Source organism: Streptomyces europaeiscabiei, assembly GCF_001550375.1.
In the GTDB taxonomy this organism is placed as follows: domain Bacteria; phylum Actinomycetota; class Actinomycetes; order Streptomycetales; family Streptomycetaceae; genus Streptomyces; species Streptomyces europaeiscabiei.
This window is the reverse complement of sequence record NZ_LRTR01000688.1, coordinates 57,672-113,058: the sequence shown is the minus strand read 5'-3', so window position 1 is coordinate 113,058 and position 55,387 is coordinate 57,672. Positions and strand designations below refer to the sequence as shown.

45 protein-coding genes and 4 pseudogenes are annotated in these 55,387 nt (G+C 70.2%); 27 read left to right on the top strand and 22 right to left on the bottom strand.

Features of this window, described 5'->3' with window-relative positions; genetic code table 11:
• The 3 genes from AWZ10_RS34620 to AWZ10_RS34610 form a co-directional block, all read right to left on the bottom strand.
• A partial coding sequence (locus AWZ10_RS34620; RefSeq protein ID WP_279616659.1) for an ABC transporter permease occupies positions 1–1,099 on the bottom strand: 1,099 nt, incomplete at its 3' end.
• A gap of 3 nt (positions 1,100–1,102) precedes the next feature.
• Positions 1,103–1,849: an ABC transporter ATP-binding protein gene (locus AWZ10_RS34615; protein WP_060892980.1), complete on the bottom strand. Its 747-nt coding sequence runs from the start codon at positions 1,847–1,849 to the stop codon at positions 1,103–1,105.
• Complete coding sequence (locus AWZ10_RS34610; RefSeq protein WP_046702626.1) at positions 1,846–2,364, bottom strand: PadR family transcriptional regulator; 519 nt, start codon at positions 2,362–2,364, stop codon at positions 1,846–1,848. The genes AWZ10_RS34615 and AWZ10_RS34610 overlap by 4 nt, the downstream gene beginning before the upstream one ends.
• Before the next feature lie 124 nt (positions 2,365–2,488).
• Here AWZ10_RS34610 and AWZ10_RS34605 point away from each other — a divergent pair, with 124 nt between their 5' ends.
• The 5 genes from AWZ10_RS34605 (at position 2,489) to AWZ10_RS34585 (ending at position 9,192) form a co-directional block, all read left to right on the top strand.
• Positions 2,489–3,754 (top strand): ABC transporter substrate-binding protein, encoded by a 1,266-nt coding sequence (locus tag AWZ10_RS34605; RefSeq protein WP_060892979.1) that lies wholly within the window; start codon positions 2,489–2,491, stop codon positions 3,752–3,754.
• A gap of 161 nt (positions 3,755–3,915) precedes the next feature.
• The gene (locus AWZ10_RS34600) at positions 3,916–5,598 is read left to right on the top strand and encodes a glycoside hydrolase family 13 protein (protein ID WP_240439344.1); all 1,683 of its coding nucleotides are present in this window, start codon (positions 3,916–3,918) and stop codon (positions 5,596–5,598) included.
• Positions 5,599–5,660: 62 nt separating this feature from the next.
• Complete coding sequence (locus tag AWZ10_RS34595; RefSeq protein ID WP_046708537.1) at positions 5,661–6,989, top strand: ABC transporter substrate-binding protein; 1,329 nt, start codon at positions 5,661–5,663, stop codon at positions 6,987–6,989.
• 5 nt (positions 6,990–6,994) lie between these two features.
• Complete coding sequence (locus AWZ10_RS34590; protein WP_046708536.1) at positions 6,995–8,350, top strand: ABC transporter permease; 1,356 nt, start codon at positions 6,995–6,997, stop codon at positions 8,348–8,350.
• Positions 8,347–9,192: a carbohydrate ABC transporter permease gene (locus AWZ10_RS34585; protein ID WP_046708535.1), complete on the top strand. Its 846-nt coding sequence runs from the start codon at positions 8,347–8,349 to the stop codon at positions 9,190–9,192. The genes AWZ10_RS34590 and AWZ10_RS34585 overlap by 4 nt, the downstream gene beginning before the upstream one ends.
• Positions 9,193–9,275: 83 nt before the next feature.
• On the opposite strand, the gene AWZ10_RS34580 is transcribed toward AWZ10_RS34585, so the two are convergent.
• The 5 genes from AWZ10_RS34580 to AWZ10_RS34560 form a co-directional block, all read right to left on the bottom strand.
• Positions 9,276–10,064 (bottom strand): SGNH/GDSL hydrolase family protein, encoded by a 789-nt coding sequence (locus AWZ10_RS34580; RefSeq protein WP_046708534.1) that lies wholly within the window; start codon positions 10,062–10,064, stop codon positions 9,276–9,278.
• A gap of 105 nt (positions 10,065–10,169) precedes the next feature.
• Positions 10,170–10,793, bottom strand: coding sequence for an Rv1733c family protein (locus AWZ10_RS34575; protein ID WP_046708533.1), 624 nt, complete (start codon positions 10,791–10,793; stop codon positions 10,170–10,172).
• A gap of 70 nt (positions 10,794–10,863) precedes the next feature.
• Positions 10,864–11,676: a rod shape-determining protein gene (locus tag AWZ10_RS34570; RefSeq protein WP_060892978.1), complete on the bottom strand. Its 813-nt coding sequence runs from the start codon at positions 11,674–11,676 to the stop codon at positions 10,864–10,866.
• A complete protein-coding gene (locus tag AWZ10_RS34565) occupies positions 11,673–12,047 on the bottom strand; it encodes a TraR/DksA family transcriptional regulator (RefSeq protein WP_060892977.1) in 375 nt (124 codons plus the stop codon). Before AWZ10_RS34565 ends, AWZ10_RS34570 begins: the two co-directional genes overlap by 4 nt.
• 50 nt (positions 12,048–12,097) lie before the next feature.
• A complete protein-coding gene (locus tag AWZ10_RS34560) occupies positions 12,098–12,424 on the bottom strand; it encodes a TraR/DksA family transcriptional regulator (RefSeq protein WP_046709761.1) in 327 nt (108 codons plus the stop codon).
• A gap of 388 nt (positions 12,425–12,812) precedes the next feature.
• Between AWZ10_RS34560 and AWZ10_RS34555 the strand changes: the two genes are divergently transcribed.
• The 4 genes from AWZ10_RS34555 (at position 12,813) to secD (ending at position 17,266) form a co-directional block, all read left to right on the top strand.
• Complete coding sequence (locus tag AWZ10_RS34555; protein ID WP_046705352.1) at positions 12,813–13,766, top strand: HAMP domain-containing sensor histidine kinase; 954 nt, start codon at positions 12,813–12,815, stop codon at positions 13,764–13,766.
• The gene (locus tag AWZ10_RS34550; RefSeq protein WP_046705351.1) at positions 13,763–14,428 is read left to right on the top strand and encodes a response regulator; all 666 of its coding nucleotides are present in this window, start codon (positions 13,763–13,765) and stop codon (positions 14,426–14,428) included. Before AWZ10_RS34555 ends, AWZ10_RS34550 begins: the two co-directional genes overlap by 4 nt.
• 131 nt (positions 14,429–14,559) lie before the next feature.
• Positions 14,560–14,964, top strand: coding sequence for a hypothetical protein (locus AWZ10_RS51805; RefSeq protein ID WP_159058447.1), 405 nt, complete (start codon positions 14,560–14,562; stop codon positions 14,962–14,964).
• Positions 14,965–15,028: 64 nt separating this feature from the next.
• A complete protein-coding gene (gene secD / locus AWZ10_RS34545; RefSeq protein WP_060892976.1) occupies positions 15,029–17,266 on the top strand; it encodes a protein translocase subunit SecD in 2,238 nt (745 codons plus the stop codon).
• 83 nt (positions 17,267–17,349) lie between these two features.
• Here the strand turns inward: secD and AWZ10_RS51800 are convergent, their stop codons facing one another.
• Both AWZ10_RS51800 and AWZ10_RS34540 read right to left on the bottom strand, forming a co-directional pair.
• Positions 17,350–17,487: a hypothetical protein gene (locus tag AWZ10_RS51800; protein ID WP_159015072.1), complete on the bottom strand. Its 138-nt coding sequence runs from the start codon at positions 17,485–17,487 to the stop codon at positions 17,350–17,352.
• An 88-nt stretch (positions 17,488–17,575) separates the two neighbouring features.
• Positions 17,576–18,721 carry an epoxide hydrolase family protein gene (locus tag AWZ10_RS34540; protein WP_060892975.1) on the bottom strand — a complete coding sequence of 382 codons (1,146 nt, stop codon included), beginning with the start codon at positions 18,719–18,721 and terminating at the stop codon, positions 17,576–17,578.
• 63 nt (positions 18,722–18,784) lie between these two features.
• Between AWZ10_RS34540 and AWZ10_RS34535 the strand changes: the two genes are divergently transcribed.
• Positions 18,785–19,831 carry a helix-turn-helix transcriptional regulator gene (locus AWZ10_RS34535; RefSeq protein WP_060892974.1) on the top strand — a complete coding sequence of 349 codons (1,047 nt, stop codon included), beginning with the start codon at positions 18,785–18,787 and terminating at the stop codon, positions 19,829–19,831.
• A gap of 152 nt (positions 19,832–19,983) precedes the next feature.
• Here AWZ10_RS34535 and AWZ10_RS34530 read toward each other — a convergent pair whose 3' ends face one another.
• Positions 19,984–22,041 carry a glycoside hydrolase gene (locus AWZ10_RS34530; RefSeq protein ID WP_046705347.1) on the bottom strand — a complete coding sequence of 686 codons (2,058 nt, stop codon included), beginning with the start codon at positions 22,039–22,041 and terminating at the stop codon, positions 19,984–19,986.
• A gap of 53 nt (positions 22,042–22,094) precedes the next feature.
• Positions 22,095–23,732 carry a glycoside hydrolase family 43 protein gene (locus AWZ10_RS34525; RefSeq protein ID WP_107084532.1) on the bottom strand — a complete coding sequence of 546 codons (1,638 nt, stop codon included), beginning with the start codon at positions 23,730–23,732 and terminating at the stop codon, positions 22,095–22,097.
• Positions 23,733–24,476: 744 nt separating this feature from the next.
• Between AWZ10_RS34525 and AWZ10_RS34520 the strand changes: the two genes are divergently transcribed.
• Positions 24,477–25,781 (top strand): CE1 family esterase, encoded by a 1,305-nt coding sequence (locus AWZ10_RS34520; RefSeq protein WP_244172639.1) that lies wholly within the window; start codon positions 24,477–24,479, stop codon positions 25,779–25,781.
• Between the two features lie 239 nt (positions 25,782–26,020).
• Here AWZ10_RS34520 and AWZ10_RS55940 read toward each other — a convergent pair whose 3' ends face one another.
• Positions 26,021–26,347: a cellulose binding domain-containing protein gene (locus AWZ10_RS55940; protein ID WP_060892973.1), complete on the bottom strand. Its 327-nt coding sequence runs from the start codon at positions 26,345–26,347 to the stop codon at positions 26,021–26,023.
• Positions 26,348–26,799: 452 nt separating this feature from the next.
• Here AWZ10_RS55940 and AWZ10_RS34510 point away from each other — a divergent pair, with 452 nt between their 5' ends.
• Positions 26,800–29,274 (top strand): SpoIIE family protein phosphatase, encoded by a 2,475-nt coding sequence (locus AWZ10_RS34510; protein WP_046705355.1) that lies wholly within the window; start codon positions 26,800–26,802, stop codon positions 29,272–29,274.
• Between the two features lie 164 nt (positions 29,275–29,438).
• Positions 29,439–30,053, top strand: a pseudogene (locus tag AWZ10_RS34505) (flavin-containing monooxygenase); the annotation flags it as partial.
• A 119-nt stretch (positions 30,054–30,172) separates the two neighbouring features.
• Here the strand turns inward: AWZ10_RS34505 and AWZ10_RS34500 are convergent.
• Positions 30,173–31,153: a threonine ammonia-lyase gene (locus tag AWZ10_RS34500; RefSeq protein WP_060892972.1), complete on the bottom strand. Its 981-nt coding sequence runs from the start codon at positions 31,151–31,153 to the stop codon at positions 30,173–30,175.
• Between the two features lie 806 nt (positions 31,154–31,959).
• On the opposite strand from AWZ10_RS34500, the gene AWZ10_RS34495 reads away from it, so the two are divergent.
• From AWZ10_RS34495 to AWZ10_RS34455, 9 genes and pseudogenes are all read left to right on the top strand, one after another.
• Entirely contained in the window at positions 31,960–32,526 is a 567-nt protein-coding gene (locus AWZ10_RS34495) for a hypothetical protein (RefSeq protein WP_046705343.1), read from the top strand.
• Between the two features lie 86 nt (positions 32,527–32,612).
• Positions 32,613–32,912: pseudogene (locus AWZ10_RS55935) on the top strand (transposase); the annotation flags it as partial.
• 649 nt (positions 32,913–33,561) lie between these two features.
• Positions 33,562–33,936 (top strand): roadblock/LC7 domain-containing protein, encoded by a 375-nt coding sequence (locus tag AWZ10_RS34485; protein ID WP_046705342.1) that lies wholly within the window; start codon positions 33,562–33,564, stop codon positions 33,934–33,936.
• Positions 33,937–34,130: 194 nt separating this feature from the next.
• Positions 34,131–34,502, top strand: coding sequence for an ArsR/SmtB family transcription factor (locus AWZ10_RS34480; protein ID WP_046705341.1), 372 nt, complete (start codon positions 34,131–34,133; stop codon positions 34,500–34,502).
• Positions 34,503–34,804: 302 nt separating this feature from the next.
• A complete protein-coding gene (locus AWZ10_RS34475; protein WP_060892971.1) occupies positions 34,805–37,639 on the top strand; it encodes an FAD-binding and (Fe-S)-binding domain-containing protein in 2,835 nt (944 codons plus the stop codon).
• Between the two features lie 479 nt (positions 37,640–38,118).
• The gene (locus AWZ10_RS34470) at positions 38,119–38,322 is read left to right on the top strand and encodes a cold-shock protein (RefSeq protein WP_030664939.1); all 204 of its coding nucleotides are present in this window, start codon (positions 38,119–38,121) and stop codon (positions 38,320–38,322) included.
• A 337-nt stretch (positions 38,323–38,659) separates the two neighbouring features.
• Positions 38,660–40,153 (top strand): DEAD/DEAH box helicase, encoded by a 1,494-nt coding sequence (locus tag AWZ10_RS34465; protein WP_060892970.1) that lies wholly within the window; start codon positions 38,660–38,662, stop codon positions 40,151–40,153.
• Between the two features lie 46 nt (positions 40,154–40,199).
• On the top strand, positions 40,200–40,604 hold the full coding sequence (locus AWZ10_RS34460; RefSeq protein ID WP_060892969.1) for a CBS domain-containing protein: 405 nt from the start codon (positions 40,200–40,202) through the stop codon (positions 40,602–40,604).
• Between the two features lie 50 nt (positions 40,605–40,654).
• Positions 40,655–40,963, top strand: a complete 309-nt coding sequence (locus AWZ10_RS34455; RefSeq protein ID WP_046705337.1) for an SCO5918 family protein — start codon at positions 40,655–40,657, stop codon at positions 40,961–40,963.
• Between the two features lie 107 nt (positions 40,964–41,070).
• On the opposite strand, the gene AWZ10_RS34450 is transcribed toward AWZ10_RS34455, so the two are convergent.
• Together AWZ10_RS34450 and AWZ10_RS34445 are read right to left on the bottom strand one after the other, a co-directional pair.
• Positions 41,071–41,427, bottom strand: a complete 357-nt coding sequence (locus AWZ10_RS34450) for a hypothetical protein (RefSeq protein ID WP_037697129.1) — start codon at positions 41,425–41,427, stop codon at positions 41,071–41,073.
• 403 nt (positions 41,428–41,830) lie between these two features.
• Complete coding sequence (locus tag AWZ10_RS34445; RefSeq protein WP_060892968.1) at positions 41,831–43,633, bottom strand: serine/threonine-protein kinase; 1,803 nt, start codon at positions 43,631–43,633, stop codon at positions 41,831–41,833.
• Between the two features lie 357 nt (positions 43,634–43,990).
• Between AWZ10_RS34445 and AWZ10_RS34440 the strand changes: the two genes are divergently transcribed.
• Entirely contained in the window at positions 43,991–47,200 is a 3,210-nt protein-coding gene (locus AWZ10_RS34440; protein WP_060892967.1) for a glycosyl hydrolase family 95 catalytic domain-containing protein, read from the top strand.
• 256 nt (positions 47,201–47,456) lie between these two features.
• Positions 47,457–47,651: pseudogene (locus tag AWZ10_RS55930) on the top strand (IS5/IS1182 family transposase); the annotation flags it as partial.
• A 71-nt stretch (positions 47,652–47,722) separates the two neighbouring features.
• On the opposite strand, the gene AWZ10_RS34435 reads toward AWZ10_RS55930, so the two are convergent.
• The 6 genes and pseudogenes from AWZ10_RS34435 to AWZ10_RS34410 all read right to left on the bottom strand — a co-directional run.
• A complete protein-coding gene (locus AWZ10_RS34435) occupies positions 47,723–48,481 on the bottom strand; it encodes a DUF5995 family protein (protein WP_046704019.1) in 759 nt (252 codons plus the stop codon).
• A gap of 477 nt (positions 48,482–48,958) precedes the next feature.
• Positions 48,959–49,741, bottom strand: a complete 783-nt coding sequence (locus tag AWZ10_RS34430) for a sulfite exporter TauE/SafE family protein (protein WP_046704055.1) — start codon at positions 49,739–49,741, stop codon at positions 48,959–48,961.
• Between the two features lie 667 nt (positions 49,742–50,408).
• Complete coding sequence (locus AWZ10_RS34425) at positions 50,409–50,870, bottom strand: MaoC/PaaZ C-terminal domain-containing protein (RefSeq protein ID WP_060892966.1); 462 nt, start codon at positions 50,868–50,870, stop codon at positions 50,409–50,411.
• A gap of 115 nt (positions 50,871–50,985) precedes the next feature.
• Positions 50,986–51,411: a MarR family winged helix-turn-helix transcriptional regulator gene (locus tag AWZ10_RS34420; RefSeq protein ID WP_046704021.1), complete on the bottom strand. Its 426-nt coding sequence runs from the start codon at positions 51,409–51,411 to the stop codon at positions 50,986–50,988.
• A 605-nt stretch (positions 51,412–52,016) separates the two neighbouring features.
• Entirely contained in the window at positions 52,017–52,658 is a 642-nt protein-coding gene (locus tag AWZ10_RS53105) for a DUF5994 family protein (RefSeq protein WP_052769553.1), read from the bottom strand.
• Between the two features lie 206 nt (positions 52,659–52,864).
• Positions 52,865–53,107 (bottom strand): annotated as a pseudogene (locus tag AWZ10_RS34410) (hypothetical protein); the annotation flags it as partial.
• Positions 53,108–53,328: 221 nt separating this feature from the next.
• On the opposite strand from AWZ10_RS34410, the gene AWZ10_RS34405 reads away from it, so the two are divergent.
• The 3 genes from AWZ10_RS34405 to AWZ10_RS34395 all read left to right on the top strand — a co-directional run bounded on the left by AWZ10_RS34405 (position 53,329) and on the right by AWZ10_RS34395 (position 54,939).
• Positions 53,329–53,817, top strand: a complete 489-nt coding sequence (locus AWZ10_RS34405) for a DUF5994 family protein (protein ID WP_046704022.1) — start codon at positions 53,329–53,331, stop codon at positions 53,815–53,817.
• 259 nt (positions 53,818–54,076) lie between these two features.
• On the top strand, positions 54,077–54,673 hold the full coding sequence (locus AWZ10_RS34400; RefSeq protein WP_046704023.1) for a DUF5994 family protein: 597 nt from the start codon (positions 54,077–54,079) through the stop codon (positions 54,671–54,673).
• Positions 54,674–54,678: 5 nt separating this feature from the next.
• Positions 54,679–54,939: a hypothetical protein gene (locus tag AWZ10_RS34395; protein WP_046704024.1), complete on the top strand. Its 261-nt coding sequence runs from the start codon at positions 54,679–54,681 to the stop codon at positions 54,937–54,939.
• Positions 54,940–55,387 lie beyond the last annotated feature (448 nt).

Below are 55,387 nucleotides of genomic sequence, written 5' to 3'. Positions count from 1 at the left end.
CCCGCCAGGCCGCGAGCCCGGTGGTCGCCCCGATGAACAGCGCCACCGCCACCGGCACCGCGACGAGAGCCACCGTCTGCCCCGGCAGCCCCTGCCACACACCGACCGCGTCGCCGAGGCGCCCCGGCGTCCGGGGGCCCAGTGCCTGCATGAGCGCCGCCGCTGCCCCGGCTCCCAGCAGGGCGTAGGCGAGGTGCTGGAGCAGGAAGACGCGCACCACCTGGCTCGGCGTGAAACCGATGGCCTTCAGGATCGAGATGTCCCGCAGATGTCCTCGGACACGGGTGTCGATCGCCCCGTGCACGGCGAGCCCGGCGGCGACCAGCGCGCCGAGCCCGAAGAGTCCCAGTACCTGGCCGAGCAGCCGGTCGTCGCCCTGCGCCTCGGCCCGCGCCTGCTGCCAGGAGGAGACCTCGCTGACGGCACCGGCACCGAGGAGGGTGACGGCACGCTGCACGGCGTAGTCGGTGTCGGCGGGGTCGGTCAGCCGCAGCCCGATCACCTGGCCGTCGCCGGACACGGAGTGCGGCAGGGCGGTCGGCGCAACCCAGACCAGCCCCGGCCGCTCGCCCTTGCGGTAGCCGGGCTCGGCGCTGTCGGCGACGCCCAGGACGGTCAGCGTCGCGGTGTCGCCGGTCAGGGTCAGCACGTCGCCGGGCCCGGCGAGCAGCGCGCGGGCGAGGCTGCTCTCCAGCACCACCCCGTCGGGCCTGCCGGGGTCCAGCCAGCGACCGGAGGTGAGCAGGGGGCGGCCGGTGGCGGGGCGTTCCTCCATGCCCCGCAGCTCGACCGAGGCACGGGTGCCGCGGGAGGCGACCGTGCCGACGGAGGTGGGGTACGGGCCGGCGACGGACTCGACGCCCTCCAGCCCGCCCAGCCCGGCGAGCTCGGATGCCTGGGCGGAGGGGGCGGTGTGGATCCACACGTGTGCGCCCCGGGACTGCGTGAAGACGCGCTGCCAGGGGTTGGTCGCGTAGCCGAAGAGCGCCGCCGCCAGCAGGAGGGAGGTGACGATGCCGGCGGTGGCGAGGACGAGGAACAGCGCCTCGCCCCGATGGGTCCGCAGGTCCGAGTGCGCCCAGCGCAAAGTGGCTCGCATCGGTCAGTCCTTCAGCTCCAGCACGGCGGGTACCCCCGCGCCGGCCGGTGTGCCGTCCAGCTCGACGTCGTCGGCCATGCGGCCGTCGAAGAAGCTGATGACCCGGTCGGCCGCACTCGCCAGTCGTGCGTCGTGCGTGACCAGGATGATCGTCTGACCACGCTGGTGGAAACGGGACAACACCCGCGTCACCTCGCGGGTGCCCTTGCTGTCCAGGCTGCCCGCGGGCTCGTCGGCCAGCAGCAGCGGTGGACGGTTGACCAGGGCCCTGGCGAGGGCGACCCGCTGCTGCTCGCCGCCGGAGAGTTCGCCCGGCATGCTCCGTTCCTTGCCCGTGAGTCCCAGCTCGGCCAGCAGCTCCTCACGTTCGGCGCGCGCCCGCTTGGCGGAGACTCCGGCGAGCAGCGCGGGCAGTTCCACGTTGTCGGCGACCGACAGGTTGGAGACCAGGTTGAAGAACTGGAAGACGATGCCGATACGGCGGCGACGCTCGACGGCCCATCGCGCCTCGCTGTAGGCGTCCGTGCGCTCGCCGTCCAGCCAGATGCTGCCGCTGTCCGGCCGCTGCAGTCCGCCGAGCAGATGCAGCAGCGTCGACTTGCCCGCGCCGGACGGACCGGTCACGGCCACGAACTCGCCGGGCCGCACGCACAGGTCCACTCCGCGTACGGCGTGGGCGGGCGCGCCCTGTCCGTGGTGGGTCTTGACGAGGTTCTCGGCCCGCAGCACAGGAATGGGGGCGTCGCTCACCGGGGCTCCTCCAGTTCCTCCTGGCAGCGCTCCAGCCAGTCGAGGTCGGCCTGGAGGTGCAGCATGGCACCCTCGATCAGCAGCCGGGAGATGCGGTTGTCCCGGTTGTTCTCGGCCGTGGAGAGCTTCGACAGGTTGCGCATGGTGTTCAGATAGTGGCGCCGTTGTTTGTTGATCAGGGCGATCTGGTCGGCCAGTCCGGTCTGCTGGGCGAGCGCGAGCTTCATGAAGAACTCGTCCCGGACCCGCGGCTCGTCCGCCGTCTCCTCGAACCAGGCGCGCAGCGCCTCCTGCCCGGCATCGGTGAGGTGGTAGATCTTCTTGTTGGGCCGGCTCGACTGCTCGACCTCCTCGCCCTCGATCAGTCCCGACTTCTCGAGGCGGCCGAGGGTCACATAGATCTGGCCGATGTTCGGCTGAGGGTACGCGGCGCCCAGGAGTTGCTCAAGGTCCCCTTTGAGCTCGTAGCCATGGGCCGGGCCGCGCGCCAGCAGGGCCAGGAGGGGCAGGCGCACTCGAGCTGTCCTCCTCGCAGCCTCGTATTGTGTTCCAGGCCCTAGTATCGCCCATACCTAACAGGTATACATGGCCTCTGACTCCGGGCGAAGGTGCCCGGTGCCGGTGTACAGGGAGGAACCTATGCGGTGGATGCGCGCCGCCGGTAGGGGCCTTCTCGTCCTCGCGGTCGTTCTGGCCGGTTACGGGGCGTACGGCGCTCAGGCCGACGGCGGACTGAAGGGCCGTGGACCGCTGACCCTCGCCACCGCGGGCGACCTCACCGGCTATCTCGGCCCGCTCCTCGCGGGCTGGAACCGCGCACACCCCGGGGAGAAGGTCACCCTCGTCGAGCTGCCGGACTCCGCCGACGAGACCCGCGCCCAGATGATCACCGATCTGCGCGGGGGTGAACGCGGCCGTTTCGACGTGCTCAACATCGACGTCACCTGGACCTCGGAGTTCGCCGCCGCCGGCTGGATCCGCCCGCTGCCGAGGAACCGCTTCCCGCTGAACAGCTTCCTCCCGCCGGTCGTGGACACGGCGACGTACGACGGACAGCTGTACGCGGTCCCGTACGTCACCAACGCCGGCCTGCTCCTCTACCGCAAGGACGTCCTCGCCGAGGAAGGCGTCCCGCCGCCCCGCACCTGGGCCGAACTGGAGCGTTACGCGAAGACCGTCGCGCCCAGGCACGGACTCGACGGCTACGCGGGCCAGTTCCTGCCCTACGAGGGCCTCACCGTCAACGCGGCCGAGGCCGTGTACTCGGCCGGCGGCACGATCCTCGGTGACGAGGGCGAACGCGTCACCGTCGGCTCGGCCGCCCGCGAGGGCATCGGGTTCCTCGCCCGCGGCGTACGTGAGGGCTGGATATCCAAGGAGGCGCTGGAGTACAAGGAGGAGGAGTCCAAGCAGGCCTTCCAGGACGGCAGGCTGCTCTTCCTGCGCAACTGGCCCTACGCGTACGTCAGTGCCTCCGCCGAGGGCTCCGTGGTCGCCGGGAAGATCGGCGCCGTACCGCTGCCGGGTCCGGACGGGCCCGGAACCAGTGTGCTGGGCGGCTCCAACCTGGCGGTCAACGCGCACGCCGAGCACCCCGACACCGCCGCGCGCCTGATCGCGTACCTCACCAGCGAGCCCGTCCAGCGGAAGGTCCTCACCCGGGGCGCGCTGCCTCCCGTACGCGCGGAGCTGTACGGGGACCCGGAACTGGTGCGGGAGTTCCCGTACCTGCCGACCCTGCGCGCGAGCGTCCTCGCAGCCGCACCGCGCCCCGAGAGCCCGCGCTACGACCAGGTCAGCATGGTCGTACAGGCGGTCGTCCACGATGCGATGACCGGGCGGCAGTCGCCCCGGTCGGCGGCGCGACGACTGGCCCGCGAGCTCGCGGCGATCTCCCGGGGCTAGTCCTTCTCCCTGTTCCTCTGGGCCCACCTACTTACATGTTAGGTAACGCGACCATCTCATGTCGCGTCGTGATGCCCCATTAAGTCTGTATTTGGCTGGCCAACTCCGCAGTAGCTTGCGTCTACTCGTTGACACCTCCGCGACATGTCTACCTAACATGCATGCATAACCGTCAGCTCGCACAGACAGGTCAACGGGTGAGCTCCCAGCACATCGACACGCACCACTGGTGGCGTGACGCAGTGATCTACCAGGTGTACGTCCGCAGCTTCCTGGACAGCACCGGTGACGGCGTCGGCGATCTCGCCGGGGTCCGGGCCGGACTGCCGTACCTCAGGAAGCTGGGCGTCGACGGGATCTGGCTCAGTCCCTTCTTCCCCTCGCCGCAGCACGACCACGGCTACGACGTCGCCGACTACTGCGACGTCGACCCGCTCTTCGGCGACCTCGCCGAGTTCGACCTGCTGGTGGCGGCCGCCCGGCGGCTGGGCGTCAAGGTGCTGCTCGACATCGTCCCCAACCACTGCTCCAGCGCGCACCCGTGGTTCCGCGAGGCGCTGGCCTCGGCGCCGGGCAGCGCGGCACGGTCCCGTTTCCACTTCGCCGACGGCCGGGGACCGGACGGGGCCGAGCCGCCCAACAACTGGCACGCCATGTTCGGTGGCCCGGCCTGGACCCGCGTCACAGAGGCCGACGGCCGTCCGGGCCAGTGGTACCTGCACATGTTCACGCCCGAGCAGCCCGACTGGAACTGGCGCGAACCCGAGGTCGGCGCGTACTTCGACCGGGTCCTGCGCTTCTGGCTCGACCGGGGCGTCGACGGCTTCCGCATCGACGTCGCCGCCGGCCTCTTCAAACACCCCGGCCTGCCCGACTCGCCCGACCCCGAGGCGGACGCCCGCACCCGCGACTCGGTCAACCCGCTCGCCTGGAACCAGCCCGAGGTGCACGAGGTGTGGCGGCACTGGCGGACGGTGTGCGAGGAGTACACGGCACACGACGGCCGCGAGCGGCTCCTGGTCGGCGAGGTCTCGGTCCCGACCGCACGCGAACACGCGAAGTACGTCCGCCCCGACGAACTGCACCAGGCCTTCTTCTTCGACCTGTTGAGCGCGTCCTGGGACGCCGACGCCTTCCGCAAGACCATCACCGAGGCCATGCAGGACATCGCCGGCACGGGCTCGACCGTCACCTGGGTCCTCAACAACCACGACCAGGTCCGCACGGTCACCCGCTACGGCGAGCCCGCCGTCGAGGGCAGCGGCCTCGGCGCCGCCCGCGCCCGCGCCGCAGCCCTGCTGATGCTGGCGCTGCCCGGAGCCGCGTACATCTACCAGGGCGAGGAGCTGGGCCTGCCCGAGGTCGTCGACCTGCCCGACGACGTGCTCACGGACCCGATCTTCCGCCGCACCGGCAGCCGCGCCCGCATCCGCGACGGCTGCCGGGTCCCGCTGCCGTGGTCCGGGCAGGCCTCGCCGTTCGGTTTCACCTCCGGCGTCGAGGGCGCCAAGCCCTGGCTGCCCCAGCCCGAGTACTTCGCCGAGTACGCCACCGACCGCGCCCTCGCCGACACCCGCTCCTTCTGGCACCTGTACCGCGACGGACTCCAGCTGAGGGCCGCGCTGCCGCAGCTCGGCGAGGGCTCGCTGCGCTGGCTGGACACCCGGCCCGGCGTCCTCGGCTTCGTCCGCGACGACGGCCTGGTCTGCGCCGTCAACTTCGGTACGGCACCCGCCCCGGCGCCCGCCCCCGGCACCCCCCTGCTGTCCAGCGGCCCCTGCCCGGCCGGGGTGCTCCCCGGCTCCACGGCCGCCTGGTGGACCGGCGACGACACCGGTTCCTGAAGCCCCACACCGCCCCACACCTCCCCACCCCGTCAATCACCCTCCCCGAAGGGACATCAACGATGATGCGACGACGTACCCCCCTGCTCACGGGCTGTACCGCCCTCGCCCTGACACTCGGCGCGACCGCCTGCGGAGGCGGCGACCCCGTCTCCGCGGGCGGCGGCGACAAGGCGCTCAGCGGTCAGACCGTCTCCGTGGCCGGTGTCTGGTCCGGCAGTGAGCAGAAGAACTTCCAGAAGGTGCTGGACGCCTTCACCGAGAAGACCGGCGCCAAGACCCAGTTCGTCTCCACCGGCGACAACGTCTCCACCGTCGTCGGCAGCAAGATCGAGGGCGGCAACGCCCCCGACGTGGTCATGGTCCCGCAGGTCGGCGTGCTCCAGCAGTTCGCCGGGAACGGGTGGCTCAAGCCTCTGTCCGCGACCACCGAGAAGTCCGTCGGCGCCAACTACGCGAGCGTGTGGAAGGACTACGGCAGCGTCGACGGCACCCTCTACGGCCTGTACTTCAAGGCCGCCCACAAGTCGACCGTCTGGTACAGCCCCGACGCCCTCGACCAGGCCGGCGTCCAGCCGCCGAAGACGTACGACGAGATGCTCAAGGCCGGACGGACCGTCTCCGACTCGGGCCTCGCCGCCTTCTCCGTCGCGGGCCAGGACGGCTGGACACTCACCGACTGGTTCGAGAACGTCTACCTCTCCCAGGCCGGCCCCGAGAAGTACGACGCCCTCGCCGCCCACAAGCTGAAGTGGACCGATCAGAGCGTCGTCGACGCGCTCACCACCCTCGGCGAGCTCTTCCAGGACAAGCAGCTTCTGGCGGGCGGGCAGAAGGGCGCCCTCAACACCGACTTCCCCGGCTCCGTCGAGAAGGTCTTCGGACCCGAGCCGGAGGCCGGCATGGTCTACGAGGGCGACTTCGTCGCCGGCGTCGCCAAGGACCAGTTCGGCCGGAAGATCGGCGAGGACGCGGACTTCTTCCCGTTCCCGCCGGTCGGCGGCGGCGAGGCGCCCGTGGTCAGCGGCGGTGACGCGGCCGTCGTCCTCAAGGACGGCAAGGACACCAAGGCGGGCATGGCCCTCCTGGAGTACCTGGCCACCCCCGAGGCCGCCGCCGTATGGGCCGGGACGGGGGGCTTCCTCTCCCCGAACAAGAAGCTCGACCTCACCTCCTACGGCGACGACGTCACCCGCACCACCGCCAAGTCCCTCATAGCCGCCGGGGACTCGGTCCGCTTCGACATGTCCGACCAGGCCCCGGCCTCGTTCGGCGGCACCAAGGGCGCGGGGGAGTGGAAGATCCTCCAGGACTTCCTGCGCGACCCGTCCGACCCGAAGGCGACCGCGGCGCAGCTGGAGACCGCCGCGGCCAAGGCCTACAAGGACTGACCGCGATGACCGCCACGCTCACGAACGTGGGCGGTCCGCCCGCCGCCAAAACCGCCGCCCCCCAGCGGCGCGCCCGGCGGCGGGGCAGGATCATCGCCCTCCTCTTCGTCTTCCCCGCGCTGCTCCTGCTCGGCGCCCTCGTCCTCTACCCGGTCCTGTTCTCGGTCGGCCGCAGCTTCTTCGACGCCTCCGGGACGCGGTTCGTGGGCGGCGCCAACTACACCGAGATGTTCCGCGACCCGGCCACCCTCAAAGCCGTCCGCAACACCACCGTCTGGGTCGTCGTGGCACCCGCCCTGCTCACGGGGCTGGGGCTGATCCTCGCCGTGCTCGTCGAGAAGATCCGCTGGGCCACCGCGTTCAAGCTGCTGCTCTTCATGCCCATGGCCGTCTCCTTCCTGGCCGCCGGCATCATCTTCCGGCTCGCCTACGACGAGGACCCCGACAAGGGCGTCCTGAACGCGGCGGTGGTCGGCATCCACGACGCCTTCCAGGGCAGCTCCTCCTACCCCACGGCCCGCGCCCGTGACGGCCAGGGCCTCACCGCCGGTGGCGACGGCTCGTACCGTACGACCACGAGCGTGTCACCCGGTGACACGCTCGCTCTCGGCCTGGTCGGCGTCGCGCCCAAGGACGTCCAGGGTGCGGAACCCGCCCACGCGGCCGCCGCACGCGAGGCGGGCCGCGACGAACTGCGCGGCGTCGTCTACCTGGACTTCACGCCCGGTGGGGGAGGGAAGCAGGGCGCGGTGGACCGCCGGGAGAGCGGACTGCCGGAGATGAAGGTCGAGGCGGTGCGCGACGGGAAGACGGTCGCGAGCACCACCACCGCGGCCGACGGCTCCTTCCGCTTCCAGAGCCTGAAGGCGGGCTCGTACACCGTCACGCTTCCCGGCTCGAACTTCGCCCCGCCCTACGAGGGCGTCTCCTGGCTCGGCCCGGCGCTCGTGACCCCGGCGATCATCGGGGCGTACCTGTGGATCTGGACCGGCTTCGCGATGGTGCTGATCGGCGCGGGCCTGTCGACGCTGCCGAGGGACACGCTGGAGGCGGCGCGCATGGACGGCGCCAACGAGTGGCAGGTGTTCCGCCGGATCACCGTGCCGCTGCTGGCACCCGTACTGACCGTGGTCTTCGTGACCCTCGTCATCAACGTGATGAAGGTCTTCGACCTTGTGTACGTCATCGCGCCCGGACCCGTGCAGGAGGACGCCACCGTGCTGGCCACCCAGATGTGGCTGGTGTCGTTCGGCGGCGGCAACGACCAGGGACTCGGCAGCGCGCTCGGCGTACTGCTCCTGCTGCTCGTCGTCCCCGCCATGGTCTTCAACGTCCGCCGTTTCCGAGGGAGTCAGCGATGAAGGTCAACGCGCTCAGGCGGGCGCTCGGCAGCGGCCTCGTCCAGGCCTTCCTCGTGCTCGTCGGGCTGATCTGGCTCACCCCGCTCGCCGGACTGCTCCTGTCGTCCCTGCGGTCAACCGAGGACACGGCCAGAGGCGGCTGGTGGACGGTGCTCACCAGTCCCGGCGGGTTGTCCTTCGACAACTACTCGGCGCTGCTGGGGAACGCCGGCATCACCCAGGCGTTCTGGAACACCGTGCTGATCTCGGTGCCCACGACCGTACTTGTCGTGGTGATCGCCGCGCTCGCCGGATACGCCTTCGCCTGGCTGGACTTCCCCGGCCGGGACGCGCTCTTCCTGCTGGTGGTCGCCCTGTTGGTGGTGCCGGTGCAGATCGGTCTGCTGCCGGTGGCCAAACTCTTCGGCCAGCTGGGGCTGTTCGGCACGATCCCGGGCGTCGTCCTCTTCCACGTCTCGTACGGACTGCCGTTCGCGATCTTCCTGCTGCGGAACTACTTCGCCGAGATACCGCGGGAGATGCTGGAGGCGGCCCGTATGGACGGGGGCGGCGAGTGGCGCATCTTCACACGGCTCGTCCTGCCGGTGGGGCGGCCCGCCCTCGCGAGCCTCGCCATCTTCCAGTTCCTGTGGGTGTGGAACGACATGCTGGTGGCGCTGCTGTTCGCGGACAGCTCGGCACAGCCCCTCACGGTGGAACTGCAGTCACAGATACGGCAGTTCGGCAGCAACATCGATGTGCTCGCGCCGGGTGCGTTCCTGTCCCTGATCGTGCCGGTGGCCGTGTTCTTCGCGTTCCAGCGGCACTTCGTGCAGGGGGTCATGGCGGGATCAGTGAAGTAGGGCAGGCGACATCCCGGACAGCTCAGGCGCCGGACAGCTCAGGCGCCGGACAGCTCTGGCGCCGGACGGGTGAAGCTCCGGACTCAGGCCGCGTCCTGGAGCTTCACCGGACCCGGCTGCGGCCTCTTCGCCGAGCAGCCGTCGCCCGACGACCGTCCGCGCAGTCGCCGCCACAGCCACGGCCCGAGAAAGTCCACGGCCCAGCGCACCTCGACGCCGACGGCCCGCAGGGCGGGGACGGGAGGCCGGGGCGGCAGTGACTCGGCCCAGTTGCCGTGGCCCGGCAGGCCGAGCGTGTGGGCCATGCCGGAAGCGATCCTCGCGTGGCCCAGCGGGCTCGCGTGCAGCCGGTCGTCGGCCCACAGCCGCGGATCGGTGGTGACCGGGTGCGCGAAGACGTCCAGGACGAGGACGCCGTGCCGCTCCGCGGTGGCGCGCAGGCGGGTGTTGAGGTCGAGGATGCGGGGGAGCACCCGGCGCGCGAGCGGTGAGACCTTGCCCAGGTCCGGGAAGGTCACGGTGGCGACCTGGGCGCCGGACTCGGTGAGACGGGCGAACATCTCCTCGATGTCGGCGACGACCGACGCGGCGTCGAAGCCGGACCGCACCAGGTCGTTCATACCGGCCATGACGGTCACCAGGTCCGGCTGCAACTCCAGTGCCGGGCCCAGCTGTTCGGCCCTGATCTGTGCGGCCGTCCTGCCGCGTACGGCGAGGTTGGCGTACGCGAGGCTCGGTTCCTGCCCCGCCAGGGCTTCGGCCAGCCGGTCGGCCCATCCCCGGTGTCCGCCCGCCGGGTCGGGGTCGCCGAGGCCTTCGGTCATGCTGTCGCCGATCGCCACGTAGCGCCGGTAGGGATGCGGAGCGGTCATGGCGAGAAGCCTACGCAATCGCCTCGACGGCAGGGCAGGCACGCCGAACACGACCTGTCGTGACCGCTGAGCGGCATGCGCCCGACGTGTCCGGTGGACGGCGTTTCATGTGGGTGAGGTCCACCGGGGGGCGGTCCGGGCCCAGGCCGTGTCCCATCGGGCGAGGTTGCGTCGTTCCAGGCGGCGGCCGGCGTAGCCGTACGCGGCGGCCGCGAGGAGGGGCACGGTGAGCGCGGCGAGGACGGCGTGGACCACGGTGCGGTTGCGGATCTGGTCCTGGGTCAGGGGCGGGTCGGTGATCTCTCCTTCGGCGGTGATCCATACGCGGATCGTGCTGCCCGCCGGCAGCGAGGCCTCGACCTCGGCCTCGTCGGTGCGGATCTCGCCCCGGGGGTCGGAGAAGCGGACGGTGACCGGGTACAGGGCCCTCTTCGCCTCCTCGGATCCCGGTTCCGGATGACGGGGGGCGTCGTGGACGAGGGCGGCGCTGGTGTGGTGCCGGTGGGCGGCCTGGTGCTGGGCGGCCTGCCTGTGGTGCCGGTGGGCGGCGTCGCCGGCCAGGAACAGGACGGCGGGGGCGGCGGTCAGGACGGCGAGGAAGAGGCCGAGGGCGATCCACGCCTGCGCAAGGTCGGTGCGGCGGCGCAGAGGGTTGCGCCGCCATCGCCACAGCAGGACGCGTGGAAGCCGTTCAGGGGGCGGCTGGTCCGAGCGTGTCGTGCGGGCCACGGTGTCTCCTTCCGCGTCGGAGGCGGCCCATGCCGCTGACCTGCCGGAACCGGTGGGGACGGGGGCGCGGTCAACGCGGTGGTACGGGGGGCGGGGTGGTGCAGGGGTGGTTGTGGACGGCTCGCAGGAGGGTGGCGGCGCCCCGGACGGCTGCCGTGTGCGGAGTGGGAACGGGCTTGACGGGGACGCGCAGCAGTTCGGCGAGACGGGGGGCGACGTGGGGGCGCAGCGCGCCGCCGCCGGCCAGCAGTACGCCCCGCCGCAGCGCGTCGTGTGTCCGGGACGTGTGGTCCTGTTCCCGCATGGCGGTCACCATGCCGACGATCGCGTCGGTGATCCGCGTGGCCGGGGCGAGGCGGTCCATGTCGCTGGTGCCCAGGGTGGTGCGGTGGGCGTCGGTCACGGCGCCGTCGTCGAGAAGGACGACGTCGGTGACGTGGGCGCCGATGTCGACCACGAGCAGGGGCCGGGCCAGGTCGGCGTCCGCGGCGACGGCCACGGCGCGTGCGGCGGGAACGGTGAGGACGGTGTGCGGCCGCAGAATCTCGGCCGCGGCGCGGGCTTCGGTGCGGAAGGCGACCGTCCCCAGGGCGGGTGTGGTCAGGATGAGCAGGGGGCGGGTCGAGCGGGGCAGCCGGTGGCCGAGCAGACGGTCGAGCATCCGGGCGACCGCGGCGGTGTCGACGATGGCGCCGCGCTGGACGGGATGGACGGTCCCGTTCCCGAAGGCCACCGTGGGTACGTCGAAGACCAGTCCGTTGCCGGAACTCCAGGCGCGGGTGCGGGCGCTGCCCAGGTCGAGGGCGATGCCCCGGCACTGCCGGCACCCGGGCCACGGCCGGTGCCGGGGCCCGGCGGAGCGAGGGCGGCGGGTCGTGGTCACCGGTCGGCCTCTCTGAGGTGCTGGCAGCGGGCGCAGTAGCGGGCCTGCGGCACGATCATCAGGCGCTCACGGTCGATGGGTCTGCGGCACAGATGGCAGGTGCCGTAGTGGCCCTGGTCCATGCGCTGGAGGGCTGCTTCGACGTCGGCGAGGACCATGCGGGCGGACGCGGCGAGTTTGACGCGGACCTCGGTCTGCGAGGAGGCCTGCCGGTCGAGCAGCGCCTCGGTACGGGGCACGGCCGTGGCCGTGAGCTGCTGGACCTGTTCCTGTCGGAACAGGCGCTGCTCGTGCAGGTTTTCGCGCAGCGCGGCGAGGTCCTCGCTCGACAGGGTCGTGCCGCGTGCGCCGATGATCTGCTGGTTCACCACTTCACCCCTTGGGCAGGCAGGGAGACTTGAGAGACTGGGCGGGCGGTTCGTCAGGCGGCGTCGCGCTGACAGGGGACGCAGAACCGCGTGTAGGGCAGGATTTCCAGGCGCTCGATCGGGATGGGCTTGGAGCAGCCCTGGCAGGTGCCGTAACTGCGGTCCTGGATTCGGGCGCAGGCGGCGTCGATCTCCTTGAGGACCCGCTCGATGGTGCCCCTCTGCGCCGACATCAGATGCTCCTCCGCGTCGTGCCCGGCCTCGGCGATGGCCTGCAGTTGCGTCAGGCGGGTGTTGCGTTCGTGTTCGAGGCGCTGCCGGGCCTCGTGGGCGGGCAGACGCCCGAGTCGGGGTTCGGTCCGGGGCATATCGAGCGACATGACGGGTCCTGTCTTGCAGAGGATGGGTGGCGGCGAGGGGGGAGTGTCGGGGAACGGGGTGGCTGGGGGTCATGGTGGGTGGGGCATGACCTCACCGTGGCCGATGCGCGGCGCGAAACCCATCGGGCGCAATACCCATTTGCGTTCGTTCGACGGCCTACCGTGGCGTGGGCAGGCGGGGCGGCGGAAATGGGCATTGGAGCCCATCGACGGAACCACCCGAGTGCGGGCAGGCTTGCAGGAGGCCGGTCCGAAGCGGTGGGGCGCGGCGCATGCTCGGGTCCACGCCGACCGCGGAAACGACCGCGGAAACGACCGCGGAAACGATCGCGGGTAAGACGAAAGCCGTGTAGCAAGGCCGTGTCACACGAAGGAAGGCGTCATCGCGGTGTCCCTGTTCTGGCGGATCTTCGCTCTCAACGCCGTGGTGCTGGGGACCGCGACCGCGTTGCTGCTGTGGGCTCCGGTGACCGTCTCCGTCCCCGTGGTGCTGACCGAGGCGATCATCCTCGTGGCCGGCCTGGTCGTCATGCTGATCGCCAACGCCGCCCTGCTGCGGATCGGGCTCGCCCCACTGGACCGGCTGACGAAGCTCATGACCACGGTTGATCTCCTGCGGCCCGGTCAGCGGCTGCCGGAGCGCGGCCGGGGTGAGACCGCCGAGCTGATCAGCACCTTCAACGCCATGCTGGAGAGACTCGAACACGAGCGGGCATCGAGCAGCGCCCGCGCGCTGCTCGCGCAGGAGGACGAGCGGCGCCGTATCGCCCAGGAACTGCACGACGAGGTGGGCCAGAGCATGACCGCTGTCCTGCTGGGGCTGAAGCGGGCGGCGGACGACGCCGAGGAACCCCTGCGCGGTGAGCTGCACCAGGCCCAGGAGATCACCCGGGAGAGCCTGGACGAGGTCCGCCGCCTGGTGCGTCGGCTGCGGCCCGGCGTCCTGGAGGATCTCGGGCTGGTCAGCGCCCTGACCTCGCTGACCACCGAGTTCGCCACGCACACCGGGCTGCGCGTCGTGCGCCGTTTTGACGGCGGCCTGCCCGAACTGGATCAGGAGACCGAACTGGTGCTGTACCGGGTCGCGCAGGAGGCCCTGACCAACGCCGCCCGCCACGCCGAGGCCGGCCGGGTGGAGGTGAGTCTGTCACCGGCCGATGGCACGGTGGTGCTGGCCGTCGCGGACGACGGCCGGGGGACCGGGGTGGCCCGGGAAGGCGCGGGGATTCGCGGGATGCGTGAGCGGGCCCTGCTCATCGGGGCCACGCTGGACGTCACCTCCCAGCCGCAGGCCGGTACACAGGTCCGGCTGACCGTACCCGTTCCCAGGAAGCAGCCATGACCACGACCGACCCGCCCCTGATCCGCATCCTCCTCGCCGACGACCATGCGCTGGTACGGCGCGGTGTGCGGCTCATCCTCGACGGGGAGCCGGACCTCCAGGTCGTCGCCGAGGCCGGAGACGGCGCTGAGGCCATCGCACTGGCCCGCACCCACGACGTCGATCTCGCCGTGCTGGACATCGCCATGCCCCGGATGACCGGCCTGCAGGCCGCCCGCGAACTGATCGCGCTGAAGCCTGACCTGCGGGTGCTGATGCTGACCATGCACGACAACGAGCAGTACTTCTTCCAGGCGCTGAAGGCGGGCGCCAGCGGCTACGTGCTGAAGTCGGTCGCCGACCGTGACCTGGTGGCCGCCTGCCGGGCCGCCATGCGCGACGAGCCCTTCCTCTACCCGGGCGCGGTCACCGCCCTCATCCGCAACTACCTCGACCGTGTCCGCCACGGCGATGAGCCACCCGACCAGATCCTCACCCCGCGGGAAGAGGAGGTGCTCAAGCTCGTCGCCGAGGGACACTCCTCCAAGGAGATCGCCGAGATGCTCTTCATCAGCATCAAGACCGTCCACCGGCACCGGGCGAACCTGCTGCACAAACTCGGCCTGCGGGACCGCCTGGAACTCACGCGCTACGCCATCCGCGCCGGCCTCATCGAACCCTGACGCCGCTCTCGGACCCTCGTGACCGCCTCGATGTCCCGGCCGCCCGCTCCACAGCCTCCACAGCCGGAACTCTGAGGCCAGGCACAGCCGTTCGTACTGATGGACCACCGACATAAAGAAGGGGACGGCGCATGGCACGCGGCTTGCTCACCGTCCCCCGCAGGGGTGACCTCGGTCCGGCAGCGCTGATCGCCGTCCTTCTCGCCGTCCTCACCGCGCTGTTCCTTCCGTCTTCGTACGGCAGCACCGCACCCCGCATGCCGGACCGCGTGGCGTCGGCCACCGAGGCCGTGCAGGCGGTCGGCGGAACCCGGGCGGACGACGGCCACTGCGCCGCCCTGCTCCGAAGCCCTCGCGATGTTCCCGGCGAGCGGCTCTCACCACCGAGCACGGCCACCGTCGCCTCATCCTGCAGGCCCGTCAGCCCGCCGTCGCCCGTCCACACCGCGTCGCCGGCCGCGGTGAGCCCACCGGCCACCCCTCACTCGACGGGCCGTCACCAGGGGCGGGCGCCCCCTCCACCATCAGGCACCTGAGCTTCCCTCTCTTTCCGTCGACCGCGGTCATGCCTGGCTGCGGTGTGCCTGCCGGAGGCCCCATTTGACCCGCGCCCTGCGCATCCGAGGGCTGCTCGCCCTCGCCGCTGTCGCCCTGTCGCTGTTCATCGCCCTCACCGTCCCCGTCCACCTCGGACTCGATCTGCGTGGCGGCACGCAGATCGTGCTGGAAACCCGCCCCACCGCCACCGCCACCGCTGACGCCGTCAGCGAAGCAACCGACCGCACCCTGGAGGTACTGCGCGGCCGCATCGACGCACTGGGCGTCGCCGAACCCACCCTCGCGCGCTCCGGCAGCAACCGGATCGTCGTCGAACTGCCCGGAGTGCAGGACCCGGCCGAGGCCGCCGATGTCCTCGGCCGCACCGCCCAACTCACCTTCCACCAGGTCCTCGGCACGACGACCAGTGCCGACAACCAGGACGAACCGCTGCCGAAACGGCCGCGCCCGCAGGTTCTGTCCGATGAGACCGGCCAGAACCTGCGCCTCGCGGCGGCCTCACTGACGGGTCAGAACGTCAAGGAAGCCGCCGCCCGGCTCGACCAGCAGGCCGGCGCCGGATGGCACGTGACCGTCGACTTCAAGGGAGCAGGGCGCGACGGCTGGGCCCGCCTGACCGGCCAGGCCGCCTGTGCCCCGGCGGGGGACCCGTCCCGACGGATCGCCATCGTCCTCGACGACAAGATCATCTCCTCGCCCCAGATCGATCCCTCGGTCGCCTGCGACTCGGGCATCAGCGGTGGCTCCACACAGATCACCGGATCCTTCGGCGCCGACGAAGCCAAGGAACTCGCCCTGCTCATCAACGGCGGCGCCCTGCCCGTCCCCGTGGAGAGCGTCGAGCAGCGCACCGTCGGCCCCACCCTCGGAGCCCAGGCCATCACCGCCAGCGCCTGGGCCGCCGCGGTGGGCACCGCGCTGACCGCGCTGTTCATCATCGCCGTCTACCGGATCATGGGCGTTCTGGCCACCGTGGCGCTGGCCTGCTACGGCCTGATCTCCTACGCCGCCCTGGCCGCCCTGGGCGCCACCCTCACCCTTCCCGGCCTCGCCGGGTTCGTCCTGGCGATCGGTATGGCGGTCGACGCCAACGTCCTGGTCTTCGAACGGGCCCGCGAGGAGTACGCCTCCCGCCACCGGCCCAGCCCGCGCTCGGCCCTGACCGCGGGATTCCGCGGCGCCTTCAGCGCGATCGCCGACTCCAACATCACTACCCTCATCGCCGCCGGCCTGCTGTTCTTCCTCGCCTCCGGACCCGTGCGCGGTTTCGGCGTCACACTGGGGATCGGCGTCCTCGCCTCCATGTTCAGCGCCCTGGTCGTCACCCGTGTCCTCGCCGACCATGCCGCCTCGCGGCGCCGGCTCCGCCGCCGCCCACGCCTGACGGGCATCGCTCACACCGGCACCGTCCGCGACCGCCTCACGCGCACTCAACCGCAGTTGCTGCGCCGGCCCCGGCGGTGGCTGGCCGCTTCAGCCGCGGCCCTGGCCCTGGCCGCGGCCGGGATCGCCGTGCGCGGTCTGGACTTCGGTGTCGAGTTCACCGGGGGCCGCCTCATCGAGTACACCACCGCCACCCCCGTCGACCCCGACCGGGCGCGCACCGCCCTCGCCGACGCCGGTTTCCCCCGAGCCGTCGTCCAGACCTCCGGCGACACCCGGCTCACCGTCCGCACCGACCAGCTCACCAACGCGCAAGCGGCCGCCGTCACCGACACCATCGGCACGCTGACCGACCACGCCGACAAGCTCCGCGACGAAGCCATCGGCCCCAGCCTCGGCAAGGAGTTGCGGCACGGCGCACTCATCGCCCTCGTCGTCGCCCTCGGCGCCCAGCTGCTCTACCTCGCGGCCCGCTTCCGCTGGCTGTTCGGCACCTCCGCCGTGGCCGCCCTCGCCCACGACGTGGTGATCCTGATCGGGGTCTTCGCCTGGCTGGGCAAGCCAGTGGACGGCGTATTTCTCGCCGCTCTCCTCACCGTCGTCGGCTACTCGGTCAACGACTCCGTCGTCGTCTTCGACCGCATCAGGGACCTGAGCCGCAGCGACCGCACGGCACCTTTCGCGGTCCTCGCCAACCGGGCTCTGCTGCAGACTCTGCCCCGCACCGTCAACACCGGCATGGGCGCCGCCTTCATCCTCACCGCCCTGGCCGTCCTCGGAGGCGACTCCCTCGCCGACTTCGCCCTCGCCCTGCTGATCGGCGTCGCCGTGGGCACCTATTCCTCCATGTTCACCGCCACCCCACTCGCCATCGAACTCCACAGACGCCGCCACTGAGGTTGTGCCGGTCCGGGGTGACGTGATGGGGGCGTCGGGCGGGTGTGCCGGACAGCGTGAGGCGGCCGGGCAGGCCGGTCACCTCACGCTCCGGAGGGTGCGGTGGGCCGTGCCGCGGTGAGGATCCCGGCGATCATGCGGACCACCTCGGGCGACCGGTCGACGAGGTGGAAGTGGCCGCCGGGGTACGCCTGCACGGTGACGGGCCCGTCACCGTGCACGGGGGCTCGACTGAGCGGTTGGGCCCGGGCAGTGCCCGCACGGCGCATCAGCGGCTGGGGGTGCCCGGGCCTCACCGTGGCAACCGTGTCAGGTGCCGAGTGTGCCGAAGAAGGCACGGACATCGGTGACGAAGGCCTCCGGTTGCTCCAGAGCGAGGAAGTTGCCCCCGCGCTCCAGCTCGCTCCAGTGAGTGATGTTGTGCTCGCGCTCGGCGAATCGACGGACGGCGATGTCGGTGCTCAGGGCGACGGCCACACCGGTCGGGACGGTACCGCGTGCCTTCGGAGCCCAGGCGGTCGCGTCGTGGGCCGTCTCGTAGTACAGGTTGGCCGACGAACCGGCCGTGCCGCTGAACCAGTAGACGCTGACGTTCGTCAGCAGGCGGTCACGGCCCACGGCGTCTTCGGGGAGTTCGGCGGCGGCGTCCGTCCACTCCTTGAACTTCTCCACGATCCAGGCGAGCTGGCCGACCGGTGAGTCGTGCAGACCGTAGGCGAGGGTCTGCGGGCGGGTGGACTGGATGGCGTTGAAGCCCATCATGTCCTGCTGGAAGTTCTCCAGCCGCGCCAGCCGCTCCTGCTCCGGTCCGCTCAGCCCCTCGAACTCGGCGGGGTCCCCGGAGGGAAAGGTGAGCAGACCGTTGACGTGGATGCCGGCGACCCGGTCGGGTGCCTGCCGCCCCATCTCGGCGGCCAGCCAGGCACCACCGCCCGTGCCCTGAACACCGTAGGTGCGGTAACCGAGCCGATCCATCAGCTCGACGAACGCGGCCGCGATGCGGCCCGTGTTCCAGCCGGTCTCGCCGAGCGGACCGGAGAAGCCGGTGCCGGGAGTGGAGGTCACGACGACGTGAAAGTCCTCCGCCAGCGGCCGGACGACCTCGACGAACTGCACGAACGAGCACGGCCAGTCATGCAGCAGAAGCAGCGGAACGGCCGCCGGGTTCTGCGAACGGACGTGCAGGAAGTGGATGTTCTGCCCATCGATCTCGGTGGTGAACTGGGGAAACTCATTGAGCTCCGCCTCCGCCTTGCGCCAGTCGAAACCATCGGCCCAGTACGCGGCCAGGGCCTTCAGGTAGTCGGTGGGCACACCCCGGCTCCAGCCGACGCCGGGGATCTCGCTGCCCCAGCGGGTACGGGCCAGCCGGTCGCGCAGGTCGTCGAGCTCGTCCTGCGGGACGTCGATGCGGTACGGGTGGATCCGGGCGTCGGTGCTGCTGCTGGTCTCCATGGGTGAAACAGTATTCTCGATATAGGCACGTTCCGTTCCTAATGACGCCACAGGCTGGACTCCATGCTGGACACCTCCGCGCGGTTGCTGCGCCTGCTCTCCCTGCTGCAGACCCCGCGAGCCTGGCCGGGGTCCGAACTCGCCGAGCGCCTGGAGGTGAGCGGCCGCACCGTACGCAACGACATCGACCGACTGCGTGAACTCGGCTATCCCGTCGACGCCACCCGTGGATCCGCCGGTGGCTATCGACTCGGCGCCGGAGCGGCGATGCCGCCGCTGCTCCTCGACGACGAGGAGGCCGTCGCGGCAACCATCGCGCTGCGCACCGCCGCGCAGGGCGCCGTTCCCGGCACCGAGGAGACCTCGTTGCGGGCGCTGGCCAAACTGGAGCAGGTACTGCCTTCGCGGCTGCGCCGACGGGTGCGGGCACTGCAGGCGTTCACCGTGGCCGTGCCGGCCGACCGGCCTGCCCCGACCGTCTCCGCGGACGTCCTCACCACCCTGGTGTCCGCCTGCCGTGACCGGGAACGACTGCGCTTCGACTACCTGGACCACGCAGGCACTCCCAGTCGGCGCATCGTGGAGCCGTACCGGGCGGTGAACTGGGGCCGGCGTTGGTACCTGGTGGCGTGGGACGTCGAACGTGAGGACTGGCGGACCTTCAGGATCGACCGGATCCAGCCGCGGACCCCGACCGGACCGCGCTTCACCCCGCGCGAAGCACCCGGCGGCGACATCACCGCGTACGTCTCCCTACGGGTGTCGAGCGCGGCATGGCGTCATCACGCGCGAGTGACCGTCCACGCGCCGGCGACGGCGGTGATCGAGCAGATCAACCCCGCCGTCGGCGCGGTCCAGGCCCTCGACGCCGACACCTGCGTCCTGACCACCGGCGCCGACACGGTACAGACACTCGCTGCCTACCTGGGCATGCTCGACTTCGACTTCGACGTCACCGAGCCCGCGGAACTCGTCGACCACATCCGCCGGCTCGCGGACCGCTACGCCCGCTCGACACCACCCGTCCACCGGGGCGAGGCCACCCTGCGGGCGCCCCGGGGACTGGCGTCAACCGGCTCGACCACTGGCGAACCGGACGATCTGGCATAGCGGGGCCGAGGCCACGGACAAGGTCTGCGACCTTCTCCGTACCCTCGGCCGCCCCCTCTGGTGATCGACGCAGGTCGCGGCTCGGCCCACCGACCGGATCATCCGAGGGGGACAACAGTCCCCCGGGGGTGAGCCGGGGGACTGCGTCGCATTCAGCAGGTCGGGTTGGTCTGCGTGAGGAGACCGAGCCGCCACGGGAGGGTGTTGTAGTCACCGCCCGCGTTGGGGTTCATGCCCTGGTAGAGGTACTGGAGTCGGCAGGCGGGGATGGTCATTGTCTGGTCGTAGCCGGCACGGATCATCTCGCCGTGACTGATGTCCCTGGTCCAGGACCCGGACGGGAAGGTGACGTTGTTCGACTTGGCGAAGGGGTTGCTCTCGGAGGCGGCCAGTTGTGTCCAGGAGCCCGCGAGGTTGCTCGTCGTCCAAGAACGGAAATAGCGTCGGCCGTCCGAACCTATGGCCTCGACGAGGAGCAGATACTGATTGGAGCCCTGCACCTTGTACACGTTGCTCGCCTCGAACATGGCGTATTTGGAGTCCTGAGCGGCGATGACGGTGTTGGTGAAGCCGTTGGGGAACTGGCCGACGGTGGTCTGGGACCGGTAGAGGTGTCCGTTGTCGTCGGAGGAGAACAGGTAGCAGTTGGCGCTGTCGCAGATCACCCACATGTCGACCCAGTGGCCGTTGCCGATGTTCTGCCTGATGATGTCGGGCATCGACGAGTAGAAGTTGCGCGGGGCGCTCCACCCGTTCGGGTTGCTGATGTCGGGGTTCGTGGAGTACGACGCGTTGCCGGTCTGGTACACGAGGTACCACAGGCGTTGGGGCGCGTTGTAGAAGACCTGGGGCGCGGCCCGGTACCCGCGTCCGATGGCACTGCGGTCCAGATAGTGGTGCGTGGCCGAGCCGGCCTGGGACCAGTCACTGAAGTTCAGGTACACCAGGTTGTAGCCGGAGGCGCTGGCGGTGCTGGCGAACACGTGGTACTTGCCGTTGTACTGGACGACCGTCGGATCCTTGATACCGGCGATGTTGTGGGTGGCGTCCGACTTCGGTGAGATCAGCGTTCCGCTGGAGCTCCAGGAGAAGCGGGAGGGCAGCGCGGCGGCGGACCCGGGCGAACGCGAGTCAGCCGGCCGGGTGTCGGCGGGCCGGGCGTCAGCCCGCTTCGTCGCGGCCGTACCGCCCATCGTGGTGAGCGTCGACTGGTAGGCCGCCTTCTTGTTGCCGTTGCGGTCGAACAGCAGGGGGTTCTCCCCCTGGCGCCAGGAGTCGCTGTCGCGGATGCCCCAGACGGTGATGCCGGTGCAGCGCGACACGTTCATACAGGCCCTGACCGTGTTCGCGTACGCGGACGTCGGTGCCTGTGCGATGTCCAGCTCGGTGATCTGTACGTCCACGCCGAGGGCGGCGAAGCTCGACAGCGTCGTCTGGAAGCTGGCGGGCGGACCGCCGGCGCCGAAGTGGGACTGGAGGCCGACGCAGTCGATGGGCACGCCGCGGGCCTTGAAGTCGCGCACCATGCGGTAGACGCCCTGGGTCTTGGCGGCGTTCCAGTCCTCGATGTTGTAGTCGTTGTAGCAGAGCTTGGCGGCCGGGTCGGCCGTCCGGGCCGTGCGGAACGCCGTCTCGAGGAAGCCGTTGCCCAGCACGTCCCGGAAGACCGAGCTGCGCAGCTGGCCGCTGCCGCCGTCGGCGAAGGCCTCGTTGACCACGTCCCAGGAGTGGATCCGGCCCTTGTAGCGGTTCATCACCGTGGTGATGTGGTTGTTCATCACGCCGCGCAGCGTGTTCGCGTCCCTGATCGAGCCGACCCAGCCGGGCAGTTGGGAGTGCCAGACCAGCGTGTGGCCCCGCATGCGCTGACCGCGGGCCGCCGCGCGGTTCATGATCTGGTCGGCGGCGCCGAAGGTGAACTGTCCGCGGGATCGCTCGGTCGCGTCCCACTTCATCTCGTTCTCGGCTGTCACCGAGTTGAACTCGCGGTCCAGGATGCCGGTGTACGTGCCGTCACCGAGCTTTCCCGCGGCCACCGCTGTCCCGAAGTAGCGTCCGGACTGGGCGGCTTGCGCGCCGAGTGTGGACGCCCGGACGGCGTCGGGCGCGTCGGGCGCGGCTGTCGCGGCCCCTGGCGTGATCAGGGCGGCCACGGCCAGCAGGGATAACACCGAGGCTCGGCGAAGGCCGAGCCGTTTCAGCGGGTTCATGGTTCTCCTCGTACGGTTGGCGGGGGGTTGGGTGGTGCGATCGGTGGGGTCGGTCAGGGCGTGGACAGCTCGAACCGCGGGAAGCGGACCGCGCCGCCGAGTGCCTGGGTGGCGTGGTTGAAGAGGGCGAATCGGTAGCCCATGAAGAACCGCCAGTCGTTGCCCATGGAGAAGGAGGGGCCGAGGCGGGTGAAGTTGATGCCGTCGACGCTGTAGGAGAAGGTTCCGGGGCGGGCCGCGCCGGGGCGGATGTCCGCGGTCGCGCGCAGCCGGACGCGGCTGCCGGTCACGTTCGCGCTCGCGACCTCGGTGCCGGTGCCGGTGGTGTTCCAGTTGCCGTCCATGGTCAGCCCGTTGACCATCACCACCCGCGTCACGCCACCGTCGCGTTTGACACCGATCCAGGCCGAGGAGTCACGCAGCAGCGCGAGTCCGGCCCGGTCGCCGTCCCGCATGGCCGAGAAGTCGAGCTCGACGGTGGCTGTGGAGGTCGGCCCCTGGATGCGGTGGGTGAGCGTGTTGCGGGCCCAGTACAGGTCGTTGGTGACGGTCGCGGTCCGCAGGGTCAGTCCGTTGCCGACCGACCACTTGGTGTTGTCCGGGTTGTGGTTCCACTCCCACTTCGGCTTGAGGGCGGTGCCGTCGAAGGTGTCGACACCGATCATGGGGGTGACCTGGCGGGGTGGAGTGGGCACGGTCGGGCTGGGATACGAGGTGCCCCAGGCGCCGTTCACGAGTTGCACGACGGGCCAGCCGTCCGCGGTCCAGGTGATCGGCGCCAGGGCGGGCACCCTGCCGCCGGGGTACGCGTCCACGAAGGCCAGGTAGTACCAGGCGCCGCTCTGCGTCTGCACCAGCCCTCCCTGGTGCGGGACTCCACCGCCGGGGATCGGGCCGCGCAGGTCGAGCAGGACCTGCCGCAGTGTGTACGGACCGAAGGGGCCGCTCGACGACTTCAGGATGTACTGGCCGTTGGCCGGACGGGTCAGGAAGATGTAGTACTGCCCGTTGATCTTGTAGAAGCGGGAGCCCTCCAGGGTGCCGACACTCGATGGAGTGTTGAACACCTGCTGCGTGCGGACCTGGGTGCGGCCGTCGCGCGAGAGCTGGGCCACGCTGATGGTGGTGTTTCCGTACGCCACGTACAGGGTGTCGTCGCTGTCGACGAGCAACCCGGCGTCGTAGTACGGCGTGCCGATCGTGGTGAGTCTGCTCCACGGTCCCTCGACCGCGGTGGCGGTGTGGATGTAGGTCCTGGCGAAGTCGATCTGGCCGAGCCAGTAGAACGTCCCGTTGCTCGGGCGGTAGGCCAGCGACGACGCCCAGATGCCCCGGACGTAGCCGCGGCCACCGTTGAGGTCGTACTTGGCGCCGAAGTCGAGGGTCGGTACCGAATGGCCGGCGATCTCCCAGTTCACCAGGTCGTACGAGCGCAGGACGGGGGCGCCGGGCGAGTAGTGCATCGTGGAGGCCGAGGCGTAATAGGTGCCGCCGACGCGGATCACGTCGATATCCGCGAAGTCCTGCCAGATGACCGGGTTGGTGTACTCCGCGAGGGCCGGGCCTCGGGCGAAACCGGAGGCCGCGGCGCTCCGGGACGCTCCCGCCAGGGGGAGGGATGCGCTCGTCACCAGACCGGTGGCTGCGGCCAGCACTCGACGGCGACCCGGGTGCTGATGAGGGCATGACATATTCATGTCGTTCTCCTTGAGCGTCCGGGCCGTTGTGGGTGGCGCGTGTAACCGGCTGTGAGTCTCACGGGTCTCACGGCCGAGGAATGGGTGCTGTGCCGACGTGCATCGCGCGGGGGACTGCTTCTGGCGGCGTGCAGTGGCCGGGCCTGTCCACCTTGGTCGGGGTTCCCGGACGCCTGTCGACACATCGAGCAATCTGGATGATAGAAGGCCGGTGAGCCCCGTCAATACCTCTCGCATGATTCGCTCTCCAAACCGAAATGTTTCGCCATTCGGGCGGGCTCCGAACGGTCGTGCACCGATGGAGTCTTGGGGGACCACAGGTGTGGCCCTGCCCTCCACGGTGAGGGACCGCTGCGGCCCGCTCCTCTGCGGACGTTCCGCGGAGGCAGGTCGATGCAGGTCATGCCGTGAATTCCCGGTCCGCGTCACCTTGTTCCCGCTCGAACCGTGACCGGCGCGTACGGATGGGCCGACCGGTCCGTGCGCCCTCTCGGGTGCGGTAGTTCCGCAGTCAACGAGTCGCAAGAGGTTGACATGTTGGGCTGTCCCTCTATGATCCGGGACTGTCCGAGGATCCCGAATGGCGTTTCGATGCCACGAACGCGCCCTGGCGGGGACCCGCATCTCCATCGCGACCGCAGCGCGATTGCCCGGTCCCGAAGCACGTCCTCATGAGCTTGCGCATCTCGCACGTGGACCTCTGTCCGCACATGGCAATGTGCCAAAAAGGGGAGTTGCATGATGACCAGGACAAGATCCCTCTTATGGCCCGCACTGGTCGCGGTGCTGCTCGTCCTGACCATGGGAGGCACGGCACTGGCCGGCGGCCACGCCGGAAGCGCCCCGCCCGCGGCCTCCGGCGCGGCTGCCGCGGCCTCCGGCACCGCTGCCGCGACCCCCGGCTGCGGCAAGGCACCCACCCTGACGAGCGGTACCCACACCATCCAGAGCGGCGGCAAGAACCGGAGCTTCATCCTGCGGATCCCGGACGGATACGACCGAAACCGCGCCTACCGGCTGGTCTTCGGGTTCCACTGGCTGGGCGGCACCTCCACCGACGTCGCCACGGGCCGCACCGTGGAAACGGGCACCTGGGCCTACTACGGGCTCCAGCGACTGGCGAACAACAGCGCCATCTTCGTCGCGCCCCAGGGCCTCAACAACGGCTGGGCCAACGCCGGCGGTGAGGACGTCACCCTCGTGGACGGCATTCTCAGGCGGATCGAGGACGACCTGTGCGTCGACACGACGCAGCGCTTCGCTCTGGGATTCAGCTACGGTGCCGCCATGTCGTACGCGCTCGCGTGTTCCCGGGCGACGGTCTTCCGCGCGGTGGCGGTGCAGAGCGGCGGGCAGCTCAGCGGATGCAGCGGCGGCACCCAGCCCATCGCCTACCTCGGGGTGCACGGCCTTCGGGACAGCGTCCTCGGCATCTCCGGCGGACGGACGATGCGGGACAGGTTCGTCAGGAACAACGGCTGTACCGCCCAGAACCCGCCCGAGCCGACGCAGGGCAGCCTGACGCACCGGGTCACCACCTACTCGGGGTGCTCGGCCGGGCATCCGGTCGCCTGGGCCGCGTTCGACGAGGGGCACATCGCCGCTCCGCAGGACGGGGCCGGCGGTGACAGCGGCTCCAGGACCTGGCTGCCGACAGAGGTGTGGAAGTTCTTCACGCAGTTCCAGAACTCCACTCCGTCACCGGGGACTTCGCTCTGCCGTGTCAGTCACACCGTCAGCGGTTGGAACACCGGGCTGACCTCGAACATCACCCTCACCAACACCGGTACCACTCCGATCGACGGCTGGTCCCTGGCCTTCACCCTGCCAGGCGGCCAGACCATCACCTCCGCCTGGAACGCCGACTACTCGCCCGCGTCCGGCCGGGTGACGGCCAGGAACGTCTCCCACAACGCCACCATCGCTCCGGGCGCGTCCGTCGACATCGGCTTCCAGGCCTCCCACACCGGCGATACCGCCTCGCCGACCTCGTACACACTCAACGGCACGGCCTGCGCCGTCGCGGGGAGTTCGGTGAAGTGATCAGGAGGCCCGGCCAAGCGCGGAAGCGAAGCCCGCGTACGTCGGGAGGATGAGACACGGACCCGGCTCGACGGCACGCCGCCCGGCCGGAGGCGTGGGAGCCGCCGACGCCTCCATCGGGCCGGTCGGCGCTGTGCCGGCGCTCCTGTCCGGTGTGCTTCCTGCCGTAACAGGCCCGGAAGCCGCATGTGCCGGGACGGCGCACACGGCCAGGAGCGCGGGGCACATTCGGGGCCGCCTCACGACACGGTACAGACGGTCCCGGTCAGGCCTGACCTGCCGGCCCGCCCGCCGGGCGCGGCGAAGACGCCGCTGCAGGAGCCCTGGAATCCGACGGTCTGGCTGTCTCCGGGGGAGATGCTCGCGTTGTACGTCAGGCCGCTCGCCGTGACTTGTCCCGAGGAGGGGAGAGGGATGCGTTCCAGTCCAATGTCCGGGGCGCATCGGCCATGCACGGTTGCCCGGGGGACCGTCAGGCGGCCCGGGTCCGCCTTGCGGATGGCCTGATCCGGCCCGTCGGCGGGGGCGGCCCGGCTGGTCGGCGCGGTGATTGTCTCGGCGGCCACCGGTGCCGTGGCCTTCGTCGAGCGCCTGCCCGACGGCCTGGAGGCGATGGTCGGACACCGAGGCTCCCCTAGCTCGTCGCCGCCGCCGCGGCGGCGGCCGTCCACTGGGCCGTATCCTCTCCGACTGCGGGGACGGAGACCGTGCGTGGCCGCCACAGTGCGTGAGGACATGCCCGGTAGGGAGCACTGGCAGATCATCGCCGTGTGACACTTCGGTGCTGCCGCGCCGGTCCACCGAGCACCGCCTGTCGGGCGGAGTCCCACGTCCTGATCACGGCCGGAGACATCCCCGGGTCACCCGGGCCCGGGGATGTCTCCGCGGCACACGCCCGTCCCCGCCTGTCGCGGCCGGTTGAGCGGGATGCGCAGCGGCGGGATGCTGGAGGCAGCGCCCGTGACGGGTGAGCAGCGCCGCGCTGAACCTGCGGCAGGAACGACGTCGGTACACGCCCATGGACAACGAGCCCGACCCGACCACACGAGCGGGGAGAAGAGCCGCACCCGACGACTTCGCGGTTGTCATCGACGCGCGCGGAGCCGTCATGGTGTGGAGCGCGGGCGCCGTCAGGCTGCTCGGCTACGGGCCCGAGGACGTGGTGGGCAGGCCGGCCTCCGGCCTGCTCGCCGCGAGGCTGCCCGTCGCGATGCGGCCGTATCTGGCCGCCGGGGAACCGTGGACGAGCGATGTGGTGCTGCGGAACCGGGATGGAGACCGTGTCACCGTGCGGCTCCGGGGCACACCACTGGCGGACGCGCGCGGCAGGACGCACTGGGTGGTCACCCCGGCGGCGGTGACGTACCCCTCCGGGCCGACCGATGCGAAGGCGGCTGAGCTGTGGGACCTCGCGCTCGCGCAGCTCCCGCTGCCCGTGGCCATCTACGACAGCGAGGCGCGGTTCGTCACCTGCAACCAGGTCATGACCCAGGCCATGGGGCTGAGACCGGACGAGATGCGAGGGCGGACGCTGTGGGAGATCTATCCCACCCCGCCCCTGGACGAGATCGACCGTCTTCAGCACCAGGTGGTGCGCACCGGCGAGATGATCTTCCGCGAGGAGCAGCCGTTTCGAGCCTCCGGCGAAGTCCGCGATCACGCGTGGTCGCTGTTCCTCTCCCCGCTGAAGAACCCGGCGGGCGGGGTGCTGGGGGTGTCGGCGTTGGTGATCGACATCACCGAGCAGTACTGGGCCCGGCGCCGTCTGGCAGTGCTGAACGACGCCGGCGCGCGCATCGGCAGCACGCTCGACGTGACCCGCACAGCCGAGGAGCTGGCCGAGGTCGCGGTGACGGGGTTCGCCGACTTCGCCACCGTCGACCTGCTGGAATCGGTCGTCCAGGGACACGAACCGCAACCGATCCCGCCCGCCACGCAGGTGGTCTGCCGCCGTGTCGCGCAACGCTCGGTGCTCCCTGGGTGCCCCGAATCCGTGGTCCCCGCGGGCGGCACCGACGTCTACCCTCCCGGCTCACCACCGGCCCAGGTCCTGATCACCGGCAGGGGAACCCACTACCGCGCGGGCGACCCGCTGCTGCGTGCGTGGTCGACGGCCTCCCCGCCCCGCGCCGAGAGCATACGGCGATTCAAGATCCATTCGGTGATGATGGTGCCACTGCTCGCACGGGGGGTCACGCTCGGCGTCCTACACCTCATGCGGCATCGGACCGCGGACGTCTTCGGCCCGGACGATCTGGTGCTCGCCGAGGAGATCGCCGCGAGGGCCGCGCTGAGCATCGACAACGCCCGCCGCTTCACCCGCGAACGCCGCACCGCGCTCACCCTCCAGCGCAGCCTGCTGCCCGAGCGGCTGCCAGAAGTGGCGGCCATGGACCTCGCCCACCGCTATCTCCCCGCGGGCCCGGGGGACGAGATCGGCGGGGACTGGTTCGACGTGATCTCGTTGTCCGGGGGACGGGTCGCGCTGGCCGTGGGTGACGTGGTGGGACACGGTGTGCACGCCTCGGCCACGATGGGCCGTCTGCGCTCCGCGGTACGGACCCTCGCCGACGCCGATTTCGCGCCCGACGAACTGCTCACCCGGCTGGACGACCTGGTCATCCGCCTCGACCGGGAGGAAGGCCCGGATGCGCGGCGGCAGGCGGAAGGGGCCTCGGGAGAGGTCGGGGCCACCTGCCTGTACGCCGTCTACGACCCCGTCGCCGGCCGGTGCGACCTGGCACGGGCCGGGCACCCGCCACCCGTCCTGGTGACCTCCGACGGCACGGTACAGGTCCTGGACCTGCCCGCCGGGCCACCGCTCGGCCTGGGCGGACTGCCCTTCGAGGCCGCCCGGATCGACATGGCCGAGGACAGTCTGCTCGCTCTCTACACCGACGGTCTGATCGAGGCCCCGGGCCGCGACATCGACGTCGGGCTGGAGCTGCTGTGTGAAGCACTGCACCGCCCCGCAGCCAACCTGGAGGAAGTCTGCGAGGAGGTGATGCGCAAGGTGCGGCCCGACCCCCCTGCCGACGACATCGTCCTGCTCCTGGCCCGCACCCGCAGGCTCGGCGCCGACCAGGTACGCACCTGGCAGCTCCCCGTCGATCCCGCGGCCGTCGCCGGCGCCCGCCGGATGGCGGGCGAACAGCTGGCCACCTGGGGGCTGGCCGAGCTGGGGTTCGCCACCGAGCTGATCGTCAGCGAGCTGGTCACCAACGCCGTCCGATACGGCGACGCCCCCATCCAGCTGCGGCTCATCCGCGCCGACTCGCTCATCTGCGAAGTCTCCGACGGCAGCGGCACCGCCCCGCACCTGCGGCGGGCCCGGGTCTTCGACGAGGGCGGCCGCGGACTGCTCCTCGTCGCCCAGGTCGCCGAGCGCTGGGGCAGCCGCCAGACCTCCGTCGGCAAGACGATCTGGGCGGAGCAGCCCCTGCCGGACGAGCGTCCGCGTGAGCGCGGCGGACAGGACGGGACGAGCGGCTGACGCACACCCGGCGACGCCCACCGCTCTCCTCGACCCGGGCTCTGACCGCCACGGTCGCGGCCGCTGAGGTCCGGTCCGTGGCCGCGCAGGTCAGTTCCCGCCGGACGGCGGGTGAATACGTTTCCTCCCACGCCCGTGGAACGGGATGAACGAGGAGGCGCCCTGTGAAGGAAAGCCAGTTCGATACGTGCGTGATCGGAGCGGGACCTGCCGGGCTGGCGGTCGCCAGGGCCCTGGCGGAGCGGAATCTGCCGTACACGCATCTTGAGCGGAACACCGGTCCCGGCGGTATCTGGGACATCGAGAATCCCGGTGGTCCGATGTACGAGTCGGCCCACTTCATTTCCAGCAGGACCCTGTCCGGCTTCGGCGGCTTCCCGATGCCCGACCACTTCGCGGACTACCCGCCCCACCGGCAGATCCTGTCGTACCTGCGGTCCTTCGCCGACGCCTACAAGCGGACGGACCGCATCGAGTTCGGCGTCGAGGTCGAGAACGTGGAGAAGAACACGGACGGCACCTGGACGGTCACCCGGGCCGACGGGCGGGAGAGCGTGCACGGGCAGGTCGTCGTCCGTACGGGCTCGCAGTGGCACCCCAACATCCCCGAACTGCCGGGGGAGTTCAGTGGGGATGTCCGGCACACCGTCGGCTATCGCAGCGCGGAGGAACTGCGCGGCAAGCGGGTCCTGGTCGTGGGCGCGGGCAACTCCGGCTGCGACATAGCCTGCGACGCCGCCCGGACCGCGGACCGGTCCGGACGCTGCCTTCAGCGAGGCGAATCCATGCCTGGATGAGCACTCCGAGAAGGTCGTCGTCACCCCCCGACTCCTTCGATGCGGCCCACGACGGTGCCCGGGGCGCAACTCACCTTTCACCTTTGACACGGGAGCAGTTGTCAAGGCCTGGGGATGGGAGCCGCGCCGACCCAGCGGTGGTAGGCGTCCACGTCCACGTTGCTGCCGCACACGATGGTGACGACATGTCGGCCGGCGAAGCGGTCACGGTCCTCGAGGATCGCCGCGATGCCGAGCGCGGCCGACGGTTCCACGACGAGGCCGGCATGGTCGAGGAGCATCCGCATACCGGCGATGATCGACGCCTCCTGGACCAGGACGGCGTCGTCAGCGACCAGGAGGAGGTCGTCCAGGACGGCCGGGATGGGACACCGGCCGGCGACGCCGTCAGCGATGGTGTCGGTCGAATCAGTGGTGACGACACGCCGCCTGCGCCACGAGTGTGTCATCGCCGGTGCACCCAGCGGCTGGACGCAGATCACCTCGACCTCGGGTGCCGATGCCTTCACCACATGACCCACGCCGGTGGCCAGCGCCCCGCCGCCGAGAGCAATCAGGACGGTGTCGAACGACGGCGCGCTGTCCACCAGTTCCAGGCCGATGGTCGCCGCGCCCTCGCAGGTCTCGATGTCCAGGCTGTCTTCGACCAGCCGGATGCCGTCGTACCGTGCGATGGCCGCCGCCCGCTCGCGAGCCATCTCGTGGTCGCCGTCCACCAGTTCCAGCCTGGCGTCCAAAGCGCGGATGCGATCGAGCTTGGCCCGAGTCGCAAAGCGGGATGCCACGACGGTGACGTCGAGCCCCCGGCCGCGACCGGACCAGGCGAGGGCCTGGCCGAGGTTGCCCGCGCTGGCGCACACCACGGCTCGCGGGGCATCGCCGGCGAGCAGGCTCGCGACGACCTCGGTGCCGCGGGCCTTGAAGCTGCGGACCGGGTTCGCCGTTTCGAGCTTGATGCTCACCGTGCACCCGAGGTCGGGCTCCAGCGCCTCGCAGCGATACAGCGGAGTGGCGAGGAAAACAGGGTCGATTACCCGGCGGGCCGCCCGGATCCGAGCTAGGTCGAGGCGCGTCTCGTGCACGACACACCAGCGTAGTGCCGCCGGCGTCGCTCCATCGAGCGCTTGTCAATTCCTGCTGTTCGGTCGAGGTTGATCAGGCTGCGTGGGACTCGGGTTGTTCGACCAGACCCTGCGGACGGTGACACCGAAGCCATGGCGATATGTATGAGGGCGCGAGTAAGTCGAGGAAATCCATGCGCTGAACTGCGGGCCTTTCCCAGTCGGCCAGTTCGCCGTGACGCCGGGCTATGGGGATGCCGGGCCAGGACAAGGCGGAGGAGCACGAGAACATTCGTCGAGTGGCCCTGCCATATGCGGAGGCGTGCGTGCGGGTCCCCGCTGAGCCGCCACGGTCGAACGGCTCACGAAGGCCGACCCGACCGTTTCGTGGATCACGGATGAGTCAGACTCGGAGCACTACGCCGTGCCTATGCAGGACCCGGGGGGCAACGAGTTCTGCGCCATCTGAACGCCGTGTCGACCGTGCCGGTCGCCGCCGCCGCTGACACGGTCGCTCTGTACGCGCGGTGCGGTGGAGTCGAATCGCCTGGTACATGTCCGGCGTGGTCGCCGGGGTGGCCGGCCCGCCGGGGGCCCGTAAGCGGGACATGGCCTGGGGGAAGACCGGGGCGTCGCCAGTCTCATCGGGAGTGATACGGATTCCCGCAACCTCCGGCGTGGATTCGCCTGCCGATTCCCACCCGAAATCCCCCGCGGAATCCCTGGTGAAGAGGCTCACCGTGCCTGCTAGTCTTCGGCGTCTTGTCGCACACTTGTGCGCACACATCACGCCACTCGTCGCATCAGTCCCGTGGGGGGATCCTGTCATGACCCAGTCAGCTCCGCCGCCGTCCGACGGCAACCCGTTCGCCCAGCAGCCCGCCGCCGGCAACCCTTACGCCCAGCAGCCCACTGACGGCAACCCCTACGCCCAGCAGCCCGGTGCCGCCCTGCCGCCCCCGGCCCCGTTCGCACCCGCGGCCGCGCCGGCCCGCAACAACCTCGCCCTGGGCCTGGTCGTCGCCGTCGTCGTGGCTCTGGTCACCGCTGGTGTCTACGGCGGGATCGTCGGCGCGACCGAGTACGAGATCGGCTACGCGGCCGTCGGCGTCGGCTTCCTCATCGGCTTCGCGGCGGGCAGGATCGGTGGCACCAACCCGGTCCTGCCCGTGGTCAGCGCCCTGCTGTCACTCGGCGCGGTCTACCTCGGCCAGCTCATCGGAATCGCGATGATGAGCGCCGACGAGGTCGGCGTCTCCGCGACCACGCTGTTCATCGAGGACTTCGATGCGCTGACCGAGTACTGGAGCGAGACGGCCGACGCCATGACCTTCCTGTTTCTCGCCATCGGTGCGTTCACCGCGTTCTCCGGTGCGAGAAAGGCCGCCCGGTAACAACGCGGGTGTCGCGTGAGTACGCAACCCGCGCTTGAGCATGCGCAGCGCGCGAAGGGGCCCGTCCACCTCATGGTGGACGGGCCCATCTGCTGCGGGTTTTCCTCCGCTGTGTCGTCCGTCAGGACGGGGACAAGATCGCGCGTGTCCACAAGCCCGTCTGCACCGCGACCGAGGAGGCCGCACTCGACCGGTTCGTCGAGTTCGCCGATGCCTGGGGCAGGAAGTACCCGGCGATCATGCGGCTCTGGGAGAACACGCGGGGTGAGTTCACGCCGTTTCTCCGTTTCGACACCGAGCTCCGCGGCATCGTCTTCACGACGAACGCGATCGAGTCCGTCAACGCCAGGATCCCGCGGGCAGCCAAGGCCCGCGGGCACTTCCCCTTCTCCGTCCTGGCCATGTGCCCGCCAAGTCCCTTCCCTCCTCGACGCGCTGAACGCCGCGTGAGGCGCGACCGACGACGCCCGGATCCGGGACATCACCCAAGCCCTGCCGCCGCGCTGGGCGGGCCGCCTCCTCAAGGCCCACGACGGTGCCTCGAACAAGGGGCTCGGCAGAGCCGGCGCCGTCGGCGGTGTCCGTCGGTAACACCCGGGACCAGCCGCTCTCCCGGCGAGTGGGTCGGCCGGCGGCCCGCGCCCGGCCGGTGACTTCACCGCCGCCCTCCACTGCGCGCTGTGGGACGCGGTCGCGGCCACCGGCTGAACCGGCGGACACCGTCCCGGCGGCGCACGTGACGTCGGCCTTCATGACCCGTTGTGGTCGTGAAGGCCGACGTCGTGTTCGGGGAGGGTGTCGGTGTCGTTGCGCGCCAGGGAGATCGACTCTGGTCTTGCCCTCTCGCGGACAGTGGCACCTATGGCTATTTGCTGCACATGAGCGGTCACAAGCAATGCATCGGAGCGCCATTTCGAGGCTCCCCCGTTCAGTACCGAAACAACAGGCGTTCCGGCCATGGGTACTTCGTAGGGTCCTCGCACCGGCGGCGAGGGCAGCGCCCGAGCCGCGCAGTGACCCGGAGGAGATGCTGTTATGGGCAATGTGGAGATTTCCCTGAAGGAGATCATGACGTCGGTCGAGGGCGCGCTAGGGGCTGCGCTGGTCGACTACACCAGCGGCATGGCGCTGGGCACGTTGGGGGGAGGCAAGGACCTCGACCTGACTGTCGCGGCGGCGGGCAACACGGACGTGATCCGTGCCAAGACCCGCACCATGGAACACCTCGGACTCAAGGGGGCGATCGAGGACGTGCTGATCACACTCGGCAGCCAGTACCACATCATCCAGCCGCTCAAGGGCCGTGGCGGCAATGGGCTGTTCCTCTACCTCGTGCTCGACCGGGCAAAATCGAACCTGGCGATGGCCCGTCACCAACTCAAGCGCATCGAGGGTGAACTCGAGGTATAGAAAGCGCTGCGGTTCACGGCTTCGCACGCCCATGAGTTGAAGATTTCTGCAACTGGACATATCCAGATCAGGTCAATCCCATGGGTGTGCGAGGCCGGATCCACGAGGATGAGTCCGCACCTACCGCCTGCGGTGGCACACAGGGCCGCCGTGCCCAGAAAGAGCCGTCACGCGCCAGGGAGTGAGCGATTCTCATGCAGGTCCCCCTCTACCAGGCCAAGGCCGAGTTCTTCCGCATGCTCGGGCACCCGGTACGGATCCGGGTCCTCGAACTGCTGCAGGGCGGCCCTCTCGCCGTACGCGACCTGCTCAGCGAGATCGAGATCGAACCGTCCAGCCTCTCCCAACAGTTGGGCGTGCTGCGCCGGTCGGGGATCGTGGTCTCCATCCGGGAGGGCTCCACCGTCAGCTACGCGCTCGCCGGTGGTGACGTGGCCGAACTGCTACGCGCCGCCCGCCGGATCCTGACCGAACTGCTCGCCGGCCAGAGCGAGCTGCTCGCCGAACTCCAGCAGGCGGAGATGCAGCCGGCGCTGACCCCCGGCGGAGCCGAACCACGCCCCTGACCCCCGGAGGGTTCTGTGGCCGACGTGGACCGGCCGGACACCTCGTGGGCGTCCGTACCGACGGTCAGCCGGCCGCCGATCGCCGTGTCGAGGGCGTCGCCGTCCACGCGCCGCAGTCCCGGTACACGGTCGCCTCACCGGGTTCCCTGCAGGGCCGGTCCGGATCGGGCAGCGGGTGCCCGCAGTGGACAACGAGGCCGGTGCCGGGAGTGCGGCTGCCGGGGCCGGCGCACCTTGGCCACTCCTCCTCGCCGACGTGAGTCGCGACGCCGCAGAACTGCCTTGCGTGGTTAGCCTTGACCATGCCCACTCAAGCGCAGTCCGGGACAGGAGAACCCACGAAAGACTCGTCGACGGCACCCAGTGAGGATCTCGCCGCCGCTCTTCGCGCGGTGGGCGTCGAGTTCGACGACTCGCCGCTGACACGGGCTCTGTACTCTTCCGACGCGAGCCTGTACCGCGTCGTCCCGTCCACCGTCGTGCGGGCACGGAACGCCGAGGACGTGATCGCGACCCACCAGGTGGCGAGTGAGCTGCGGGTTCCGGTCACGATGCGGGGCGCGGGCACCAGCATCGCCGGCAACGCGGTCGGCAGCGGCATCGTCGTCGACACCCGTCGGTTCGACCGGGTACTCGACATCGACCCGGTCGCACGTACGGCCCGCGTGGAACCGGGCGTGGTGCACGCGGACCTGCAGCGTGCGGCAGCGCCCCACGGGCTGCGCTTCGGACCGGACCCGTCCTCACACAGCCGCTGCACGATCGGCGGGATGATCGGGAACAACGCCTGCGGGTCGCGGGCCCTTGGCTACGGGCGGACGGTGGACAACGTCGAGTCGCTGCGCGTGCTGTACGGCAACGGCGAGCTGGCCGTTGAGCAAGGCGGTCGGCCCGGCGGTACCACCGCCAGGCGCCTGGCGGCCGTCGGGGACGCGAATCTGCTCCATCTGCGTACCGAGTTCGGCCGCTTCGGCCGCCAGGTCAGCGGATACGGCCTGGAACACCTGCTGCCCGAGCGGCGCCGCATCGAACGGTTCCTCGTCGGCAGCGAAGGGTCGCTGGCCACGGTCCTGGAGGCGACCGTCCGTCTGGTCGACGACCGGGTCGAGCGCAGGATGCTGGTGCTCGGATACCCGACGATGGCCGACGCGGCCGATGCGGTACCGGCGCTGCTTGCCGCCGTGCCGGGCCGGCTCATCGCGTGCGAGGGCATGGACGCACGCATCGTCGATCTGGTGCGCGAGAAGGGATCGCCTGTTCCCGACCTGCCGAGGGGAAGTGGCTGGCTGTTCGCGGAGGTGGCCGGCGAGGACGCGCCGGATTCGGTGCGGCGGCTCGTCGCCGCCGGCGCCGCCCTGGACAGCAGGCTGATCGACGACCCTCGCGAGGCGGCCGCGCTGTGGCGTATCCGTGAGGACGGCGCCGGGCTGGCGGGCAGGTCGCTGTCGACGCCGGCGTACGGCGGATGGGAGGACGCCGCCGTACCGCCGGATCACCTTGGTGCGTGGCTGCGTGACTTCGAGGCACTGTTGCGAGCGCACGGCCTTCAGGGCATTCCGTACGGGCACTTCGGCGACGGCTGTATCCACTGCCGCATCGACTTCCCCTTCCAGCCCGGCGACCCCGCTTCGGCCGGGGTGTTCCGCGAATTCATGACGGCCTGCGCGACACGGCTGCGCGACTACCGCGGCACGCTGTCCGGAGAGCACGGTGACGGCCGGGTCCGCGGCGAGCTGCTGCCACTGATGTACGACGAGGCTTCCCTCACCCTGTTCCAGCAGGTCAAGGCGGTCTGTGACCCCGACGGCATCCTGAACCCGGGCATCATCGCCGACCCGGTTCCGATCACCGACGACCTGCGCCCGGTGCGTCCTCAGGCGCCGGTGCGTTCCGGTCTGCGGCTGGTGCACGACGCCGGAGACCTCGGGGCCGCGGTGCATCGCTGCACCGGCGTGGGGACGTGCGTGGCGCCGAGGACCGCCGGGGTGATGTGCCCCTCCTATCTCGCCACGCGGAACGAGCGGGACTCGACCCGCGGCCGCGCCCGGGTGCTTCAGGAGGCGCTCGACGGTGGACTGCTGCTCGGTGGTCTCCGGGACCCTGCCGTCACGGAGGCACTCGACCTGTGCCTCGCGTGCAAAGGCTGTGCGAGCGACTGCCCCAGCGGTGTCGACATGGCCACGTACAAGTCCGAGGTGCTGCACCAGCGGCACGACGTCGCCGGGGTGAGGCGACCGCGGTCGCACCTGTTCCTCGGACAGCTCCCGAAGTGGGCCCGGCTCACCGCGCCCCTGGCGTCGGCGGCCAACCTGCTCCTGCGCGTCAAGCCGTTCGCCGGCCTGGCCAAGTGGGCCGCCGGTATCGACCACCGGCGGTCCGTGCCGAAGTTCGCCTCCCCCACCCTCAGGAAGGCGACGCACGCGTCCCGCACCGCGGACGCGTCGGCCGACGTGTGGATCTGGGCCGACTCCTTCACCGACCACTTCTTCCCGGAGTCGGGCCTGGCGGCGATCCGGTTCCTGGAGTCGCACGGCCTCGCGGTCCGCGTCATCCCGGAGGACGCCTGCTGCGGCCTCACCTGGATCACGACCGGTCGGCTCGACCACGCGCGGAGCATCGTGAGCCGGACGGTGCGGACGCTCGCGCCCTACATCCGCGGCGGGATCCCGGTGATGGCGCTGGAGCCGTCCTGCCTCGCGTCGCTGCGCAGCGACGCGCGAGAGCTGTGCGACGCCCAGGAGGTGGACGTGGTGGCCGCGGGGGTACTGAGCTTCGCGGAGCTGGTCGAGCGCCTCGACCTGCCTCTGCCGGACCTGACCGGTGTGGAGGTGGTCGCGCAGCCTCACTGCCATCAGAGCGCGGTCATCGGCTGGGACACCGACCGGCGTCTGCTGGAAAGGGCCGGCGCGACCGTCACCAAGGTGCAGGGATGCTGCGGCCTGGCCGGTAACTTCGGTGTGGAGAAGGGGCACTACGAGGTCAGCGTTGCGGTCGCCGAGACGCACCTTCTGCCGGCGGTGCGAGCGCACTCGGACGCGGTGTTCCTGGCGGACGGTATGTCCTGCCGCGTCCAGCTCGACGACCTGGCCGACGTGTCGGCCCAGCATCTGGCCGAACTGTTCGCCTCCCGCGTCTGAGGCCGGGCCCCGGCTGCCTGCGCCGACATGACGCGGCGGCCGTCCGATCCCGCCGAAACGACCGCCGGCGGTCGGGGGGAGCGGTCGTATCCGTGGGATCCGTCTCCCCAGGACGTCTCCAGGGCGTCCCCAGGAAGTCGGTACGTGCTGCGGGAAGTTCCCCGATCATCCTGACGACGTTGCACTCTGAGTGGATCAATATCTGTACTCGTGAGGTGAGAGTTTGGCGGACCCTGTAGTGAGAGTTTTTGCCGCGATGGGCAGAGTGGAATTATGTAACGTGCGCAGCCCCTTGCAGCGTGCTACTCTGATGTCAGTTGCAGTTGTGGTTCCCAAAACTTCAAGTGCCTCACACGGCTCCAGTCGGTGGGAGCGCTTTTGTATTTCCGGCCATTTCCGGACGGGGTAATCATCGCGGCGACACGGAATCTGCACAGTGCGGATTCCGATGTACTGCCCCCCCTCAAAGGAGATATGGCATGGCTGCTGGCACCGTGAAGTGGTTCAACGCGGAAAAGGGCTTCGGCTTCATCGAGCAGGACGGCGGCGGACCCGACGTGTTCGCCCACTACTCGAACATCGCCGCCCAGGGCTTCCGTGAGCTGCTCGAGGGCCAGAAGGTGAACTTCGACATCGCGCAGGGCCAGAAGGGCCCGACGGCCGAGAACATCGTTCCGGCCTGACGCGCACGTTTGTAGCTGGGGCCCGCATCCTAGGGGTGCGGGCCCCAGCTACAAGCATTTCCCGCAGTGGTGTGACCGGCGGGACGACGCGGAGGAATCCGCATTCTTACCACACGCGGCCCCTCCTTCGGGATGCATGCGCATCCTGAAGAACTAGGCCGCACCGGCGCCCGAGTCCTACGCCTCCAGCGCCTCACTCATTTCAGCACCTGCGCCCGCGCGGATTCTCGTCCGGCCAGCTGTGCTTTATTTCGCTATCGGTTCATACTTGTAATTCTCCATGCCGCTCATCGCTGCGGGAATTCCTTGATATGTGCCACATCGAGGAAGGTTCCGCATGAACCGCACACGTACGAACAACCGCTCCGCCCGCACCCGCAATGGCAGTGCCGACGCCGGCAGGGGCGGCAGCCGTTTCAGCTCGCAGGCGCCGCGCCGTTCCGGTGCGCCTGCCCGTTCCGGTGGTTACGGCCGCCGACCCGCCGCGGTGCAGGGTGAGTTCGCTCTCCCCGAGACGATCACCCCCCCGCTGCCGTCCGTCGAGGACTTCGCCGAGCTCGCCATGCCCGAGCAGCTTCTGGCCGAACTCGGTAAGCAGGGGGTGACCGCGCCGTTCCCGATCCAGGGCGCGACGCTGCCGAACTCTCTGGCGGGCCGTGACGTTCTGGGGCGCGGACGCACCGGTTCCGGCAAGACCCTCGCCTTCGGCCTCGCCCTGCTGGCCCGCACCGCTGGACAGCGGGCTGAGCCTCGCCAGCCGCTGGGGTTGATCCTCGTACCGACGCGGGAGCTGGCCCAGCAGGTGACCGACGCGCTCACTCCGTACGCCCGCTCCCTCAAGCTGCGGATGGCCACGGTGGTGGGCGGAATGTCGATCGGCAAGCAGGCCGGCGCGCTGCGAGGCGGGGCAGAGGTCGTCGTCGCAACCCCGGGCCGGCTGAAGGACCTCATCGATCGTGGCGACTGCCGATTGAACCGAGTCGGCATCACGGTGCTGGACGAGGCCGACCAGATGGCCGACATGGGGTTCATGCCGCAGGTCACCGCGCTGCTCGACCAGGTGCGTCCGGAGGGGCAGCGGATGCTGTTCTCCGCCACCCTGGACCGTAACGTCGACCTGCTGGTGCGCCGCTATCTGACCGACCCCGTCGTGCACTCGGTCGACCCGTCGGCCGGTGCGGTCACGACGATGGAACACCACGTCCTGCACGTCCATGGCGCCGACAAGCACGCCGCCACCGTGGAGATCGCCGCCCGCGACGGCCGCGTGATCATGTTCCTGGACACCAAGCACGCCGTCGACCGGCTGACCCAGGACCTGCTCAACAGCGGGGTACGGGCCGCCGCGCTGCACGGCGGCAAGTCGCAGCCGCAGCGCACCCGCACACTTGCGCAGTTCAAGACCGGGCACGTCAGCGTGCTCGTCGCGACCAACGTCGCGGCGCGCGGCATCCACGTCGACAACCTGGACCTCGTCGTCAACGTCGACCCGCCGACCGACCACAAGGACTACCTCCACCGCGGTGGCCGTACCGCCCGTGCCGGAGAGTCCGGCAGCGTGGTCACCCTCGTCACACCGAACCAGCGTCGCGGCATGGTCCGCCTCATGGCGGACGCCGGTATCCGGCCGCAGACCACCCAGGTCCGTTCGGGCGACGAGGCCCTGAGCCAGATCACCGGCGCCCAGGCCCCGTCCGGCATCCCGGTCGTCATCGCGGCACCGGTGGTCGAACGCCCCAAGCGCAGCACCTCCTCCCGCGGCCGCCGCCGCCCCGGTTCGACGACCCGGCGCGCGCCCGTACGCCAGTCCGGCTACGACGCGGCGGCCTAGAACCTTCGTGATCAGGAAGCTGACCCATCTCTGCAGGAGGCACCTTTTGACGTTGGTTCAGATGCAGCCCCGCCCGGCGGGCGCCAACCTCGTGCAAAGGACGGCGGTGGAGCTCGTCGACGCGGCCGGACCGCAGGTCTGTGACGACATGAGCGTCGAGGTGGCCCTGGCCGTCATGACCGCCGCACGCACGGGTCGACTGGTCGTCTGCGACCAGGACGACCAGTACACCGGCCTGGTCACCCGGAGCGAACTCACCGCCGTCCGCGACAGTTCCGCGTACACGGACCGCGTCCGCCTGCGCGACATCCTCGACGTCCACGGATCGTTCACCTCACCCGTGACCACGAGGGACGAAGGCGAGTACGCGAAGCGCTACCTCCGGCTCGGTGTCCTGCCGGTCGTCGACATGCAAGGCAGTGCCCTCGGCGTCGTCGGCCTCTCCCACTGAACCGCATCACCCCCTTGGTCGGACCCTCCACCTATCCTTTGTGAGGCCTCATGCGCTGCGTCATCGCCCGCTTTCCCTTCGAGCTCACCAAGAGCGGCGTGCTGGAATCGATGAAGGGCATCAAGCCCGAACCGGGCTCCGGCGAGACCGTGACCATCGGCCGCCGTCACTACCCCGTCAAGCAGGTCGGCCAGGTCATCACCCGTCAGGACCGTCGTGACTTCACGGCCGGCGAAGTTCTGCGGGCCATGGCTCAGCTCGGCTTCACCTGCCGCACCCTCCCCGAGGCCGCACCCGTGAGCCTCCTCAGCCCGCTCCAGCAGGCCTCCGCGATGCTCGGCACCTCTGTGTCCGTCTGATCGAGGAAACAGGCACGAACCGACCCCTCGGCAGCAGTGTGGGCCCGACCGGCGTTTCGCCGGTCGGGCCCACACTGCTTGCAGTGGATTCCCGCCGTTGTGGTTGCTCAGTGGTCGGAGTAGCTGAAGTCGCCCATGGTCCAGGCGCTGACGTCCTCGATCGCAACCCGGTACATCCCGCCCGTCTCGGGGATGCCCACCGTGCCTTGCAGGATCCGGGCGACATGGAAGTGCAGATGCGTAGGTGGCCCGTTCTTCGTGGGAGTGTCGAAGACGGCGGAGAACTCGCTCAAGCGGTCCGAATCCATGAGCACATCCGACACCCTCTGCCTCCACACTGCTTCAGGGGCCAGCCGACCGGTGATGACAGCACCACCGGTGACCACGGTCAGGGACATCTGATTGCTCTGCCCGGACTCCACCAGGGCGGCGACGTCAACGAGCAGCTCGTCAGGCTTCGACATGAGCCAGATTATATTCGCCAACCGCCTCGCTGCTTCAGCGGTCGCGCAATTGAGCAAGGCGGTCACTCACGGCCTTGCCGCCACAGGCCCGCGGACGACCGCGGTGGCGCGGCGAGGCGCTCGACCATGAGCCGGCCGACACGCCCGGCGCCGCCGTTCAGTTCAGGGGCGCGCGGTCGACTCCAGTGCGCAGCGGCCGCCGCCCTCGCCGCCGTCGTGTGGCGGTGGGGAGGGCGTACCGCGGCCACTGCCTCGGAATCCGAGCCGCGGCCGGACTCGGGGACCACGATCGACGATGTACGGCAGGAGCCGGAGAAGGTCCGGAACTACTGGACGCCCGAGCGGCCTGGGTGCCGGATACCTGAGCCCGGAGTCCCTTGGGATGTCACCGAGTCGTGAGGCGTCAGTCCTCCGCGGGCATCACGCGGGTCACCTTGCCGTCGGTGTCGGCCTCCAGGTATCCGGACCGGTTGTACTCGTCGCTCAGGTAGATCGCGATCCCGGCCGGGGTGCCGAAGATGTCGTTGGGCTGTCTCACCAGCAGGTATCGGTTCTCAGGATCGGCGACGTTGAGCTTCTTCGTCGCCTCCTTGAGGAGTGCGGGAACCTTGTCCCAGTCGAAGTCGTCGAGGCTGACGGGCTGTTCGCCGCCGGCGAGGGTGCCCTTGATGATGCCTTTCTCCACCCCCTGCCCCGGACGGTAGGTGTAGGTGTCGTACCTCGTGTCACTGCCCTCGACCATGAGCTGGGCCGACACGTAGTCCGGGTAGACCGAGAAGTCACCGAACATGTCTCGGTCCGTCTCCTTCTCGAACGCCTTGATCGCGGTGCGGATGCCGTCCGGAGTCAGCATGTCGCCGGTCTCCGCATCCTTCGGCTGCTGGGTCGCCGGGGCGGCGTCGGCCGGTGAGACGGTCGACTTCGGGGCCGAGGCGGTGGCCGAGGCGCCCGCGTCCGAGGCACCTGTGTCCGAGTCGCGGGTGTCGTCTCCCAAGGGCAGCAGCCACCACAGCAGGATCAGGGCACCGGCGAGCGAGGCTCCCGTCGCGCTCATCAGGACGCCGAGGCGCGGTGCGCGTCGGCGTACCGGCCCTACGGGGGCGGTCACCGGCTGATACGGAGCCCGCCCCGGCGGTGCCTGGAACGGCGGCGGGCCGAATCCGGCGGTGGTGGCACGCGCCGGGGCGGGAGCGCCTTTGCCGACCCCGAGGGAAGAGGGCGGCGAGGGGGTGACGCCGGACGGGGCGAACCCGGTCGGAGAGGTGAAGCCGCCCGAGTGTGGCGGGGTCGGGTGGGTGGAGGGTGACGGCGGATTCAGCGGATACGAGGTGGGCTCGTCCCACACCGCCGGAGCGGCCGGCCCCGACTCGATCTCGGCAAGCCGCAGGTCCAGTGCGGCTGCCGACGGCCGCGCTGCCGGGTCTCGCACGAGCACGCTCATCAGGACGTTGCCCAGGGCACCGGCGCGCACCGGCGGTTGGACGTCGTCGTTGAGGACCGCGGCGAGGGTGGCCAGGGTGGTGCCGCGGCGCAGCGGATGGTGGCCCTCCACGGCGGTGTACATCATCATCGCCAGCGACCACAGGTCGGAGGCGGATCCGCCCTCGTGCCCCGATATGCGCTCCGGGGCCATGAAGTCGGGCGTACCGATGACGGAGCCGGTGGCGGTGAGGCCGGTCGTCTCGCGGATCGCGGCGATACCGAAGTCGGTGAGGACGGGACGACCGTCGGGGCGCAGCAGCACGTTGGCAGGCTTGACGTCCCGGTGCTGGATACCGGCGTCGTGCGCGGCGGTCAGTGCGCCCAGCACCTGCCGACCGATCCGCGCCGCCTCGACCGGCGGCATGGGGCCCTGGGCCAGCCGGTCGGCCAGCGAGCCACCGCTGACCAGTTCCATCACGATCCACGGGTAGGTGCCGTCGCCGCCGTCGACTATGTGGTGGATGGTGACGACGTTCGGATGGTCGATGCGGGCCAGGGCCCTGGCCTCGCGCAGCACCCGCTCGCGCAGCGTCCGCGCGCCGTCGGGGTCGTACTCGGCGAGGTCCCGGTCGGGCGGGCGGACCTCCTTGACGGCCACGAGCCTGTGCAGTGCCAGGTCCCTGGCCCGCCAGACCGTCCCCATCCCGCCACCGCCGAGACGGCTCTCCAACTCGAAGCGCCCGTCGACGACTCGTCTTCCGGGTCCTCTGTCGTCCTCGTTCATGGGCGGGAGCATAGTTGGCGTCAGCGACAGCCTTCGCCGCCCCGTGGACCAGCCGGACCGGCGGCCCTGGCTTCGGGGCGAAGCGCAGGTCGGTTCAGCGCACAGGCCGCGAGGCGGCATGCCGTCGCCCCGGCCCCGGCGACTCGGTGCCGGCGGCCCAGCCCCTCAGGAGGGCCACCGACTTGACGCCGGGCCTGGCGGGCGCCCGCTCGGTGATCGGTGTCAGGGCACTCGGTGGTGCCTACCACTAGACATCCGATCTATCAACCGGCGACGATGATCGCGCCTGGAGCAGGTGTCGGGCGTAACTACCAGTTCTCCGTGAAAGAGCCGATGTATGAGTCAGGAAATCTTACTGTGATCAATGAATCCGAACCGCAGCGACGGAGCATGCTCAAGTTCGGCGGTGCCCTCGCCTTCGCACCTTTGATCACTCAGTTGACCGGAGGCACCCCCGTGGGGCAAGCCGTCGCCGCAGGGGCCGACGCGTCGGCCGCCCTCCAGTGGCCGACCCTTTCGCGCAAGACGCTGAAGTACCGCGTTCCCGCCGCGGACTGGCAGTCGCAGGCCCTGCCGATCGGCAACGGCCGACTCGGCGCCATGCTCTTCGCCGATCCCGACGAGGAGCGTATCCAGTTCAACGAACAGAGTCTGTGGGGAGGGAGCAACAACTACGACAACGCTCTCGCCGGCAAGCCGGACAGTGAGTTCGACACCGGCATGACCGGCTTCGGTTCGTACCGGAACTTCGGTGACGTCGTCGTCACCTTCGCTTCCCGTTCGACTCCGAAGGTCACGGCCCCGGGGGGACCGTACAGCAGCTCGTCGTCGGAGGGTGTCGACAAGACGTACGACGGTGCCTCGGCCACCAAGTGGTGCATCGAGGGGCCCGGTGCGAAGGTGCGGTGGCAGGTCGAGCTGCCCGATCCCGTGGTGGTCGCGTCGTACCGTCTGACGAGTGCCAACGACGTGCCGCAGCGCGACCCGCAGGAGTGGACCTTCTCGGGTTCCGCCGACGGCACCACCTGGACCACGCTGGACAGCCGCACTCTGGAGGCACCCTTCGAGAACCGCTTCCAGACGAGGGAGTACACCTGCGCCGACCGCGCCGCCCACCGCTTCTACCGGTTCGACTTCGTCCCCAAGGCAGGCGTCAGCCACTTCCAGGTGAGCGAGATAGGGCTGGCCGGCGTCGACCTCGGCGGGGCCGGTTCGATGTACCTGTCGTCGCCGAGCGGGCATTCCCAGGGATCCGGAGCCGCGAGCGGGTCCAAGGCCATGGGCATCTCCAACGCGGTGGACGGCGATCCGGCCACGGTCTGGCGGGTCGACTCCGCCGCACCGGCGGTCGTCTGGCAGGCCGACCTTCCTCGCGCGGTCGTCGTCACCTCGTACGCGCTGACCTCGGCCCCGGACCGTCCACGTGAGGACCCCCGAAGATGGCTCCTTGAGGCTTCGCAGGACGGGCGTACCTGGACGACCCTCGACACGCGAAACCGCCACGAGCCCTTCGCCGGCCGCAGCGAGAGACAGACCTTCCAGGTCACCAACAGCACGGCCTACCGCGTCTACCGACTCACCCTGATCCCGGACGCGTCCTCGACCGGCCTCCAGATCGCGGAGATCGCGCTGGCAGGCGAACGCTTCGACACGCGCACACAGCGGGCGATCGTCGACTATCAGCGCAGCCTCGACTTCGCGCAAGGTGTCCACGTCACCCGCTTCGGCGCGCCGGGACGCCGCGTCCTGCGCGAGGCCTTCGCCGGCCGGTCGGCGGACGTCATGGTCTTCCGGTACACCTCGGACAGTGCCCGGGGCCTCTCCGGAGCGATCTCGCTGACCTCCGGACAGGACCAGGCTCCGACGACCGTCGACGCCCGCGCCCGGCGGATCGCCTTCACCGGTGTCATGGGCAACGGCCTCAAGCACGCGTGCGCCGTCCAGGTCGTGCACACCGACGGCGACTTCAGCGCGGACGGATCGACGCTCCGGTTCAGCGACTGCACGACCCTGACGCTGCTCCTCGACGCCCGTACCGACTACAGGCTCGACGCCGCCGCCGGATGGCGCGGGGCCGATCCGGAGCCGATCGTCGCGAAGACGCTCGACAAGGCGGCCCGCCGGCCCTACGACAAGCTGCGCGCCCGGCACACCGCCGAGACGCGGGCTCTGATGAACCGTGTCTCGGTCGCCTGGGGCACCTCCGACCCGGACGTCGTCGCCATGCCGACCGATGTCCGGCTGGCGCGTTACGGGGCCGGTGGGGCCGACCCGACCCTCGAACAGTCGATGTTCGACTACGGCCGCTACCTGCTGATCAGTTCCTCCCGCCCCAACGGCCTGCCCGCCAACCTCCAGGGCCTGTGGAACGACAGCAACCAGCCTGCGTGGGCCTCCGACTACCACACCAACATCAACATCCAGATGAACTACTGGGGCGCCGAGACGACGAACCTGTCGGAGTGCCATGAGGCACTGGTCAGGTTCATCGAGCAGGTGGCGGTGCCCAGTCGCGTGGCCACCCGCAACGCCTTCGGCAAGGACACGCGAGGCTGGACCGCCCGCACCAGCCAGAGCGTCTTCGGCGGCAACGCCTGGGAGTGGAACACCGTCGCGAGCGCCTGGTACGCCCAACACCTCTATGAACACTGGGCGTTCACTCAGGACCTGGACTTCCTCCGTACCCTCGCCCATCCGATGATCAAGGAGATCTGCGAGTTCTGGGAGGACCATCTCAAGGAGCGCGAGGACGGACTTCTCGTCGCGCCGGACGGCTGGTCCCCCGAGCACGGGCCGCGCGAGGACGGCGTCATGTACGACCAGCAGATCATCTGGGACCTGTTCCAGAACTACCTCGACTGCGAAGCGGTACTCGAGGCGGACCCCGTCTACCGGGACAAGGTCGCGGACATGCAGGCACGCCTCGCACCGAACAAGATCGGCAAGTGGGGCCAACTGCAGGAGTGGCAGGAGGACATCGACAGCCCCACCGACATCCACCGCCACACCTCGCACCTCTTCGCGGTCTACCCGGGTCGCCAGATCACCCCGGAAACAAGTGACTTCGCGGCTGCCGCCCTCGTCTCGCTCAAGGCTCGGTGCGGCGAGAAGGAAGGCGTCCCGTTCACGGCCGCGACGGTGTCCGGCGACAGCCGCCGCTCCTGGACCTGGCCCTGGAGGGCAGCCCTCTTCGCCCGCCTCGGTGACGGGCAGCGCGCCCAGATCATGCTGCGCGGACTGCTGACCTACAACACGCTGCCCAACCTGTTCTGCGACCACCCGCCCTTCCAGATGGACGGCAACTTCGGCATCTCGGGCGCGGTGGCGGAGATGCTCCTGCAGAGCCACGAGGGAGTCATCCACCTCCTGCCCGCGCTCCCGGACGACTGGAAGGCCAAGGGCTCCTTCACCGGTCTCCGTGCCCGCGGCGGCTACGAGGTCAGCTGCGAGTGGCGGAACGGCAAGGTCACGTCGTACGACATCGTGGCCGACCGGACGCGGAACCAGAAGAAGGTCACCGTGCGAGTGAACGGCACCGACAGGAAGGTGAAGCCGACCAAGCCCTGACGGCGTCACCGCCGCGCCGCGCCGCGCCGCCGCCACCACCGCAGCAGTGGGGCGACAAGCGTCCACCGCCTGGTACGCGCGCCACGGGGCGTCGGCCGGGCTGGTTCCGGCATCCAGCCCGACCATAGGGGCAGGCAGGCAGGCAGGCAGGCAGGCAGGTACGGGGAGGGGAGAACCAGCCTGCGGGGTGTGGGGTGGGGTTCAGCGGGTTTTGTGGCAGGTCCTACGTGGTGCTGCTCAGCGACCCACTGCCGGGTTTCTGATCTGGTCGCGGGCCGGCGTCTGGGGCCGACTGTGGGACGCGGACCTGTATCAACTCGACGACGCAGGTCTCCATGACGTCCGCCCGTGTCATGCTCGACTTCGCCCAAATGCGCGCCGAAGTGGGGGCGGACACACAGGTCCGCGCCCCGTGACCGAGGCGAGCCCGGGTTTCGGGATGCACGTCCTGGTCCTTCGGGAGGTTCGGAACGGCGCAATGGCGATGCGTCGGGCCGCAGCCCGTTTTCTGCCGGTGGAGGGTCACTCGACGGCGTTGTCCAGATGACTGATGACGGCCGGCACGTCGTCACTCTCGGTGCTCCGGATCAGCTGCAGGGCCGGTCGGACGACGCCGGCCGGTCGCGCTATCAACCGTGCGAGCACGGCGGCCCGGATGTCGAGCCGCTCGATGGTGGCCTCACGCTCCTCTTCGTTCTGGCCGGCGAGCAGGACGGCGTTGTGCCACGCCTCCTTGCGGGACTGACGGACACTGAAGTCGAGGATCTGCTCGTCGGTGCGGGCTCCGACCCGATCCAGCAGGGACATGAGCGGCGACAGGGCGCCGACCGAGTCCTGCACCGTCAGGGCCACCCGCGCAAGGATGTCGTTGATCAGCAGGAAGTCGCGCTGCAGCGCGTGGATGGCCTCGCCTGGGCTGGTCCGCGCGGCGGCGATGGCCAGGTCGAGATTGATGTGCGCGTTCACGCCGAGCAGCAGGTGCTGGACGATGACGGTGTCGGCGTCGTCGAGCAGCCCGAATGCCTCGCGCCAACAACGCGGCCCGCTCCGGTCCTGACGCCAGGCGTCGTACGCGTCGAAGTAGCGGTTGCCGAAGAAGGTGTCGAAACGGTCCATTCGGGCGCCGTCGTCGAACAGCCCACCGTGAATGGCCGCGCGGACCTCAACGGTCACCTGTCGGTACAGTGCCGCGAAAAACCCCACTCGGTCACCGGTGCGGCCGGCCTCCCGCACGACCCCGGCAAGCCCGTCCACGACATCGTCGATGTTCTCTGCCCTCATGCCCAACTCCCCATCTGTGCGCGTTCGTTCGGCCCACGCTCTGCTGCTTCCCGCAGTGCCGATCACGGCCCCGTTCTACCACCGCACCCCGGGGAGGGGCCCCGCCCTGCACGCGGAGAACGGGACTGCGTGGCGGGCTCGGCGGCGGTCAGACCGAGGGTGCGGTGGTGGGCCCCGTCGATGGAAGAGGCGAAGGAGAGTCGACAGAAGAGGCGAAGGAGAGGCCCGGCAAGGCGCGGCGGGTCGCCGTACCTCGGCGCCTGCCCGGTAGACGGCGACGACCGCGGCCTCGGCTGCCGGGTTCGAACTGTCGTGCGATGGCCTGTCTTCAGAGATCATCGGCGGGTGGGCCATGGTCGCGTGAGAGTCTGCCCTGAACTTCCACACCAGTTGGGGAGGCGTCAGATCATCGGCGTAGGGGCGGCAGTTCACGAGTCACGACAGCGTGCTCGACACCCAGGGACGGGCCATGCGCGGTCAGCGCAAGACCTGGACCGCGTACAGCGCGCCGACGCCCGAGGCGAGGGTGCCGAGCAGGAGCCGAAGCCAGGTCTCGGGCAGCAGCGGCTGGAGACGGGCGCCGACGTAGCCGCCGACCAGGCCCCCGGCCCCGCAGGACAGGCCCAGCATCCAGTCGGGACCGATGTCACCTGTGGTGGCCAGGGAGAGTAGCGCGTAAGTGAGCGCGCCGACGACGGACGTCACGAACGTGGAGGCCAGAGCGGCGGGTGCGACGGTGGCCACCGGTGCTCCGCGGCCGACGAGGACCGGGCCGAGCAAGGAGCCGCCCCCGATCCCGTAGATGCCCCCGGCTACGCCGACGGCCAGGGCCAGCGATATCGTCGCGCGGGGCGACGGCCGGCGGATGGCGCGGGCCGGTGCCGGGCGCAAGGTCCGCAGCCACAGCCACAGGCCGAGCGGCAGCAGCAGCGCGGCGATGAGCAGCCGGAAGACCCGCGGGCCCGGCACGGCGAAGACACGGATCACTGCTCCGACGACGACGCCGGGCACCGTACCCGCGATGAGCAGGCGGGTCAGCGGGCCACCCAGGCGCCCTGCCCGCCAGTAACGCAGGAGTGCGCCGGGGCCGGCCACGACGTTGTACAGGAGATTCGTCGGGGTCACCGCCGGGCTCGGCACGCCCAGGACGCTGACCTGCACAGGCAGCAGGAAGACCGCTCCGGAGACGCCCACGGGCGAAGTGGCCACCGATATCAGGAGCCCCGCAACGAACCCGAGCAACCCTGTCGACCACGCCACCACAGCCCCCTTGACAGATCACCACCCCGATAAACGCCCCGGAGCCGGGTTCCGAATCGGGTGCATCCTGTTCGGGTGCATCCTTTTCGGGTGAACCTCGCCCCCGGCCCGATCCAACCGCCTCCCCAGACAATGGACAACCGCCGTCCAGCGTGCGGAAAGGGAGGGGCATCGGGGTGATGACGGTGAAGTGGATGTCGGCCGGTCAGTGGCCACCGGCATGGTCGGGGTGGGCGCCGCTCGCGGCGTTCGCAGTGCCGGTTCCGGGTGTCGGGTCCGGGTTCGGCAATATGTCGGTGCGGACGGGTCGGGCTGCGGCCTCCGGGCAGTGATGGCCGTGGTCATCGGTGGTGTTCTGTCCGGCGCCATCATCCGCATCATCCGCACCGCCGGGCGCCGGACGGGTTCTGCACAGCCGTTCTGCGGCACGTCAGCCGCCGGTGACTGTGGCGTGGGGATCCGTCGACGTGGAGGGCGAAGATGGTGGGGCGGGCGTAGCGGCCTGTGGTGTCGAGGTCGAATCGGGCGCGAGCGAGGGCCCCGCCCTGGTGGCGAGCGTGTGGCCGGATCGTCGACTTCGCTGAGGGGCGGCCGGGCCGACGCTGACGCGGGCGGGGCATGGGGAGATCGGGGAAGCCCCTCCGGTTCACCGTGACGCTCCGGTCCGTCAGGCCGCGCCGCCTCCACTCCCGCCCGTCGGCCGGTGTTCCCAGAGTGTCTCCCCCTGGACCTCCATGACGACGGTGCCGGCGCCGTTGGTGAGGGTGCCACGGCTGCGGACCACCGCGGTGCCGTCGTCGCGGGGACGGATCTTCAGGATCTCCATCGTGCCGTGCAGCGCGTCTCCGGGCCGGACCGGAGCCCGCATGCGCAGGGAGCTGATCTCCCGGCCCGCGATGACGGCGGCACGGGAGAAGACCGAGTCCACCACGAGACGTTGCAGGATCGCCGCGGTGTGGAAACCGCTGGCGATGAGGCCCCCGAAGCGGCTTCCCGCTGCCGCGTCCTCGTCGGTATGCAGGGGAAGCGGGTCGAAGCGGCGGCCGAAATCGAGGATCTCCTCTTTGGAGACCTTGGCGCTGCCGAGGTCGAACACGGCCCCGGGCCGAAGGTTCTCGGCGTACAGCACGGTCCTCACCGTCGGCCCGTCGTCGGGACAAGCCCTGCCGGGCGCTGATGGGGTGTGTACCGGTGGAAGTGCGTGCCGAGGTGCATAAGGGTCTCCGTTCGTCCTGTCGTGGCGGTCAGTCGAGTTCCGTGACGAACCGCCGGAGGAGGCGGCTGAACGTCTCGACGTCTTCGTCCGGCCATCGGCCGAGTCGTTCCTGCAGCGCCTTGCGCTGGTGCTGCCTGACGCGGGCCAGGCGGTCGCGACCGGTGTCGGTGAGTTCGAGCAACTTGGTCCTGGGTCGCGACGGATGCGACACCCTGCGCAGCAAGCCGTCCTCTTCCAGTTGGGACAGCTGGCGGCTGACGGTGGACTTCTCCAGGCCGTACCGCTCCGCCAGATCGGAGGCGGTCGGCTGGGGGGCGGTGCGTACGTACGACAGCATCGTGTACGCGACGAAGGAGAGGTCGTCGTACATGTTGTTCGCCCGTGTCCTGGAATTGCGGGAGAACAGGATGATCGACTCATGGATCGCATCGAGGGGTTCGTCCCGGGCTGCCATGACGCCATCCTGGAGTTGTGCGATACAACTGTCAAGGTTGTATCGCACAACTCTGGTCTCTTCGCTCTCCTCCGAGGACTGGCATCCCGAGCCTGCCGTGCCCTCGACCTCGCCCCGAAACGGTCCAACGCCGCCGGCCGAGGCCGGTGGTGCGGTGCGCCGGGCACGACGGCCGTGAGGTGCGGCGCCTCAACACCATGGACGCCTCCGGCGGGATCCGCCGGTCCTCAGCCCGGCCTGTTCAGGCAGGGGCAGGTGGCCGAGCAGGAACCGGCGAGCCCGTCTCAGGTCAGCTGACGACCCCCTTCTGTCGGCGTCGCGGCACTTGTTGCCGTAGACCACGAACTCACCGCGCGAGGTCTGGGTGAAGGTCCGGGTGCGTCCGCCGGAGCCCCGGCGAAACCGACGGTGTTCGCGCCCTTGGTCAGGTGCACGGGTAGCGCGGGTAGGGAGAGGGCGCGGTAGGTGGTGGCCGAGTCGGTCGGCGGGAAGTTGAACAGCATCGCCGCGCGCGTGGCGGCCGCGGCAGCTCATGGCTACCACCGTGGGCGATTCGGCCGTGACCGGGCCCGCCAGCCACGGCCCGGCTGCGGTCCGGCGATGTGTCACGCGTGGGGTGCGTCGAACCGGTGGACCTGGCGCACGGCCGCGACGGACGGAACCAGCCCGCTGATGGCCAGGGTGGTCACCGTGGGAGGCCACATGCCCACGGCGCGCTGCTGATCGTGACTGTGCGACGAAAGAGCACTGCCGCTCCCGTCCTTCCCGGCCTCCGGACCTCCGGTGCGGACCTGTTCCGCCGTCATGAGCGCGGTCGCGGTGGTCGGCGGGCCGATGTCCGCACTCGCGGCGGCCATCAGCCGGGCGGCCGAGGGTGCGTCGGTCTCCGGGGGGATCACAAGAAGGTTCCAGGGTCCCGCGGTGTAGGACAACAGCAGGATCGCGTGCGGGTCCAGCTCCGAGGTGAACCAACCGACCTTCACCACATGGCCGTTGACGAAGATTTTCGGCGGGAGGATCGGCCAGTGGCGGGGGTTGACCGCGATCCGGGTGATCCGTCCCCACAGCGGATCCAGCACGTCCGCCAGGGCGGTGAGCTCACTCGGCAGGTCACGTGAACGGGGCCACCAGGCGCCGTCCACGTCGGCGGGCCCTGCGAAGGGGCCCTCGGCCTTGAGCGCGAGGCGCGCGGACGGGGCCCTGAAGGGAACGGGCCGTAGAGGGAGATTCGGGGTGCTCGCGGACATCGCGCGAACCTGTCTCCGGACCTCTGCGCAAGGGCAGCCGTCCGGGGTCGTCGCTCACCGGGAACGACGTCGGCATCGAAGCCGGTGTGCGAAGTGCCCCCGGTGAACTCACGCTACTCCCCGAAGGGGCCGGGCGTACCGTTCGTGGACGCCGTTTCACTTTCGGCGGCGGCCGTCACCTCTGCGGGCCCGGCCGTCGCCTCTGCGGACCGGCCGTTCTCCGCGGACCGGCTGGCCTCCAGCCACGACCGGGCGGGTTCCGCGGGGCGGGTGGTGTCCACGGTGAGGTCGAGCCGGGTCCCGCCGTCGGGGCCCGCGGGGTAGCTGCGCTGTTCGGTGGCGTCGAAGCACCGTCGGAGAACCTCCGCGACCCGACGGGCCACCTCGGGCGAGGCGGCGACGACGCGGACCTCGGCGTGACCGTCCGAGGGAGTTTCCATGGACCGCATGGCGACCTCGGAGTTCGATGTGCCCGTCTGAGGCAAGCTGGATCTCTCACACCCTGGATCTCTCACACTACTGCGTCGGCCTGCTGTGTCGGCCTGCTGCGTCGGGCACCGCAGAGCCCGGGGGCGACCTGGCGGGCTCCCCGGCCGCTGTCGGCGAGGGAGTACCGTGAGAACGAGGAATCCCCTCGGACCCCTTCGTTCCCCGTAGGCAGGCGAGTGCGATGGTCGAATCCGACTCCCCGCGGGTGACCAGGCTGTTGCCGGACGCCGTCCACCAGGGCGTGCGGCCCGGTACGGCGGTCGTACGACTGGAGACGAAGCACGACCGCCGCGGCGTGCTCGACGGGGTGTGGTGGCCTCGGTCCCGCGACATCGCCGCCGAGCTCCCCAGCCTGATCACTGCGCTGACCGGATACCTAGGGCCCATCACGCGAGTCGGCCTGGACACCGGTGCCTGGGAAGCGCTGCCGACGCGGATGACCATCGACGAGCGCGTCGTCCACATCGACTCCTTCCCGGCCGGCGACGACACCGTCCTCATCACCCGGGGCGAGCAGGATCTCTTCTCCCTCCTCGTGGTTCCGCCCCACGCGACGCCCGACGCCGCGCGCGCCGCCATGGCTGACGTCCGCGCCGGTAGTGGGAGGTGTGCCGAACAGATCCTCATCGACACCGGCACCGAGCGAGCGGGCCCGAGCCGACGGACATGAGCGAGCGTCGCCAGGGAACGAGCGGGCGTGCGCAGTTCGGGCTCATGTGCCTGGTTCGAGCCTGATCGGTCCCCGGGGCGGCGATTCCAGGGAGGGGCGCAGAGGACCGTCTGTGCGTTGCCCGTGCCGTTCGTTGGACCAGTCCGAGGAGTAGGCTCAAGGTACCGAGGATATTTCGCGCACCGGCTTCCAAGCTCGTGTCGTTTTCGGCGATCGAATATTCCGGGCCGGTAGACCGGCCCGGGGCAGGGTTCGCGCCATGACCGCGACCATTTCCTTCCCGCCGGCAGCCAGAGCCGATGACCTGCTCTCCTCGCCCTCCCTCCGCCTGAAGCTGGCTGGCGTCCGTCCGGCACCGGCCCTGCTGGACGGCGCCTGGTGGCCCCGCTCCCGGGATCTGGCGGCGGAACTCCCCTCCCTGACCGCCGTACTGGACCCTCTGTGGGGGCGGATCACCCGGATCACGGTCAACCCCATCCACTGGCCGGTCGTTCCACGCCATGTGCCCGTCGCCGGGCACGTGGTGAAGGTGGGCTGGTTCCTGCCCGAGCAGGACCCGCACGAACTGTTGCTGCTGTCGTACCGCACGGGCCGCTGGAACCTCCTGGTGATCCCGCCCCGGACGCCCGCCCTCTCGGCAGCCTGGCTGATGGCCGCCGCGAGCGACCCACTGGGCACATCGACCGCGAGCCGGTTGATGGAGGAGGCGGAACGCCGACGGACGGTGTACGAGGCCGACCGGGCGCTGGAAGCGGTCTGGGACTACGAAGGGGGACATGAGCCCCGGGCTTCGGTCGTACGTTCGCGGCTTCCGGCCGCGGCAGCCGCGAGGCCGCATCAACCGATGGGAAGGTGAGAACCGTGGAGACATTCGTGACCATGATCGTGATCAGCGCGATGATCATCCTCGGGGCGTTCCTCATCCACCGGCTCAACTCCCAGCACAGCGACCGCATCGCCGCCTTCCACTACGGTCACTCCGGGACGCATGTCGCGGGACCGGCTCCCTTGGGTTCACGTAAGGCCCGTGGCTGGGCGGCGACGACCGGCACCGACAGTCACCGCTACCGCCGCGACGGCGGACGCGGGCAGTTCCACCCCCGGCGCCGCCGCACCCAATAGGGCAGGGTGTGTGTCCCGTCGTTCCGCCAGGCTCGCCCGGTCCGTCACCGAACGGGCCGGGCGGGCCTGCCGGGCCAGGGTCGACGGAGCCTGCCAGGGCCAGGGTCGACAGAATCCGCAGAACGGCACGCAAGCATGAGTCCCCGGCCGCGTAGCAGCGCACATGACGGGCCGGGGCCCTTCCGTGGCTTCCTGCGGTTCCCGTCGATGGCCGGGTACGGCTGACGCCTTCTACCAGGCCATGCGCACTGCCATGGCCCGGCGGCCGAGTACGGCGGACCAGGCGCAGGGGCCTGGCCGCGACGCGCTTCGCGAGTTCCGTCACCTCGGGCTGCGGCAGGACCGGACGGGGGCTGCGGCCTCGGAATCGGCGCCCGCTGCCCCAGCGCGGCACGGATTGTATCCGTTATGGAGGTGGGGAGCCGCGCCCAAGGGCTGCCGCACGCCT

What these genes read in the sequence shown, in the direction of transcription:
- AWZ10_RS34605 (WP_060892979.1), top strand. Translation starts at nt 2,489, where the DNA reads ATGCGGTGGATGCGCGCCGCCGGTAGGGGCCTTCTCGTCCTCGCGGTC.
- AWZ10_RS34600 (WP_240439344.1), top strand. Translation starts at nt 3,916, where the DNA reads ATGCATAACCGTCAGCTCGCACAGACAGGTCAACGGGTGAGCTCCCAG.
- AWZ10_RS34595 (WP_046708537.1), top strand. Translation starts at nt 5,661, where the DNA reads ATGATGCGACGACGTACCCCCCTGCTCACGGGCTGTACCGCCCTCGCC.
- AWZ10_RS34590 (WP_046708536.1), top strand. Translation starts at nt 6,995, where the DNA reads ATGACCGCCACGCTCACGAACGTGGGCGGTCCGCCCGCCGCCAAAACC.
- AWZ10_RS34585 (WP_046708535.1), top strand. Translation starts at nt 8,347, where the DNA reads ATGAAGGTCAACGCGCTCAGGCGGGCGCTCGGCAGCGGCCTCGTCCAG.
- AWZ10_RS34580 (WP_046708534.1), bottom strand. Translation starts at nt 10,064, where the DNA reads ATGACCGCTCCGCATCCCTACCGGCGCTACGTGGCGATCGGCGACAGC.
- AWZ10_RS34560 (WP_046709761.1), bottom strand. Translation starts at nt 12,424, where the DNA reads ATGTCGCTCGATATGCCCCGGACCGAACCCCGACTCGGGCGTCTGCCC.
- AWZ10_RS34550 (WP_046705351.1), top strand. Translation starts at nt 13,763, where the DNA reads ATGACCACGACCGACCCGCCCCTGATCCGCATCCTCCTCGCCGACGAC.
- AWZ10_RS51805 (WP_159058447.1), top strand. Translation starts at nt 14,560, where the DNA reads ATGGCACGCGGCTTGCTCACCGTCCCCCGCAGGGGTGACCTCGGTCCG.
- AWZ10_RS34540 (WP_060892975.1), bottom strand. Translation starts at nt 18,721, where the DNA reads ATGGAGACCAGCAGCAGCACCGACGCCCGGATCCACCCGTACCGCATC.
- AWZ10_RS34535 (WP_060892974.1), top strand. Translation starts at nt 18,785, where the DNA reads ATGCTGGACACCTCCGCGCGGTTGCTGCGCCTGCTCTCCCTGCTGCAG.
- AWZ10_RS34530 (WP_046705347.1), bottom strand. Translation starts at nt 22,041, where the DNA reads ATGAACCCGCTGAAACGGCTCGGCCTTCGCCGAGCCTCGGTGTTATCC.
- AWZ10_RS34525 (WP_107084532.1), bottom strand. Translation starts at nt 23,732, where the DNA reads ATGTCATGCCCTCATCAGCACCCGGGTCGCCGTCGAGTGCTGGCCGCA.
- AWZ10_RS34520 (WP_244172639.1), top strand. Translation starts at nt 24,477, where the DNA reads ATGATGACCAGGACAAGATCCCTCTTATGGCCCGCACTGGTCGCGGTG.
- AWZ10_RS34510 (WP_046705355.1), top strand. Translation starts at nt 26,800, where the DNA reads ATGGACAACGAGCCCGACCCGACCACACGAGCGGGGAGAAGAGCCGCA.
- AWZ10_RS34495 (WP_046705343.1), top strand. Translation starts at nt 31,960, where the DNA reads ATGACCCAGTCAGCTCCGCCGCCGTCCGACGGCAACCCGTTCGCCCAG.
- AWZ10_RS34485 (WP_046705342.1), top strand. Translation starts at nt 33,562, where the DNA reads ATGGGCAATGTGGAGATTTCCCTGAAGGAGATCATGACGTCGGTCGAG.
- AWZ10_RS34480 (WP_046705341.1), top strand. Translation starts at nt 34,131, where the DNA reads ATGCAGGTCCCCCTCTACCAGGCCAAGGCCGAGTTCTTCCGCATGCTC.
- AWZ10_RS34475 (WP_060892971.1), top strand. Translation starts at nt 34,805, where the DNA reads ATGCCCACTCAAGCGCAGTCCGGGACAGGAGAACCCACGAAAGACTCG.
- AWZ10_RS34470 (WP_030664939.1), top strand. Translation starts at nt 38,119, where the DNA reads ATGGCTGCTGGCACCGTGAAGTGGTTCAACGCGGAAAAGGGCTTCGGC.
- AWZ10_RS34465 (WP_060892970.1), top strand. Translation starts at nt 38,660, where the DNA reads ATGAACCGCACACGTACGAACAACCGCTCCGCCCGCACCCGCAATGGC.
- AWZ10_RS34455 (WP_046705337.1), top strand. Translation starts at nt 40,655, where the DNA reads ATGCGCTGCGTCATCGCCCGCTTTCCCTTCGAGCTCACCAAGAGCGGC.
- AWZ10_RS34450 (WP_037697129.1), bottom strand. Translation starts at nt 41,427, where the DNA reads ATGTCGAAGCCTGACGAGCTGCTCGTTGACGTCGCCGCCCTGGTGGAG.
- AWZ10_RS34445 (WP_060892968.1), bottom strand. Translation starts at nt 43,633, where the DNA reads ATGAACGAGGACGACAGAGGACCCGGAAGACGAGTCGTCGACGGGCGC.
- AWZ10_RS34435 (WP_046704019.1), bottom strand. Translation starts at nt 48,481, where the DNA reads ATGAGGGCAGAGAACATCGACGATGTCGTGGACGGGCTTGCCGGGGTC.
- AWZ10_RS34420 (WP_046704021.1), bottom strand. Translation starts at nt 51,411, where the DNA reads ATGGCAGCCCGGGACGAACCCCTCGATGCGATCCATGAGTCGATCATC.
- AWZ10_RS53105 (WP_052769553.1), bottom strand. Translation starts at nt 52,658, where the DNA reads ATGTCCGCGAGCACCCCGAATCTCCCTCTACGGCCCGTTCCCTTCAGG.
- AWZ10_RS34405 (WP_046704022.1), top strand. Translation starts at nt 53,329, where the DNA reads ATGGTCGAATCCGACTCCCCGCGGGTGACCAGGCTGTTGCCGGACGCC.
- AWZ10_RS34400 (WP_046704023.1), top strand. Translation starts at nt 54,077, where the DNA reads ATGACCGCGACCATTTCCTTCCCGCCGGCAGCCAGAGCCGATGACCTG.